This is a genomic window from Mesotoga sp. H07.pep.5.3 (assembly GCF_002752615.1).
Taxonomy (GTDB): Bacteria; Thermotogota; Thermotogae; order Petrotogales; family Kosmotogaceae; genus Mesotoga; species Mesotoga prima.
In genome coordinates, this window is the sequence record NZ_AYTV01000004.1 from 1 (window position 1) to 57,671 (window position 57,671).

Here is a 57,671-nt window from a genome sequence, read left to right on the forward strand (position 1 = left end):
GAGTAGTAGTTTTTTCCTTATGAATATGATAAGGTCCCTTTTTCGCGAGAGACAGGGATCCTGACCAGGAGCATTGCCAGGATGGCATAAAAGGCTGAAAGAAGATCGCTTTGAGAAGGGGATGGCACTTATCATTGGCCTTGCTAAAAACGCTGGGTTCCTCTTCTTGCAACTTGCATCGGGGAAGTTGCAACGATGCCCTCTTCGGGCGAACAGCCGTTCGCCCCTACAAGAAGAATATGATTCTGAATATGATCACACATCAGGAAGATCGGTAAGCGGCTCTTCGCTTTGTTCCTGGCGCGTAAGCGCCAGCATCACTTCCCGATGCAGTCGGCCTCACTTCCCCGGATGATCCTACGGGCATCACTTCCTCGCGCCAGCGAGCCTCACTTCTGCTCTTGCGATACCCTAGACCCAAAACCCGAGACCCGCTGCAGATTTTCCTCTTCTCTCCCTTTCTCTCTCCCCATTTCTCTCCCTCTCTCTTTTTTTCTCTCTCTTTCGAAGGACGGTTCTTTCCGCTCCGCAACGAAGATCCACATTACTGGAATGTAAATAATGGAGTCCGTCCCCAAAGGGCCGAAAGGGCAACTCGCGGGCGATTCGAACTCTCAAAACTGCTATTTCTCGTGGTCTTCAGAGCATACTTTTTGGCAGAATAGAATGAACAATATAGAGTGGCTTAAAACGCTTTCAATGACTCTCTATGAGTATAGTCGGAATAGAGGTTTGTTTGTCTTGAATGTACAATACTAAACACGGACTGCAATCTTGGAGGTGCATAATGCAGGAATTGCTGATGAAGTACAGTGGGAAAATCGATTTCATCGATTTGAAGGTTGTGGACATTAACGGAAGACTTCGGCATGTAATGCTTCCGGGAGACCGCCTTGACGATAGCCTCTTTTCAGAGGGAGTCGGCTTCGACGCTTCGAACTTCGGTTATGCCGCAGTGGAAGACAGCGATATGATAATGGTCCCCGATCCCGATACCGCTTTCATCGATCCCTTTTACGAAGCCAGCACATTATCGTTTCTCTGTGATTTGATCAAGACAAGCGATGGGAAGCCCTTTATGCAGTATCCCAGGAATGTTCTCAAGAGCGCCGTTGGCAAACTGGAATCGATAGGCGCGGCCGAAGCTATCTTCGGACCAGAACTGGAATTTCACATCTTTGAAGGGGTTTCATACGACGTTGCCACCAATGGCGCCGGATATAGAGTCGAAGTTTCTGAAGGTTACTGGAATAGCGGGATTCTTTCAAATGAGACGAGAGTCGATCAAAAGGCCGGTTACCACCGATGCCCCCCGGCCGACTCAATGGCGGAGTTCCGCAACGAGGTTGTCTTGACTCTTCATAAGCTGGGTGTTCCGGTAAAGTACCACCACCACGAAGTCAGCTCAGCACAGCACGAGATAGAGTTGCTGTTCCAGAAAGCAGTAAGCAGCGCAGATTCTATCGTGATTTCAAAGTATGTTTTGCAGAATCTAGCATATCGTCACGGACTTACCGTTACGTTTATGCCCAAACCTCTCTTTGCAGAGGCCGGTAACGGCATGCACGTACATCAGTTTCTCAGAGATAGTTCGGAAAGGAATCTGTTCAGCGGAGATGAATACTTTGGACTAAGTTCTATGGCTCTTTCCTACACGGCCGGGATACTGTTTCATTCTCTGTCTGGTTCACTTCTGGCTTTCGGAAACCCTTCCACGAATTCTTACAGGCGACTCGTTCCCGGTTTTGAAGCACCAATCTGTGCGGTCTTCGCTAGGGGCAACAGGAGTGCAGCTGTGAGGATACCCGGATACGTCAAGGATCCCGCCAAGGCAAGAATCGAATACAGAACTATTGATGCCAGCTGCAACCCCTATTATGGAATGGCCGCTATGCTCTGCGCCGGCATAGACGGCGTGAAACAGAAGATGAATCCCTCCGAAATGGGCTTTGGTCCGATCGAATCGAATATCTACAATCTGTCCGAGGAGGAAAGGAAGAGCATAAGATTCTTCCCGTCTGATTTGAAGGCGGCGATTAACGGGCTAGTTGAAGACAACATTTATCTTGAAGATACTTTCCCGGGGGATCTGATCAGCAGATGGACGGTTCTGAAGGAGAAGGAGATCAAATACGTTAACAGTGTTCCCTCGCCAGCCGAGTTCAAGCTTTACTACGACCTTTAGGAGTGTAAAGCGAGCCACTGTAAGAGCGCCTCTTTTTCTTTCTTAATCAAATCGAGGGCCTTCAGGAAGTTTCGGGAAACTTCATCGGGTTCAAGAGCTTCGCCATCGACAAGGGAGTTAAGCCTTATCATTATGGGTTCACTTAGATAGATTGAAAGTGGTCTAAGTATATCTGCGATTTCCAGGTTCTTATCGAGCACGTCTTTTCTGACGTTACAGCCAGATTATAGAAGGAAAAGAAATTCTTTGCAAAACATAGAGTCTGGCCCTATTATCAAAGGCAAGCCACGAACAATTGCACTCCAAACAGAACAAGTTCCGCATCTAAGTAGATTCCCCAGAAGAAGAAACGAAAGAAAACCAACAACGGAATCCTACCACTTGAAGTCTCTTTAATAGCAATCGCCGCGAAAAGTACTGTAATGTCAAGAACGGAGACACTATAGGGAAAAAAGCTTCCGGCACTGGTACAAAGAGCAAAGTTACTGGAATGTAAATAATAGAGTCTGTCCCGAAGATGTTGTCTGTCCCGAAGATGCGAAGATGCGTAATAGACTCTGTCCCGAAGATGTGAATCTTCCAGATGCGAAACGCCCCAAGTTGAATTTCCAGAACCATCACCTGATGTTATGGGGAAAAACCTTCCATTTTCCTGTTCTTAATTTGCTCGCTATAAGATTCCCTGTTTTTATTCTCTTCTTCACAGCGGTTTCAGAGATTCCTAATACTTCTGCTACCTGGCTGACGTCGAGTAGTTTAGAACTGTCGCTTGCGATAATAATACATCTATCCATGGCATCCAAGAGTGCTGAATAGATAAGATCTTCCAGCGCTGAGAAGTCACCGGTCTCAATTAATGCTACCTTTTCTTCAAAGGACTCGTCCGCATTCGTACTGAACATCTTCTCTATCCCAGAATCTGCCATCTCAATAGCCTCATAGTATTTCATTCTATCTTGTTCGTTCAACCCCTTAATCGAGATATTGCAGTACCCGTTCACGATCAGTATGAAATTCACCAGAAGTCTGCCAACTCTCCCATTTCCATCACAGAAAGGATGAATTGACTCGAATAGAGTGTGAATTCTGGCTACGGCACCATAGATCGGGAATTTCTCCAGAGCATAATCGATATACTGGACAAACATGTCTATCCACAATCTCGGGTCAAAAGGAGGAGTTGTTCTTGCATTCAGGATTTCAACACCGCTCGTACGGAACTCACCCGTAGGATAAGGCGACTTCACGTTTCTAAACATCTGGCTATGGAGTGTTCTGATTACGTGAATGTAATGAGGCTTCACGTAATCATTTCTGTATTGTAGAGCTAGATCGTAGACAAACTGAGCTGCCCTGAAGTAGTTTATAATTTCACTCTGCACGCTGCTTGAGGAAGCATTTCTTTCTATAACCGCATCAAGGTCTTCTTCAGAACTGAATATGCCTTCTATCGCGACTGAGTGCCTCGTCTCCTCTCCGAGCATATAAAGCCACTCTTTGTTTGAAATATCGATCTGTTTCAGATCCAGAAGTTTCTTTCTTTCATCAAGGTATTTGATCCTCATATGGCCTCCACAGGTTGCGGACAAATTAGCAATAAACCTTATAACACCTTATTATACAATAACAAAAGTAGGTTGCGTTTTCTGGAAAAAGGCACACTCGCAACCATATTAAACCATATGTCGTATGTACGTAACAATGTGTGAATCTAACCCAGAAGCCGAATCTTCTAAGACACTAAACAAAAATTTCGACAGCGGTTGCTTAAAAATGAAGTCTGATCCTATTCTGACCAACACAACTAAATAGCAGAATAGGACAGATTCAATCCATTAGACCCGCTGTACGCTTAAAAACGAAGACCCGCTGAGCGCTGTAAGCGAAAAATAGGGACTGACCGTTCCTATGGTCCCCATTTTTCGCGTAAAAGGCAGAGATTCCAACCAGGACCTCTTTCGGGCGAACGGCCGTTCGCCCCTACAAGAGAACTGCACTATCATCTGAAATTGTCATCGCGTAAAGCCTGCCCTGAAGCCTCAGTTTGTCATCCCGTGATGCTTTTGCACGGGATCTCGTCCTTCAAAACTCGGTTCTAATAACCCGCTCCTAGTTACCCGTATTTCCTTACCCGCTCTTCTAACCCGATCCTTCGTTTTCCACAGCGTGCAGCCTTCAACGTTCTTACCAAGCGGCTCTTTCCCCGCGAAGCGGAACTGGCCTCACTGAAGACGAGACTGACCTCCGAAGGTGACTGGCATGCGTCAGCAGAGAGGCACTGAAGATCTTCCAAATATAATATGCTCTTATCGGAGGACAGTGGACCGTTGACGGTTGACCTGAGAGGCTTCCTCGCACCAGCGAGCCTCACTTCCCCGGATGTTTCTCCGGGCATCACTTCCTGCGCAGCAGCCTCACTTCTTGAATTAACCCTCGCCGTTTCGGTGTTTCACGGACCTGCAAGCAAGAGTATGCAAATTCTTGAGCAAATGCTCAGTGACACTCACGTGTGTTAATTCGTCATAGTGATTGATATAATTTATGTTGAGTAAGAGGAGGTATTTTGTTGAAAGAACATCGTGCCATTTTTGAAATCGTTGACCTGAATTCGTGGAGGGAATTAGGGGTGGCCGCGCCCGGAAGGAATGAGAAGTACTGGTTTGTCAATCATTTTGGCGAGGAGTGGCTCTTTAAGATACCGAAAGTGGGAACAACAGAACATGTATCTGAGAAACTGGCTTATGAAATTGCTAAGCTTGTTGGAATTGAAGCTGCGGAGACTGAGTTTGCAGCATATAAGGGGAGACTCGGTACAGTTAGTAAGAACTTCGTAGAAGTCGATAAGGGAGAGAACCTGATAGAGATGTTGGATCTGATTCAAAAGATGCAACCAGGATATGATCCCGAATTAATGAAAGATACGTTGACAGGTAGAGAGTATTCTCTGGAGCTTGTAATAGACGTAATCCGGGCAACAAGGGAAGCACTTACAACCAACGTTATGCAGTATTTAATTTTTGATGCTTTGATAGGCAACAGCGATAGACACCATGGGAACTGGGGAATAATATATAGTGGTCTCGGAGAAACGAGAATGGCACCTTCATATGATCACAGTGCATCGCTTGGTTCGAAGATAAGGGAAGAGGACATTGAGAATATTCTGAAGGACAGGAGACGCTTCATGGCAAATGTTGAAACGAAGGCAAAGTCACTATTGGTATTCTCTGGAAAAAGAAAAGTCACACACAAAGAATTGCTCACTCACATAAGAGACAATTTTGCTGACAGTGAGTTAGTTAGTACAATACTTGGCATGGCAAGCAAGATTAACAGAACCAACGTGAATGATATAATAGATCAAGTGCCCTGCGAGATGCTCAGCAGAAAATCGAAATACTTCTTGCTGGAACTGATTATCGCAAAAAGGCAATTGTTAGAGGAAGTGTTTGGATGAGAAAAGCAGTACTTTATTATAGAGCAAAACCAGACAGGAAGATTCCCATTGGATTCTTGGTTTTTGATGGGAAACATTATTCATTCGAATATGATGAGACTGCTCTGAAGAACTCAGAGACTTCAAGCTTGATCGACATCCTACCGTTTAGTAGGCAGACTGTCACATATAGCAACAAGCTTTTTCCTTTCTTTTCGAGACGTTTACCAGATAAGAAGAGAAGGGACTACCATACCATTCTTGATAGATTTGGGATCAGGAACAATGCTGAGCTTGAGCTTCTATTTGTTAACAACGGCAGATTACCGACCGATAACTTCGAGATTACCGAGATCAGATAGTCTTCAAAAGAACCTTCTGTTCTGACAATGTGCTGTTCGCTTAACCAAAATTCTCGACGCGCATCATCGGAACGAAAGATCCGCGCTAAGCTTAAGAATCACGAACCGCTGATCTTTTGGAAACAACCTTGTCCGTCAACGGTCCTCCGTCCTCCGAATAAGCCCATAAAATCGTCTTAACTTGTCTCAGCATCCTTCTCTTCAACAAACGGTTCTGATAACCCGCTCAAAAAGATCCGCTCTACGCTTAAGAACAAAGACCCGCTGTTCGCTGCAAAGAGCCGAAAAAAGGCATTACGAGAGTTCGCTGCGCTCACGAGAAGACGAGAGCGACCGTCTCGCCCTGTTTCCTTATCTCGTGGGACTTCTCTCTTTTCTTTTGGCCTCCTGGTGCGAAAGCGCCAGCATCACTTCCCTGGATGCTCCTCCGGGCATCACTTCCCCGGATGCTCCTCCGGGCATCACTTCCTACCGAAGCCAGCCGTGCGTCCGCCGATGTTCCTCAGTGCATTGCGTCCCGGCACGCCTTTGCCGGCAATGCGTCCAATGTTCTATAAGACATCACTTCAGCTCTTGCGATACCCTAGACCCAAAACCTGAGACCCGCTGTTGATTTTCCTTTTTTCTCCCTTTCTCTCTCTTTCTCTCCCTCTCTCTTTTTTCTTTCTCTTTCGAAGGATGGTTCTTTCCCCTCCGCACCGAAGAACGACATTACTCCAATGGAATAATAGAGTTTGTCTCTATTTTTGTCCTTTCTAAATTTTTTATGAGAGTCTGACTTCAAATGCTTGCGGTGCTATAATTCAGGCAAAGGGGAGGTGAATTATGATAAGAATAGCTCAGGCAGTAGCTACTGAGGGACTGAAGTTAAGACTCACCTTTGAAAATGGAGTATCTGGAACTGTGGATTTTTCTGAACTGGCCAAATCTACTCTTTTTGCTCCTCTCACGAATGATGAGTTTTTTAAAAGCGTTAGTATTATCAGGGACGGCAGAGCTTTAGCATGGGGAGAAGAGCTTGAGATCTGCGCCGATTCTCTTTTTCTGAGAATAACGGGAAAGAAGCCAGAAGATATCTTCCCTAAAGCAAAGGCCGCGTTGTGAATGCCTGAAATAAGTCGATTCTATGGAATAATAATCTACATGTACTACGAAGATCATCTTCCTTCACACTTTCATGCTCACTATGGTGAACATGAAGCTATCATAGAAATAGAGTCATTGGCAGTAATCGCAGGTTCCCTACCTCACAGAGCCCTGGGACTGGTAATTGAATGGGCTTCAATGCACCAGAAAGATCTTTCTGCAGCATGGGAAGATGCAAAGGCGCTGCAACCTTTGAGAAAGATAGCACCGCTGAAATAGAGACTCCGTCGCTCTTTCCAGACTACATATTTTATGAATCACTCATACCTTTCTGGGCTTCACTATGCGTGACTACTGACGCTCTTCAGAACTACGGATGGCTTCGGCGAAAATAGGAACTGACCGGTTTCTATGGTCCCATTTTTCGTGCCTCTTCGGTCATCCCGTAGAGCCTGCCCTGAAAAGATTCTGTTCAGGGGACCTGCACGGGATCTCATACCCATGAACCGCTATGCGCTGACAAGATCAAAACCGGATCCCGAAACAAGTTCGGGATGACATGGAGAGGGACTTTCAAAAAGCCATGAAGGGTATGACAGCGTTTGCTGATTCTGAAAACACCATAATTTGTCATTCTGAACTTGATTCAGAATCTCGTTCTAAGACCCGCAGTGCGCTGACAAGATCAACACCGGATCCCGAAACGAGTTCGGGATGACTTGGAGAGGGACTTCCAAGAAGTCACGACGGGTTTGACAGCGTTTGCTAATTCTGAAAACACGATAATTTGTCATGCTGAACTTGTTTCAGCATCCCGTTCTAAGAACCGCTATGCGCTAAAAAACGAAAACCCGCTCATCGCTGTAAGCGAAAATAGGGACTGACCGGGTCCTAGGGTCTGTCCCTTTTTCGCGAAAGGCAGGGATCCTGACCAGGAACATTGTCAGGATGACGAGAGGCGGTATCATCCCGTGATTCCCCCATGCTGTTATCCCGTAATGCTCCTGTACGGGATCTCCCATCAAAGACCCGCTTTTCGCTGATCGCTGCTCGCTGAACGCTTACAAGAGCCGAGAAAGCGTATGTTCGAGAGTTCGCCTCGCTCACGAGAAAGCGAGAGCGAAAATGGGGACTGACGATTCTCCTCGTGTCTGTCCCGTTTTTCGCGAGGGACACGGATCCTGACCAGGAGCATTGTCAGGACGACGTTTAGGGGTGTCATCCCCTAATGCCCCCCTGCTGTCATCCCGTAATGCTCCTGTACGGGATCTCATGTCTTCAGTTTCTCTCTTTCTGTCTTTTCTCTCCCTTTCTCTCTCTTCCTCTCTTCTTTTCTCTCCTTTTCTCTCTTTCGTGAAAAATGAAGCCCGTAAAGGCGCGCATACCTCTGGCGTCTTACTTCTTTTTTATTTAGCAAGGTTATTGAATCATATATTTGTGGCAAAAAAGCGGACCCGGTTATCGCGGGTCCACCACAGAAGATCGACTAGAAATCAGAAAATAAGGGCAGTCTTGATCACGAGTTCTTCACGATGCCGTACAGCGCTGCGTAAAGTCCGCTCATAAGCTGAATCTGCACCAGTTTCTTTATCGGTATAACGACATAGTCGAGTTCCCCTTCGAGGCTATCGCTCATTTCTTTCATCTGTTTGTACACTTTTTCCGCGGCCTCTTTGAATTCTGACTCGCCAGTCTTGTCGAAGTTGAGGAGCAGGATCCTTCTCAGCATACCCCACATAAGCATCTTGTAAGTCTTGGAGACAGGTCCGTTGTCGAAGGCTTCGGCGACCGTTGCCCTAGCGTCTAGCTCCTTGGCCGTCTTTGCCCAGTTTTCCTGTACGGGCAGATGTTTGTCAGCCGACTCGATAAAGTGATCGAGGGCCGTTTTCAGCGGAGATTCTATAACTATCCTCTCCCTCAGTGGGAAGTATATGTCTTTGATCTTCTGATAGTTGGATTTCATATTCTCCAGGTTTGCCAGAACGAGGTCGCGCCGTACGAACTCTGTCGGAGACAGGTCTTCTATCTTCGGATTGTAGTAGTAGGGGACTTCGCAGACCAGTTCGAAGACCTTCTCGTTGAAGAGCCTCCCGTAATCGTAACTGCAAGTCCCGGACTTACCAATGATCTCGGCCGGGTCTTTATCGGAGTTGGCGGCGTAGAATTCATAGGTGTCAACGGTCGTCGGCATCTTGTAGACGGCGTCGGCGAATTTGACCGCGTAGGGCATCTCCGGTTCCCCGAGGGCCGCGGGGATGTTCAGATCCGTGTAGGCCTTTTCGAATATCGGGTAGAGAATTGGGGCGTCTTCCGAGATGTAGTTATAAACCCCTCCGAAACCGGCATTATGCAAACTGTAAATGAAGATCGGTTTTTCTTCCTCAATGATCTTCATAAGCGCCTTCGTTTCAGGGATCGGGTCGTTGTTGTCGAGCGTCTTGTATTTTATGGGGAAGGTCCACTCTACCTGCTGGTAACCAGCCGGCCTGTAAAAGTTCAGCGCGTAATTGAGGGGCGTGTACGGTCCCTTGAACCAGCCCTCGTTCAGCTTTGCACCGTCGTTGTCGGCGGCCTTGACTATGTACCAGCTGACATCCCCGAACTTATTCCTGAAAGCCTCGTTCTCGGCCAGCTGCCAGGAGAGATAATCCAGCATCATACTGCCTATCGGTTCGTTAGGGTGTGGAAAGCCATACATAAGTATCGCCTTCGAGCCCTTCCCGATCTTCAAACAGTAGATTGGATCGCCGGCCATCGAGTTACCGATCTGATAGAAACTTGCGATATCTGGGTACTTCTCGGCCAGTTCCCTGCTCGATTCGTTCAGTTCATCAACCGTCTTGAAAAAACTGTACTCCGGTACATTCTTGATTACTTCCTTAATAGTGTCCATAATGACCTCCATTCACACGAAATGACATGCGACCAGTCTATCCTTACCAACATACCTCAGTTCAGGCTCTCTTTCGGTACACTCCCTCCTGGCCATGGGGCATCTGGAGGCGAACCGGCAGCCCGGGGGCGGGTTGATCGGAGTCACAACCTCTCCGGTAATGGTGTATCTCATCTTCTCTTCCTTGCTTATAGTGGGCGAGTAGGAAACGAGCGCCTTCGAGTAGGGGTGGAGCGGGTTTTTGAGGATATCTTCGCTCGAACCTATCTCCATGATCTTTCCGGCGTACAGGACCATGATCCTCTGAGAGATGTAAGTCGCAACGGAGATATCATGCGTAATGAAAAGCATCGAAGATTTCAATTCTTCTTGAATCGTTAGAAGCAAATTCAAAACGCCAGCCCTGACGGAAACATCGAGCATCGAGACGCACTCGTCGGCGACTATGAACTTCGGATTGAGGAGCATCGACCGTATTATGGATATCCTCTGCAGCTGGCCCCCGCTTAACTCGTGCGGGTACCTGGTGAGGAGACTCTCGGCAGGTGTCAATTTGGCGTGGTTCATAGTCTCAATTATCCTCTCCAGCCTCTTTTTACCATCGCGTTCGATGCCGTTTATCTTCATGGGCAGGTCCATGCTCTTGTATATTATCACCCGCGGATCGAAGGAGTCGTAGGGGTTCTGAAATATCATCTGCATCTTTCTTCTGAAGTTCCGGTCTCTCTTGTAATCTTTGCCGGAAATCGTCTCGCCCATGAACTCGATCGTTCCGCTCTGCTCGTGTTCCAGTCTGTTAATCACGCGCCCAAGCGTCGTCTTTCCACAGCCACTCTCACCCAGGACGCCGAATATCTCGCCGTCCTTTATCGAAAAATTGAGACCGTCGACGGCCTTCACATACTGTTTCTTCCCGAACTTTCTAACGGGGAAGTACTTGACCAGGTCCTTAACTTGCAGAATGTCTTTATCCATTCAACTCACCGGCCCTAAAACACTTCACTTTCCTGTCGTTTAAATCCCTCAACTCTGGCTTCTCTTCTCTGCAGCGATCCAACCTGTAGGTGCACCTGTCGTAGAAGATACACCCCTCCGGCGGGTTCGAAAGATCGGGGAGCGTACCGGGAATACCTCTGAGTCCGCCGTGCGGGTTTAGATCCGGATGGGACTCTACAAGCGCCCTGGTGTAGGGGTTGAGGGGCCGGAAGATGACATCCTTCACGTCGCCATATTCAAGGAGCTCGCCGGCATAGACGATCGCTATCTTCGTGCAGAGCTCGTTTACAACTCCTATATCGTGAGTGATCATCATGACCGTCAGGCCAAACTCTTTTACCAATCTCTTGATTTCATCCAGAAGCTGACCCTGGGTTATGACGTCCAGCGCAGTGGTCACCTCGTCCAGTATCACTAATTTCGGGTTGAATATAAGGCCCAGAGATATCATAACCCTCTGCATCATTCCCCCGCTAAGTTCGTGCGGGTACATATTGAGCGTCTTGCGGGGCAGATTGACGACCGACAGCAGCCCTTCTAGCTTCTTGATCGCATCTTCTTTTCTCGTCTCGGGTTCATGGGCGAGAATGGCGTCGTACATCTGGTCGAAAATCTTGTGCACCGGGCTGAGGGCGCTCATGGCTTTCTGGAAGACGATGGACATCTCCACCCAGCGCAACTGCCTGAACTCGTTATCGGACATGTTCAGGATATCCCTGCCGTTAAAAGTGATCGTTGACGCCTCCATGTAACCATTCCCGGGGAGAATGCGCATCAGACCGTGCGCGAGCGTGCTCTTCCCAGATCCCGATTCGCCTATCACCCCAAGTATGTCACCCTCGTTTATATCCAGTGTGAAGTCGCGCACGGCCCTCACCAGTCTGTTCTTCAATCTGTAATTTATATTCACGTTCTCCATCCGAAGCAAAGGCATATCATTCACCCTTCCTATTTTTGGGATTGAACGTGAACTGGAGGCCGTCGCCTATAAAAGAGAAGGCAAGCACGGCCAGAACGACGAAGATCCCCGGGATGATAACCATCCAGGGCGCAAAAGTCATGTAAGGTCTTCCCTGAAAGATCAGTTTTCCCCAGCTTGTGAGGTTTGGATCTCCCAGACCGAGAAAGCTCAACGAGGCCTCGGTAAGTATGGCTCCCCCCATCTGGAGCGCCGAGTTGGCTATCACCGGAAAAATGCCGTTCGGTATAACGTGACCGAACAGTATTCTGATCCTTGATTCGCCGGTCGATCTGGCCACCATGATGAAGGTCCTCTCCCTTATCGACAGCGCCTGAGCTCTCATGAGCCTGGCGTTTCCCGGCCAGGTGGTCAGTCCTATCACGAACATTATGTAGAGTATGTTGCTTCCGAAGATCGAGACGATTATCAGGATCAAAAAGAAGGACGGAATCATCAGGAAGGTATCTACTATCTTGCTCACTACATCGTCGGTAATTCCTCCGTAAAAGCCCGAGAAAGAGCCGATCAAAACGCCGATTATGGCCGAAAGGCCAGCCGCCACGAAGCCCACCGAAAGCGAGATCCTCGTCCCAAACACGACGCGGCTGTAAATATCCCTTCCCAGGTGATCGGTTCCGAAGAGATGTTCGGCCGACGGCGGTTTAAGAACGTCGTCGGTCATCTCGTCGGGGGTGTAAGGTGTGATCACAGGGGCAAAGAATGCCATGAAGATAAAGAGAAGCAGCAGCGAGAACCCTATTATCCCCTTACCGCTGGAAAAGTAACTCCTTGCGTATTTAAGTAATTTATTTTCTCTTCTGCTCAACGAGATCTGATTTTCGACCACCATAACAAAGCCCCTCTACTGATACCTTATTCTGGGATCTACAAACGCGTAAACCACATCGGTGAGAAGGATGGCAACGCAGATACAAATGGCCATCACTAAGTAGATACCGAGCAACAGATTGTAGTCCCTTCTGAAGACTGCATCCAGCATCAATCTGCCCATCCCAGGCCACGCAAAGACGATCTCCACGAGGGCCGCACCGGCTATTGAATAGCCGAGGGTCAAGCCGAAGATCGTGATTCCCGGAAGAATGGCGTTCTTGAGAACGTACTTTCTGAATATCTTCTTCCGCGAAAGGCCAATAGCGGTAAACGTCGTAATGTACTCGTCCTGATTGACCTGGTCTATCGAGGATCTTGTCACCCTGAAGAAAACGGGAATCTGGATCAAGACAAGGGTCAGGCAGGGAAGAAAAAGGTGGTGCAGGACGTCCCATAGCTTGGCCCAGCCTTCGTAACTGGCCCTGACGTCGAACATCCCCGAAGTCGGAAACACCTTGAAGGTCGATGAAAAGAGGAGTATCAAAACGAGCGCCAGCCAGAAGGAAGGCATGGCGTAGAACACGTAGGAAAAAACGGAGAAGATCGAGTCCAGTATCCTGGTCTTTCTTCGACCTGCAAGAACCGCGAGCAGCGTTCCGAGAGCGAAGGCTATCACCGCCGCCGAAACCGTGAGCAGTATGGTGGCTCCTATCCTTTCCGCTATCAGCCCGTTGACGCTGGTACCGTATATGAAAGAATAACCGAGGTCGCCCTGGAAAATATTCTTGTAGTACAGACCCAGCTGGACCACGAGCGGCTTGTCTAGACCGTACTGCTTCTCGAGAGCCTTCACCACTTCTACTGAGGGCTGTTCGAGACCGGAGATGAGCTGCGCGGGGTTACCGGGCGCCAGGTGGATTATGAAGAAATTTAAAGCCACGATCAGGAGAACCATGGGAACAATGCTAAGAGTTCTCCTTATGATATATCTTGCAAAGGAAGACAAAGTACCACCTCCAGAAAAAACAGGCGGGGCGATCCCTCCGGACCGCGGAAGACCGCCCCTGAAAGTTCAGCCTGCTAGAAATTGAGCTTGGTCAATGCGTAACTTCCGGTACCTATCTTTCCCGGATTGTGTATATCCAGTCCTTCGACGTAAGTCTTGAAAATGTAGACGTAAGAGACCTCGGCCAACGGAACGAAAGGAACATCGGCCGCCAGCTGCGCCTGAACTGCGTAATAGTATGGCTTCCTCAACTCGATATCCGAGATCTTTGCGGCCTCCTTGAGGTTCGAGTCGACGAGTTCGTTAGAATAGCCCATAATATTCAAACCACCGTCTGTGGCGACTCTTAGCGTCAGGTTCTCAGGGTCTGGACCCTGGAATCCATTGAGAAGGGCTATATCGTAGTTGTGTGCGTTCAATACCTTCTCGATCCACGTGGCGATCTCGTACTCACCCAGGTTGACCTTTATGCCGACTTTTTCCAGGTTTTCCTTGATCACGGCAGCCATGTCCGTCCAGTCGGCGCCCTGGAAGTAGAGAAGATCCATCTCAAATCTCCAGCCGTCGCTGCCTCTGGGGTAACCGGCTTCGTCCAGAAGCTGATCGGCTCTGGCCGGGTCGTAAACGGCCGCCTTAACATTCGTATCGATTGCCCAGGGAATGGCCGGCGTGTAGAAGTATTCGCCGATTCCTCCGAAACCGCCGAGAACCTTATCGACGATCGCCTGCTTGTTTATCGCACAGGAGATAGCCTCCCTGACTTTGAGATTGGTCGACGGTCTTGCTGGATCGGTGAGGTTGAAACCAAGATAGTATCTGCTCGGAGAAGGATTGATCACAACGTTGACTTCGGGATTCAACTTGAGGGTCGAAAGCGTGTTGAAACCCGGCCTGTTCTGGTTGATATCGGCTTCTCCGTTAAGGAACGCCTGCAGAGCGGTGTTTGGATCGGGGATGATCTTGAAGATCAGCCTATCTACGTAAGGTCCCTCGCCCCAATACTCCTCGTTCTTGGTGAGAGTCACATGGTCTCCCTTGACCCACTCGACGAACTTGAATGGGCCAGTACCAACGGGTGCCTGGTTGGCCGGATTGTCGTTCCAGTCAGTTCCCTCGTACAGATGGGCCGGCATTATCTGCGTTCCGTACCACGCAAGAAAGGGAATGAACGGAGCGTACGGATCCTGCAACTTGACCACGACGGTGTAATCGTCTAGACATACCACTTCCGTGATCATCGACACGTTGTTGTAAGCGGCACCCTTGTTGTTGACGATAGACTCCAGCGTATACTTGACGTCTCTCGAAGTGAAGAGTTCTCCATCGTGCCACTTGACACCCTTTCTCAGGTGAAACGTGTACTCTTTGCCGTCTTCGGAAACTTCCCAGCTGGTCGCCAGCTGGGGAACCAGATCGTAGTTTACATCCTGCGCAACTAGCTGATCGAAGATGTTTCTGTGAATACCCGCGCCGTAGTCGTCGGTTTTAGCGCATGGATTGAACGAAATAGGATCACCCATGTAGGCGACCACCAGCGTTTGAGACGCGAGCGCAAAAGCCGCGAAGAAAGAGATGGAAAATAGCAGAAGCATAGACAACTTTCTCATAAAGCACCTCCCCTTTGGTAGAAATGATGTGGCAAAAGTCCTAAAGAAAAATCCCAGTTGTGCTAATTGTATTGATGGTATCACAATAATGACCGACCGGATCATGTGTAATTATAAGGTTATGAAATCGTAATTGTAGGTGAGTAATGAAAAGTAAATCCATGAAAGAAGATCATAAACAGCTTTGACAGGAGAATATCGTCCCACAGGCTCGAATCTTACAAATCGGTGTATCATATTGTCATGAGAAGAAGATTAGAAAGACCGCTGAACTGGACACTCGTCCTGCTTTTAGAGATCTCACTCATAAGTCCGTTAATGGCGCTGTATCCGCAGTCTCTGGCCAGCGCGGTTCATACTTTCGACATCATCGGCAGGGGCGCCTATCTCTATCGGAAAGACGGGACCGTGACCGTCATCTGTCATCCGGTCGACGAAGAGTTCTTTTCCTGGATGATGAACACCAACGGTTCGGCTGCCCAGCAGGATCACTCCAGATCTCTCTATAAAGACCGGTTCGTCGTTGCGAACGGAAGTTATCCCGTTTTCGTAATGAACGTCACAAACAACACGGACCGCACGATCATCTTCGGCCCCTCCGACATAACAATAAACGAAATGAAAGTCTCGATTCTCGAACTCAGGAACGAAAGGTTTGAAATCGCCGAAACTATTATTGTTCCCGGCAACTCCGAAACCAAGGTCTTCATATACACCGACGAGACAACGGTAAAAACCCGCTCCGAGCTCGAGAAGCTGATAGTTAATTTCAGGCAATTCTCCTTCGACTTTCGGAACAACCCCGCCTGGGACTTTCTCAAAAACGACGTAGTGATATACCTGAAATACTAAACGGATTCTCTAACTGATGCGCTTGTGAAAACTCCATAGGTCCTCTTTTGACTCGTACTCAGTTGTTCACCAAAGAAATAGACTGTCTTTCCCTGGAAAGACCCGTCCTTCGTCGCCCGTCCAAGCTCATGGACCCGTCCTTGGATAAAATCAAAACCGGATCCCGAAACGAGTTCGGGATGACATGGAGAGGGAGTTTCAAAAAGTCATGACGGGTTTGACAGCGTTTGTTAATTCTGAAAACACGATAATTTGTCATGCTGAACTTGTTTCAGCATCCCGTTCTAAGAACCGCTATGCGCTAAAAAACGAAAACCCGCTCATCGCTGTAAGCGAAAATAGGGACTGACCGGGTCCTAGGGTCTGTCCCTTTTTCGCGCCTCTTCGGTCATCCCGTGATGCTTTTGCACGGGATCTGGTCTCGAAAACACGGCAAAGACCGAGATCCTGACCAGGAACATTGTCAGGATGACATATAGGGGTGTCATCCCGTAATGCCCCCTTGCTGTCATCCCGTAATGCTCCTATACGGGATCTCTTCTCCCACGAAGCGTAACCGGCCTCGCCGAAGGCGAGACTGGCCACCGAAGGTGACTGGCCAGGCGGAGCCTGACTGGCCTGCGTTAGCAGACTGGCTCCCAAATGCCCCTATCGTCTGTCCCATTTTTCGCGGGGATCCTGACCAAAAGCATTGTCAGGATGACATAAAAGGCTGAAAGAAGATGACTTTGAGAAGGGGATGGCACTTATCATTGCCCTTGCTAAAAAGGCTGGGTTCCTCTTCTTGCAACTTGCATCGCGGAACCTGCAACGATGCCCTCTTCGGGCGAACAGCCGTTCGCCCCTACAAGAAGAATATGATTCTGAATATGATTCTAGATCAGGAAGATCGGTAACCGGCTCTTCGCTTTGTTCCTGGCGCGAAAGCGCCAGCATCACTTCCCCGGATGCTCCTCCGGGCCTCACTTCGCGACGAAGTCGGCATCACTTCCTACGCAGCAGCATCACTTCTTCAAAGGTTCTTTACGGGCCTTGCGTCCACTGATGTTCCTCAGTGCATTGCGTCCCGGCACGGCCTTTGCCGGCAATGCGTCCAATGTTCTATAAGGCATCACTGCTGCTCTTGCGATACCCTAGACCCAAAACCCGAGACCCGCTGCTGTTTTTCCTCTTCTCTCTCTTTCTCTCTCCCCTTCTCGCTCTATCCAAGGCCTGGTTCATGTTCCCGGACGAACGATCGAGGACGGTTCTTGTTGCTATTCCGGACTCATGTTTCCGTTTCGTATGGAAACGAATCTATGCTACTATAGTTTCAGTGTGAAACGATGGGAGATGGTCTTATGGATGCGGACGAGCTAGTTCAGTCACTCGAAGAGGTGCAAAAGAGGAAGCAAATGGAGCTCCCGTCGAGACTGAGGCCTTACTTCGACAAAATAGAGATGAAGAACAGGGCAGTCCTTGTCTTCGGGCCAAGAGGGGTTGGAAAAACCACTTTCCTTCTGAGCAGATTTACGGAGAGAAAAGTACTCTACGTCTCGGCCGACAACCCGCTTGTTTCTACTAGCGACCTCTGGACTATAGCAAAGACGGCCTTTGTAAGGGGTTATGAGGGAATAGTTGTAGATGAAGCTCACTACGCAAAAGACTGGAGCATCCATCTTGAGGCCCTCTACGATTCCTATCCAGGAAAGCTTGTAATAGCCAGCGATAGCAGCAGCCTGGTATTAAGACAGGGGATCGCAGATCTTTCAAGAAGATTCTCTAGGGTTCAGATCCCTCTAATGTCTTTGAGAGAATACATATATCTTAGAGACGGAATATTGCTGCCGGAACTAGAACCATTCTCTCCCGAACCTTCGGCAGTTAAAGAGATAATGAACGGTACAAACGTACTCTCTGCTTTTGAAGAGTATCTTGAGCGAGGATTCAGGCCGTCTTACATGGAATGGGACTTTCGAGAGCAACTAGAACACATTATCGAAAAAACACTACATGGAGATGTTCCCTTCTTCGTTCCCCAAATCTCAGATATCCACTTCAGGCTAATGAATGCCGTTGTTGGGTTCTTGGCGATTTCAAAAGTACCAACACTGAACATTGAGAGAATGTGTAGAGACTGGGGTATAGGGAAGAGAAAGCTTTATGAACTTCTTACTGTGATGAACGCAACAGGAGTAATCAGAATAGTGTATAGAGAAAACGATAATCGAACCTTCTCCAAGGGTGAAAAAATATTCTTTGGCGACCCTGCTTTCTACTCAATTGGTACAGGAAATATTGGAACAAGAAGAGAAGCCTTTGTTGCACAATCCTTCGAAGATGCAGGTAGAAGAGTCTTTGCATGTGCGGATGAGCGAAACGGAGATTTCTTTGTGGATGGGAAGATAATTGAAGTGAGAGGAACGAGCAAAAAACCAAAGAAAGCGGAGTTCGTAATAAGAGACGACACTGATCTGCCCCATTCAAACTCGATTCCGATGTGGACACTTGGCTTTCAATACTGACATTAACTCGTAGTTACCCTGCCGACTCTCTCTAAGATCCGCTTTACGCTGGAAAGAGCCGTCCTTCGTCGCCCGTCCAAGATCATGGACCCGTCCTTGGATAAGATTAACACCAAGATCCCGAAACAAGTTCGGGATGACAAGGAGAGGGAGTTTCAAAAAGTCATGACGGGAATGACAGCGTTTGCTGATTCTCAAAGCGTAATAATTTGTCATGAACTTGTTTCAGCATCCCGTTCTACGATCCGCTAATCGCCGAAAGCGAAAATAGGGACTGACCGGGTCCTATGGTCTGTCCCTTTTTCGCGAAAGACCGGGATCCTGACCAAGAGCATTGTCAGGATGACGTTTAGGAGTGTCATCCCGTAATGATCCCATGCTGTCATCCCGTGATGCAACTGCACGGGGTCTCGTTCCTTCTCATCCGTTTCTTCGTTTCTCTTCTCTCACTAAACAAAGGTTACTGGTGCTAACAAGGAGGATTGAAGACAAGATTTTAACGCTCTTCAAACCTCTTACCTCTGCCCTCTTACATCTTCCATCTTGGATAACGTTGGACTGATGACGGATATAACCCCTCTTAATGCTCCTCTATCCCCCCTCTTAGCCAAACTTTCTGATTACGCTTGCAATAACCGGATCAACAAGCCTATATGTCTTGTCCTCTCGAGCAATCTCGACGTCAACATAACTGAGTTCGATCAACCTGCTTAAAATCCTATTGAAGGCCGTGTCCGTGAGGGTCTTGTTTTCTATGATTTCTGTCGCCGTTTTGATCTCTTTCCAACCCTTCGATCCAAAGGCAATGGCCTTCAAAACCGAGATATACCTTGTACTGTTACGCTTCAGATTTGAGAGTTCGTCGTTCACTATGATCTCGGCCTTTTCCAGCGTCAGTTCAATTGATTCTCTATCGACTCTTTTAGCATCGATACACACCCTTCCGAAAAACACCAGCCATCCGACTATTCCGTCAAGTATATCAACTGCATCGCGGAGTGTCTTTGTCGAAGCCTCCATTTCAACCTCATCAAAACCCTTCTCGAGGAACTCTTCACTCTCTTTTCTTGTAAACCGCGAAAGATATAGTCTTTTTATGTATCTTCCATATAGGGGCGAGGAAGAATCATCAAGCCCTATGAAATCTTCGAGAACACCCACTTCAGAACCCGTCAGTATGATTCGCAAGCCTGTGAGATTGTCATAGACATACGAAAACAACTCGTTGAAATCGAGGCCGCCATTTCTTTTGAAGTGCCTTAGAAGTTGGGCCTCATCGAAGACAAGGTACAGGATCTTGTCTTCCTTCAAAGCCCATTTGTCTAGTGCGTTGAATGATTCAACCAGAAACGAGTCGCTTCTCTTGTTATCGAGCTCCAGCTCGACTCCAAACAAGTTAAGCCCTTTAATCCGTTTCATTGCTTCTAGAACGCCACTTTTGATCTTTGCAAGATCGTTGAGCTGTTCCATTAACAATCGATGATAGTTGCTCACAGATGTTCCCCTTACTAAAAGGGACCTGCAGTCTGTGAATATGAAAGCCATATCGCCCTCATTCATAAATACTCTCAGGAGCGAAGTCTTTCCAAGACGCCTCGGCCCCAGTACAAGAGTAAGAGGCACATCGAGATTGCTCAACTCTTCTAACTCTCTGTCTCGCAAAAACAGATCTTTTCTTGAGGTTTTTGGTCTGGGATCGAAATACATGCTATCACCCCTGATAGTTACTATCACTGGTGATAGTATAACCCAACAAAGCGCATCCTGCAATATCAGTATCTATAATGGAAATGGGTTATGTAAGAACGGTTCCTCGTGGTGGGTTTTGCGTTGTAGGAAAGAGACGAGAAAGCCCTTCCGGAGTTCGCTTCGCTCGCGAGAAAGCGAGAGCGAAAATAGGGATTGACGATTCTCCTAGCGTCCCAGATTTTCGAGATCAGCCAATACAACGAATGGAATGTGTTGTGAAGGTTTCCAAAACCTCTTGACATTACTCTTAATGCATCCAAACCCATCGTTCCTGTATACTGTCTTTAGTGTCAGATCAGGCGTTACCTCAGAAAGAGTGCATAAAGGTTAGAGGTCAGAAGATCAAGATCTTTTCGCTCTTCAAACCTCTTACCTCTGCCCACTTACATCCTCTTTTACCAAGAACCTGGACACGGAGTGTCGAAGAACGCTCCTATAGCTTCCCCTTCCTTGGCCTGCCTCTTTGTCTTGCTGTTATTGAAAGACCAAGCTCCTCCTTCAGTTCAGAAGTGTTATTATCTCCAAACAAAGGTCTTCCAGAGAAAGTGTTGCTCCTGATCCTTTTTAGAAAATCATCTTCATCGGGGAAACCGAGAAACTCTCTCCAGCCTTCCGGACTCCAGTTAAGATCGAGATCCTTCAGCGAAGAAAGCTTGATAGTTCTAGAAGATGATTTTGAGGTCTGAGAAGTTAAAGTATCTTTCTCAGACACATTTCCCACTCCATGAATTGAAGAACTCTGGGTAATAGATCGGTCACTAACTGATTCCTGACTTCTGTGCTCAGATTCATTGCCCTCATCTTCACTGGGAATTCCTGGCTCCTCAATAAATCCCACATGTTCTCTCGCGCTCGACCATTCATACTCCCAGGGAAACCGAACCATCTTCGCACGAACGGGATTTCTCTCAACATACCTCAACGCTTCAAGAGCGTGATCATGATGCAGCGGACAGGAGTAGAACCTTCCCTGCCAGAGATGACCCGATCTCCGGTTCTTCTTATTGAAGTAGCTGGAGTACCTCATATTGGCGTACTTGAAAGTCATCGCCAGGAAATCTCTTCTTAAGGGAGCCGCTAAGAAATGAACATGATTGGTCATAAGACAGTAAGCGTAGATCTTTATCTGATACTTTCTAGAATACTCGCTGACAAACTCGATGTACTTCTTCCTGTCGGCAGAATCCTCAAATATGTTCTGCCTGTAATTACCTCTCTGAGTAATGTGATGAACAACACCTTCGAATACAACCCGAGCAGCCCTCGGCATCATCATCACCTCTAACTGCAGAAATGTTAGCAAAAATGGAGACTAACAAGTCTTCTAATATCTATACCCATTTTTGCATCGCGTCAAGCCTCACTTCAGATTATAGCAAAACACATATCGCGAATTCTCTAGCATCTTTCGCTTATTCTTCGTTTCCACGAAATGAAGCCTTATGGACCTGGGGAACATCATACCTCCTCGCACCCCAATATCGCGGCAGAAAGATATCTCTTCTTGTATCGTCTTTATCTTCTTCACTTTCATTGCCATCCTGAAAGAAGAACGAGGTCACGGTAATGTAAATAATGGAGTCCCTAAAAGTACCCTGCTACTCGTGAAAACACAACTTTAGTATCATCACCAAATACTCTATCAAATAAGGATGAATAAAAGTGTTTTTTTGCTTGTTTAGCGAATGTTTGACTATGGTTTACGAATCTTCTTATGACACTCTAGGCACAAGATTTCGCAATTTGAAAGAGTGTCAGTCCCGCCACTGGCAACAGCAGTTCTGTGATGAGCTTCCCAGGCTCCTCTTTCTCCATCTTTACCCCTGTTCTCCCATACAAGGTTTTTGTTACATCTGCCTTTGTGAACATGGCTAGTTCTTTCACATTCACACTTACCATGTGCTCTTTCCCATGCCTGCTTAACAATTTCTTTTGGGAACATAAGATACCTCCTTCACATATTGTGGGTAAAAATGATTTTCAGGAAGGTTTTCTTGATACTAAAAGATATTTGTCATTTCCTGTCCAACTCAGTTCCAATCTTATTTCCTATAAGTCCGAAAATTACTCCACCTATTATGCCAAGAGGAACTGTTGCAACGATTGCTGTTCCACCGGTAGCAATTCCTATACCTGCTCCGACTTTGGCGCCAGCAATGGCACCTCCAACTACACCAACTGAGCTTCCTATTACTTCTGCTTTTCTTTTCATATACCACCTCCACAATGGATTTCCCTTTAAAAATACTCTTCCCTTCGACAGAAGGTAGGAGTCTTTTATCAGAGTCAAATATTAGAGTCAATCAAGCTATTATTCATAGCTTATCCCCACGAAGAATTGCACAACAAAGTCGAAGCGAACTAATAATATCCTGATTTTACCACCCGATTAATTTATATCAAAACTGGAGACCCATTAACAAAGTAAATTTAAATTAGTTCACATTTATCTGGGTATTAGTGATCTTATTCTGCAGTTATTTCATTGCGCAATGCAAGCAAGTATTTCATCCGAACCTCTGACGACACATTTTCGCGTCTATCATGTCTTGAACAAGCAACCGCTCCTCCTACTCCTTCCTCGGTCTTCCTCTAGGCTTCCTGCCAAGTGGAACCCCGAGCTCCTTCTCAAGATCGGCCACAAGTTCCCCGGCAAACAACGGCCTTCCAGAAAACGTGCTTCCCCTGATTCTGCTGAGAAAATCCTCTTCATCGGGGAAACCGAGAAACTCTATCCAGCCTTCCACATTCCAGTTAAGATCCAGATCCTTCAATGAACAAAGCGGAATATTCCTACAAGAAGTAACCGAAGCCTGAGAAGATAAATCATTGCCCTCGCTTTCACCGGAAATGCCTACCTCCTCAATAAATCCCACATGTTCTCTCGCGCTCGACCATTCATACTCCCAGGGAAACCGAACCATCTTCGCACGAACGGGATTTCTCTCAACATACCTCAACGCTTCAAGAGCGTGATCATGATGCAGCGGACAGGAGTAGAATCTTCCCTGCCAGAGATGACCCGATCTCCGGTTCTTCTTGTTGAAGTAGCTGGAGTACCTCATATTGGCGTACTTGAAAGTCATTGCCAGGGAGTCTCTCCTTAGCGGAGCCGCTAAAAAATGAACATGGTTGGTCATTAGACAGTAAGCGTAGATCTTCATCTGATACTTTCTAGAATACTCGCCGACGAACTCAATGTACTTCTTCCTGTCGGCAGAATCCTCAAATATGTTCTGCCTGTAATTACCTCTCTGAGTAATGTGATGAACAACACCTTCGAATACAACCCGAGCAGACCTCGGCATCATCATCACCTCTAACTGCGGAAATGTTAGCAAAAATGGGGACAAGTCTTCTAATGTCTCTAACCATTTTTACATCAAGCTTCACTTCAGATTATAGCAAAACACATTGCCGATTCTCTGTATTCCTCACCTATCCATCGTTTCTCTGACAGTTTAGACCCGGCTTCGTCGTTTTTGTCGGAGGACGGAGAACCGGTGACTGCGGACCTGTTCTAAATGAATGAAGAACGCTGTTACGGCAATGTAAATAATAGAGTCTGTCCCTAAAGGTCCCACAAAGGTCCCAATGTAAATAATGGAGTCTGTCCCCAAAGGTCCCTCAAGCCGGAGACGATTTGACCCTGCAACGAATAGAAGATCGCCACTATAACCAGCGAGCCGAGGACTCCGGCCGCGGCGAAGGGTCCCCACCTGTCGTCGTAATGCTGACCGACGAACAGACGTAATCCCACTGCCAGGGTGTACATGTTGTCACCCTTGAGCAGGGTACTCGCGATCATGTATTCGGAATAAGTGGCGATGAATTGAATAATGAAGACGACAACGAGAATGGGCTTGGCCAGTGGCAGCACAATACTGAGAAACGTTCTGAAGGGTGTGGCTCCGTCGACAAAGGCCGCCTCTTCCAGAGAGCGTGGAATACTGTCGAAATATCCCTTCATGAGCCACGTGTTGAAGCCTATCGCTCCTCCCAGATAGACGAAAATTAGCCCTGCGTGAGTGTTGAGACCGATTAGCGGAAAGTTCTTGCTGAACCACGCCATAATCAGGAAGATCGCCGTCATCCCAAGTGTTTGTGGAAACATTTGAACCAGGAGAATCATCAACAATCCAGCTCTCCTTCCGCGAAAGCTGAACCGGGAAAAGGCGTACGCCCCCAGCGCGCACAGAAATACGCTTATAGACGAGGTCACGAAACAGATTTTCAAGGTGTTCCACATCCACATCGTGAATACCCTGTTGGCGCCGAAGAGAAGACTTGTGTAATTGTCGAGGGTCGGTTTGGCCGGGAATATACCCGTCGAGTTGATCGAATTGGCCGGATTGAAAGAGGTGCCTATTATGAAAAGCGCCGGAAAGACTGCAAACACGATAGCAACCCAGATCGCCCCGTGTCGCATTATCCTGCCGATAACATATCTAGCGTTCCTTTTATATCTCATTGGCAACATCCTCGAGCACTCTGGTTCTTCTAAAGCTAATGATCGATATAGTAACCACGATCGCGAAGATCACCACAGATACCGCGGCCGAGAGCGCCATTTCGCTTCCCTCTCTTCCTGAGAAGGCCAGTTTGTAGGCATAAGAGATAAGGATATCGGTCGCGCCAGCGACATCTCCGATTCCCATAACCGGATGGCCTTCGGTGAGCAGCCAGATCACCGTGAAATTGTTGAAAGTCGTCGCGAATGAACCTATAAGAAGCGGAGCCAGCGTCACGATCACCAGTGGAAAGGTCACCTTCCTGAACTTCTGCCAGCTCCCAGCACCATCGATCTTCGCCGCTTCAAGAAGATGTGGTGAAATCGCCTGTAAAGCTCCTAACGAAACCAGCATCATGTAAGGAAATGTGAGCCAGATGTTGGTAAGCAACACCGAGAATCTCGCCCAGAAGACCGAGTCCAGCCAGGGTATGGATATTCCAGCAAGATTTTTGAGCATCCTGTTGAAAAAGCCGAACTCGCTGCTATAAAAACCGTACCGCCAGACCAGCAGAGAGATGAAAGATGGCATCGCGTACGGAACGATCAGAAGGGATCTGTAGAGTTTTCTAAACCTTAGTTTGCTGTCGTTCAGCATCATGGCCAGAAACAGGCCGATGACAAAGCTGATAAGAACCGTCAAAAGCGACCATTCGATGGTCCAGATGAAGACCCCGAAGAAGGGCTTCCTGTATTTTTCGGTGTTTATTATTCTCAGATAGTTTTGAAGACCCACAAATTCCGTCCAGCCTGGATCCAGAGCTTCTCCGTCGCTCGAGATGAATCGTGCCTTTTCGGATCTGTAAGTCTTCCCGGTTTTTAGATCGGTCAGTGTGTCGGTAGCCTCGTCGTAAGCGTACTGATGTTCGTACTGTCTGAACTCGCGCAGGGTACTTAGCCTCAGCCAACCGTTGCCGTATGGGATTCTTAATTTCTGCAACAGAGATACGTTTGTGGCGATCTTTGGCCCCTCCATAATATTCCACTGACCAATCCTGTCGGGCGTTCCGTCCAGATCGTTATCAACTATATCGAATTCGCCGGGATCACGAATCTCTCCATTCATATCCACAAGAAGTTCTTCATCAGATTTCAGCAAGAGAAGCATAATGTCCGAATCGTTCCCGTATGCCTTGAAACTGTATTTTTCGGCATCGGGCCGCAGGTATTCACGGTTGAGAAAGAGATTTATCGCGTCATCTTTCCCTATGACGTGGCCAGTAGAGTAGTTGGTGAAGGAGAGATACACGTTGTAAAGGATCGGAAGAACGACCATAGCCGTCAAGAAAAAGAGTCCAGGCAGGAGGTATCTCAAAGGGTAGCTCTTCTTTGTAAAGACAACTGCATTTACTACCACCAGCAACACGACTCCAGTTAGCGAAAGGTACAGATCGCCCGAGATCACGAAAGATGTGCACGCAAAAATGGCGAGCGCGTTGAACAGTGACATCATCGTTATTTTGATAAGAAATCCCAGAAAACGTCTCTCCACTACTTCCTCCATAAACTGTATCCCCCGGAATATTCATCTCAGATCTCTCTTCTATTGATCACACTTTCTGCATCCACTGCCGGGGGATACAGATCTACTTGCATTCGTCAGTTGGAAAAGGTATCTTCGAGCACTTTTGTAGCCTGCCTCAGAGCTTCATGGGGAGAAAGCGTCTGGTTGCAAATCAAAGTCATTGCATCCGTCCAGACAGACCAGACCGTGTTCATCTCCGGGACGTTTGGAATCGGCATGCCGAAAGAGATCGATTCTGCGAAGGCATTCATGACGGGATCGTCCCTGGTCGCTTCAAAAGCCGGTATGAACGCCGACGGTCTCGGGTCCATTTCAAATATCTTCAACATCGACTCTTTGGTTGCATACTGGTTCTCGATGAAGTCCTGTATAATTGCCTTGTTGGGGGAGTACGCGTTGACCATGATGCCTGACACGCCTACGAAAGGCCGCGGCCGTTGCCCGCAAATTGTCGGTATGGGCGCAACTCCAACGTTTACTCCTCCGCTTTCTGCGATGGGGATACTCCAGGGTCCCGTGATTACCATTCCCGCCTTTCCTTCGGAGAGAAGTCCCGTCATAGTCTCCCAGGGTATCTCTCCAGGCATGAGACCCTCCTCGATCAACCAGTCTATAAGAGTCGCTCCCAGAATCATGCCAACGGAGTCAAGACCGATATCGTCCATCAATAGTGTTCCCTCCGGACTCTGCCCAAATATATATCCTCCAAGGGCCGAAAGCACCGCGAAGCTGTTATAAGGGAAGGGGAGTTCGACGATAAATCCGTACTGCCCGATAGCGGGGTTGGTAATCTCTCTAGTGATAGCAATCAATTCATCCCAGGTCTGAGGAGGCTCAGGAACGAGATCTTTGTTGTACAGCAGGGCGACCCCCTCTCTGCTGTAAGGGACACCGTAAAGCTTTCCTTCGAAGGACATGGCATCGATAGTCACGGGGTCGAACTGCAAGAGAAGATCTTCAGGAAGGTCGATAGCGGCGATGGTACCGTTGCGGACGAGTCTTCCTATCCAATCGTGAGCCCCGACGATCAGATCGGGGCCCTCGCCCGCGGGAGAGGCCGTGACAACCTGTTCGGTAATCGCATCCATGGTCATTTCGTAGACCGTCACGACTATTCCGGTCATTTCAGTGTAGTCCTCGGCGAGTTCCTTGAAGATCGGAGTTCTTGTGTCATCTGCCCAGATTATCAGCTGTCCATCGACAGTGGCAGTTATCACCGAACCCAGAAATAACATCGAAACCGTTAGAACGATCAGAACCTTTCTTTTCATATTCTCCTCCTTTCTATAGCCTGGAACTTCTCCAGGCTCATGCGGATTCACGTTCCACCATTTCAGGCTTCAAGCAGACACTCTCGACTTCCTTTGCAGGTCTCTTGAGCCGCTCGAGCATCATATCTACGGCTTTCTCTCCCATCTGCTCTATCGGTTGCCTTACTGTGGTGATGCCCCAATCTCTGGCGACCGATTGATCGTCGTAACCGACCAGCTTCACATCCCGACCCACACGAAGACCTCTGAGTTGGGCCTCCCGCATAACTCCAAATGCGTAAAGATCGCTCATGGCGAAGATGTTGAAGGGGGGTCTGTCGTTGTCGAAGATGTCGCGCGCTGCAAGAGCTCCAGCGCTCCAGCTGAAATCGTAGGCGTGAAGGTTTTTTTGCGCAAGCTCTTTCCCGCTTTCGAGGAGCGCTTTTTGAAAGCCTTTCAATCTTGAGTTGAAGACGGGCCAGAAGGCCGAATCTATAGATTCTTGCATCATTATAACGTGTATGCTCCCTTCTAGCTGCGAGAACTTCCTTCCTGCAAGGTATCCTCCGAGCTCGTTGTCGATATATATAGAGTCGTACAGCGGTGAGTAGCTGTCAACAAGGACCGTTGGACCTTCGAATGGTTTACGGAAAGATGCAAAGAGATGCTCGATATCGAACGAGCAAAGAAATATTCCGGCCGCGTCTGAACTCGGGACGTCATGCAACATGACTTTCGAGACCCAGTCCCTTTTGAGAACCGGGAACAGCATCATGGAGTACAACTGCGCTCTGAGCTTCCCTTCCATGCTCTTAATGAGTCTTTCATAGAACTCCGTACCGATCATTGGGATCACTATGCCAACTGTGGAGGATCTTCCACCGGCCGTTCTCCGCGCGTTCTGGTTTGGGCGGTAACCGAGCTTCTCTATCACTTCAAGGACTCTCTTTCTAGTTTCCCTATTAACATTCTGGCTTCCGTTGATTACCCTTGATACTGTTCCTCGCGATACTCCGCTGAGTCTGGCAACATCTTCTATCGTTATTGGCTTCATAATCCTACTCCTCTGCCAAAAAAGACACGTTTTGAATAATGTGAGGGCTCACAATACTATATCATAATTAGCAAACAGGAGTCAAATCTTGCTATTGAGTAAGAGCAATCTCGGTTAATGGCATGTACACACATTCATAGGAATCTATCTTGTCACTAATTACTAACAGCAATTAACAACAGTCTGGATTGCAGCGCTGAAATGTGAGCGCTCCCAGTACAAAAAACAATATTCCTCAGAGCAATCTTAAGCTTGAGCGCGGAGTCGTCTTAGAAGAAGCAAAACTAGAAGATAAATTGAAATCCTTTATGAGCTCATTGCGGAGTCACGGGCTCACAATCTTCTCGTCATGAGAGTGTATGATTCAGTATCCTGCCAGCTCCGGAAAATGGAGAACCGTTGACGTCGGACCTGTTCTGATTGAATGAAGAAGCATATTACGAGAATGTAAATAATGGAGTCTGTCCCTGAAGGTCCTCAATTGTGCTCGAAGAATAAGAAATGGGATGTCGTCTGTCAAAGAGGTTAAAGAACCAGAAGAATGGAGTAACAGCGGAAGGTACAATCCGTTCTATGTGATAAAACATTTGAAGCAAATTGCGCACTCGATTTCTCGAAAACTCGTTCGAGGTACGTATGAACCAGAAGCTCCTTTTCTCAAACATATCCCCAAAAGCAATGGAACTTTTAGGGTAGTAATGAGCTATCAGCTTCCTGATGCAGCTGTTTCAACTTTGATTTACCGAAAACTAATTAGAAAGAATAGGCAGAGATTTAGTTCATACTCTTATGCATACAGAAATGACAGAAATGCGCACTTTGCAATTCAAGATTTATATTCCTACTTATCGAATGAAAGACGCGTCTTCGTTGCTGAATATGACTTTAGCTCCTTTTTTGATTCGATTCTTCACGACTATCTTTTTGTGCAGCTGGATGATGGCGCCTTTAATGTAAGCGAGGTCGAGAAACACGTTATCGATGCCTTCATTAGTAATCGTTCTGGAAAGGGCATTCCACAAGGAACATCGATTTCCCTTTTCCTAGCGAATGTTTCATGTTGGAGTCTTGATAGACAACTGGAAGAAATAGGTGTCAGATTTGCACGATATGCTGATGACCTTATAGTATGGTCAAAAGATTTCACAAAAGTCTGCAATGCTGTGAACGTTCTTTATGATTTCTCAAAGGATTCCGGTGTACAAATAAACGCTAATAAGTCACCAGGAATAAGTATTATATGCAACAGTGTAGCAAATGAAGTTGTAGGGAAAAAGAAAACGGTGAGCTTTCTAGGACACAATATTTCAAGTAATAGCATATCGTTTAGTTATAATGTCGTAGACAAGATAAAAAGGCAAATTAGCTATTTGATCTATTCCAATCTGATTCAGCCCTTGAAAGCTGTGAAGGTCTCAACAGTTTTAGGTGAATATGACAAGGCTTTTATCAGCTCAGTACTTCAAGTTCGTAGGTACCTGTATGGTGATGCAACAGAATTGGCTTTACGTAGATATCAGCTCGGACATTCCGGTCGACTCAGGTTCAGAGGTTTAATGAGTTATTTTCCGCTAGTAGATAACATAGAGCAATTGAAAGAACTTGATAGATGGATGGCGAATGCTTTCGTAAATGCATTGCACAAGAGAGAGAAGAATTTCGAGGACGAAGGTATACTTGTCTCAAAAGTATTCCCATATCCAGTCGATTTTCAGACATTCATCCGCAAGTGTGAAATCAAGTCTGTGGCTGGAAGGAAGGGATTCGCAAAGATTCCAAGTTTTCTTCGAATTAGAAATGCATATAAGAAAGGAATAGAAAACCAGGGCATAGAAAGCGTTGCAAACCCTAAGACTGTCTACTATAACTATGAGCTATGAAGTATAGATTTAGGTGTGCTTGCCAGAACTGAAAAGGAATGCCTAAAGGTTTCCTTCAAGCAGATCAGAGAAATCCGTATTCCTTGAGTCTCTAGTTCTTCATTGTTCGTTCTCCATATTAGGCGGAATAAAATGATATGGTTCGCAACTGCATTAACTACCAAATTCTCGATTGAAACTTTGTGTTCCTTTCACTGCCTTCGTCTACGCTTGCAGGAAAGTGGAGCTTCAAGCTCCTTTTCAATAACGATAGCAATCTCCCGCGCAAACAACTACTTTCCAGAAAAGTGTTTGCAGTATTCTTCTCAAAACCATCCTCATCTCATCTGACATACCAAGAAACTCTCTCCAGCCTGCCGGATTCCAGTTAATAAACAGAAATGTAAGCAAAAATGGGGACTGACAAGTCTTCTAATGTCTGTACCCATTTTTGCATCACGTCAAGCTTCACTTCAAATTATAGCAAAGCTCCCATTGGTGATTCTCTCTGTATCCTCACCTATTCATCCTTTCTCTGACAGTTTAGCCCCAGCTTCGTCGTTTTTGTCGGAGAACCGCGAACAGCAAACGAGTTCTAGTTGAATAAAGAACAACATTACACGAATGTAAATAATGGAGTCTGTCCCTGAAGGACTTCGAATGTAAATAATGGAGTCCCTGAAAGTCTGCTTGAAAGTCTGCTTCATTACCTCCCCTGGGATACCAACAAAGACAATCGATACTCCATTCATACGAAAAAAATCGACTCGCTTAGTCGAGCAGATTCCCCAGAAGAAAAAAGAAAGAAAACCAACAACAGAATTCTACCATTTGAAATTGCTGAACTTACAACTGCCCTAAGCATCACAGTAATGTCAAAAATGGAGGCAATCCCGAAGGTCCATACGGGATCTTCTCGCAGAACCGAGGACGGAAAACTGATCCAATTTAAAGAGAACTACGTTACCGGACTGTAAATAATGGAGTCTGTCCCGAAAAGACGTCTTCCGGCTTCGTCTTTCCTCCGGTCTTCTTACCCGTCACTATTACTGCGTCGGCAAGCCCGCGCTCATATGCGTCTTCGGCAGATTCTTCAATCGGCCTTCTCGAAAGCGAATACCCATGCTTGATATGAACGTCGGCAAAGATCTTCACGTCTCGCGCTTCGATCATCTTTCTGAACCTAAGGGCATCTGCTGCGATACTCTCCATCATTCCCGCGTCCACGATGTACGTTTCTGTGTAGTACGGCACCCTGATAAACTTCCCCCCGACGGCCTTTGCGATCGCAAGAGCTGAAATCGCATCGGATTGAAGAACACAAAGTCCTATCGGTACTGAGACACTCTTGACGATCTCGGAAGCAACGTAAGTCATGGATGCGACGGTCTCAGGACCTACCCTCTTCTTGAACATCATGTCCCGGAAATTCTCCACAATTAACCCGTCCACGCCATTCTCACTCATAGCTTTTGCTTCCTCAATGGCAGCTCTGGTGATCTCTTTCATCGACATACCTTCATATCTTGGCGCTCCCGGCAGCGGCTGCAGATGAACTACACCGATTATCGGGAGCTTCTTTCCAAACATCTCTTCAAACATCTTCATCATCTCACTTCCTGTCTATAGAGTTCTTGGGATATAACGTACCTGTCCGGCCTGAAATGGCCCTCCATGTATTCAATTGGAACGTTGTTTGAGATAAAGGTGAGTCTCACAATTTTGAGGAGTGGGGCGTTCTCCTTAACCCTCAGGAAACCGGCAATTCTCTTGTCGGCGGCTTCGGCACTGACAGTTTCTGAAGCCTTCTCTATTCTTAAACCCAGGGATTCGATCTGCCCGTAAATCGAAGTTGCGTTGAAGTCGATCTCTTCGATTGGAAGAGCTCTCGAAACTGGGAAAAAAGACGTGGTCAGCGCCATTTCAAGGTCGTCTACGAGCCTAAGTCTCTCTACCTTGATAACGTCGTGACCACAGTCAATTGAAAGGAGATTGCTAATCGTGTCGCTAATCTGAATCCTTTCGACACTCAAGAGTTTTGCAGAGGGTTTATGTCCCGTAGCAATAATATCTTCTGAAAAGCTGTTGAGAACATTCAGCTGAGTGGCCAGTCTTTCGCTGCTCACGTAAGTGCCCTTGCCAACCATTCTCACGAGAACTCCGTCGTTTACAAGTTGATCTATCGCATGTCTTACGGTCATGCGGCTTACCTTGAACAGATCAACCAACTCTCGTTCGGATGGTATCCTGTCGCCGGGAACGAGAAATCCGTTTTCGATCTGCTTAATCATGTAGCTTCTGATCTCAAGATAGATAGGTATCATACCGACACCTCGCATTCGCGTATAGATATCTATATGTCTATACCACCTGAATTCTACACTTCTCGTATGAACCAAAGCTTTTACTGGAATTAAGTTTTCATGGGACATATAGACAATCATTCTCAATACATTCTTGTGAGTGGACTTCGGAAGCATACCACCGTATTTTGAAGATTCATTGTTTGTTGACAGGTGAAAAGTGCAGGAAGGATCTCTCTTCCTTCCTGCCGTTGGAGTGTGTGAGTGGAACAGTTGCATATTCTGAGTTGCAGGTTGAAAGAAATGAAAGTTGTCCGTCAACGGTTCTCAGTTCTCCGAGTTCGAACAACAGGAGAGCTATTGATACCAAAACGAGAAGGTCCTTGATTGGCTCTTTGCTAGGTAATCTCGTATCTGACCATGATACGAGACACGAGAGGGATCTCTATCCCTCAGCGTGCAGCGAATAGCGTGTTCTTGCTAGCGGATCTTAGTAGCCTGCAGCGAACACCGAATTGCTGGTACTCAGAGGCACTGTCATTCTCATTACTTGGAACTTGGAACAGACAACATGGAACTGTTTTTCACAGCGATCAGCGAGTTTTTGCTCCTAAGCGTACAGCGGTTCTTTGGAATGAAGAACTATCTCCTAGCAAAAAAAGAGGCAAAGGTTAACTGAATGTAAAAAATGGAGTTACGAAGGAAGGGATTAAGAACGACCTACTCCTGGAACATTGAAATGGTGGCATTGCATTCGTACTTGACGCCCTTGACAATTATGTCGTATGGCAGATAGAACTCTTTGAAGGTTTCGTCTGGAGTGATGAGAACCTGTCTTGTCTGGCCTGGAAGAACTTCTATCTCAGGCTCACCTTCGATTACTACATGTGAGCTTTCTCCTGTTGACGATCTTATCTCTTCATAGAATATGGCAGTTATTGACTCTTCGAGGTTGTTAGTTATCGAAACGGTGATAACCCTTCCAGCTTCAATAGAAATATCTACTCCAGGTACGTGTCGGTCCATTTTCATTACATACACATCGGGAAGTTGAGGTCTCTCTGTAACAACATGGCTGGTGAATAGAAGTACCGCGCCAACAGCTACCGCCAGAGCCACTCCACCTATAACATACCAGATGTTCATACAATCACCTCCGATCAGACAATACTATCGCACGAGCATGAACTTTCTGCTATCAGAATCGCGGAAACCGCATACAAAGTTGTTGCGGATTCTATACTAACTGATCGAAACCGGTCCATTGCTGTTGACACATCCAAGACACTCATTCTGACAGAAGCGCCGTTCTATACTAAAAACGTTTCCCGGCGATCTCTATCATACCCAATTCTAGAGGAAGTATTCATAATGCTTCTAACTTAAGTCCATAGTCTGTAATCAACAATTAGAATGGGAAAGAAGTTTCCATCATGTCTTTAGAACAAAACAAGGTTTCTCCACATATAATACAAATAAACAAATACATGAATACCCTGATGTGGAATAACATACCTTCTAGCAGCTGAAAACCTAGTTCTCATTTGGTAGAATTTCAATGTTATTGGTGACGGTTACTTCTGCACTGGACATTATCTATAAACGCAGACTATTAAATGATGATCAGAATAATCTATCGACAGAAATGAGTACTGATTTGAAATTTGCAGCTTCTAATCAAAAGGAGTAGTTTAAGAAGCTCTAGTTGCTAGTCTTTTGATGTTTGTATGTACAACGTTCTTCTGATGAGTGGGCTATATGGATTAAAAAGTACACATTCATTATTGGAATAAGGAAATAGAACACCTGATTACATGAATGAGGGAGTGGCATTTTGTGAAAGATAATCTTGAAGATCTCCCGACTGAAAGTGTGAATAGACTTACAGAGACAATAGACATCGTAACCACTGAAGAGAAGCTGAGAATTATTAACTATGAAGATAAGAAGATTGCTCATCTGATTGAAGAAGAAATCCCCACTATTTCTCGGGTGATTGAATTCACAGTGAGCAGTCTCAGAAGAGGAGGCCGGGTAATCTACGTGGGAGCCGGAACAAGTGGAAGAATCGGCGTAATCGATGCATCAGAAGTCCATCCAACTTTCGGCGAGAAAGACGCCTTCGTTGCGCAAATTGCAGGTGGAAGGGAAGCTTTCACTTCTTCTGTCGAAGGTGCGGAAGACAGCAGGGAGAAAGGGTGTAGTGATATTCTTTCTTTGGAAATTAGCGACAAAGACACAGTAATCGGAATTACAGCTAGTGGGCGAACACCTTATGTAATTGCTGCACTTGAATGTGCTTCAAAGATCGGAGCTAAAACTGTTTGTATATCTAACGTTAAGATGGCAGCCGCCAGAAAAGTGGTAAACGTAAGCATAGAAGTTGAAACTGGACCTGAGGTTATTGTTGGCTCCACGAGAATGAAAGCTGGGACCGCTCAGAAGATGGTTGTTAACATGATCAGCACAGTGACCATGATTGAAATGGGTAAGGTCTTCAAGAATCTTATGGTTGATCTTGTAGCTTCAAACGAAAAGCTTGTGAACCGTTCAATCAGAATAGTTGAGTTGGCAACCGGCGTATTTCATGAAGAAGCAAGAAAGGTATACGAGCTTTCAGGGCGGGACACTAAGGTAGCAATATTGATGATTCTTGATGGCATTGGCAAAGAGGAAGCCAAGAACAAGCTTCAAAGGAACAATGGAATTCTATCTCGAATACTTGAGAGTAATGGGTTTAGTCAGTAGTAATGACTATGATCAGATCTTCTCATTCAGATGTCTGACTAGAGCGAAAATCTGATCTGACTTACGTGCAGCAAAGTATTAGCAACCGTCCGCTGTTGCTTCTCATCAAAATAGGGAATTGACTGAACATCTTCAAATCTTAATTTGGCATAACAATATAATCTATCTTTAGAACAGGATATGCAGTACCTAACTTGTCTCACAACTCTTCTTCAACTAAATGTGCAATGGTCTTTGTTTTGGAAAGCGAAAGTGGAGAAAGCGAAGTATTTTGCTCTCGAGAATTTTCATAGGAATCAATGAATTCATAAAGACTGTATACCTAGAAGATATACCAATTATTGAAAAAGCAGGACGTAAAGACATCCGTTCAGTAAAAGGCTTGTTCGACTCCATCAAAATGCTTCAATAAAACAAATAAAAAATAACAACACAGCCAATTATGAAGATTCTCTCCAGAATTGACCCAATATCACTCTTTTAAACATCTTCTTCTCAAGTTATCCCGAAGAGTTAAACAGCTATAATCAACCTGAATCAGTCTTGGACGATCGAGATCGCCACAAGCTGGATTTGGAGATAATCTCCAAATAGACCTATAATAGTCTCTGCAACAGATCAAGGTAAGCTTTATTTCGGAGGTGTTATCTGTGAATGACTTGCGTATTGGCGTCATTGGTACTGGATTTATGGGAAAAATGCATGCGAATATATTCAGACGACTTCCAAATTGTAAACTCGTAGGAGTAACGGACAAAAACCTTAGTGCAGCTTCAGATGTTGCTAAGAAACTTGGAATCAAGGTGTTTAACAACTACAATGAAATGCTAAGTTCTGAAGAGATCGACGCCGTAAGCATCTGCGTGTCAGATGCAGAACATCTGGTTCCTGCAGTAGCAGCTGCAAAGGCAAAGAAACACATACTTTTGGAAAAACCAATTGCTACTGTCGAGGATGAGGCCGAACTCATTGTCGAAGAAGCTTCCAAAAACAATGTGAAACTTGCTGTAGGGCACCTTCTACGTTTTGATTCAAGATATCGTATGCTTAAAAATACTATTGATTCGGGAGAACTCGGACAATTAACCTCCATTTACACTAGAAGGAATAGTCCAATTTCTGACGGACCGGCTAGATATGGAAGACAAGGAAATCTTACACTTCACGTCGCTGTACACGATATCGACTTGGTACTGTGGATGATGAACAAGAAGCCAATCAGAGTTTACGCTGAAAGTGTTTCTATAGCGAACAAATCACTTGGGATAGAAGATGCAATATTTGCTTCGGTAAAATTCGAGGATGGTTCCATAGGATGCTTGCAGTACAACTGGGCTTTGCCGAAGAATTTCCCTACACACATAGATGCAAAGATGCATGTAATTGGAACAAAAGGGTACGGATCTGTTGACTGTGCTGATCAAGGAGTGTGGATTTGCTCTGATTCTGAGGGCCTTGTCTTCCCAGATCTAACTCATTGGCCAGAGTTTGACGGGCAAATTGCAGGAAATCTGCGCGAAGAGCTTTCCGGGTTTGTAAACTCAATTGTCTATGGTGAAGACTTTGGCATCACCCCATCAGAAGCAGTTGATTCTGTTAAGTTAGCTTTGGCGATAATAAAATCCATACAAAATGAAACCGTTATTACTCTGTAGATTCGGAGTAAATATCGGCCAAAAAACTGACGAAAGGAGAGGAAAAATGAAAAAGACTGTTGTAAGATTAGTAGTTGCATTGGTTCTTCTGTTAGTTCTTACTAGCACCGCTCAAGCAGCTAAGAAATACGAAGGCATCACAATTAAATGCATGATGGAACCTCATCCAACAACTACAGCTCTTATTCGTTTGGCTCATGAATTTGAAGAGGAGACAGGGGCAAAAGTAATTTTGGAAGAGGTACCGTACGAATACCTTCCAAACAAAGCTTTGCTGAATTTTGTTGCACAAAGCAGCGAGTACGATATCATTCACAATGATTGGTTATTCGCTGGGTATGGTTATGCAACTGCAGGATACATTGAGCCGCTAGACAAATATGTTGCTGATGCGTCTCTGAACAAGTATGTAGATCTCTCGGACTTTTCTCCGGTGCTTGTAGATAGCATGATTGTTAACGGTGAGCTGTTCGGTCTACCCCTTTATTCTGATAGTACATTCTTGATGTACAGAAAGGACCTTTTCGAAGAATATGGAGTGGCAGTACCAACAACGATGGAAGAAATCACCAAGGCGGCAGAAGCACTGACCCTTGATACAGACAATGATGGAAAGATTGACTTGTATGGAATAACTCTCAGAGCAAAACGAGGAATTCACATGACGTGGACATGGAGTGGGTTTTTAGTAGCTTTTGGTGGAGAGTATTTCGACGAAAATATGCAGCCAGTCATAAACAGCCCTGAAGCAGTTGCGGGAACTGAATTTTACGTTAATCTTGTGAGAAAGTTCTGTCCTCCAGGTGCTCCGAACTATGGTTGGGAAGAGAACAGGATTTCTTTCGAACAGGGTAATGCAGCTTTCACAATCGATGCCAGTGTAAACGCGGGGTATGCTGAGGATCCCGAAAAATCGAAAATCGCTGGAAAAGTCGGTTATGCGGTCATTCCCGCTGAAGAAAAGTACGGAATAAACCTTTCATTACATTCGCTTTTTGTCTCAAAATTCTCAAAGAATAAAGAAGCTGCTTTTGAGTTCATCGCATGGGCAACGAGCAAGCAGACACAACTTAAATCTCTCGAAATCGAACCGATACCCACGGTTACTTCGAAAGCAGCTTGGTCCAGCGAAATTTACAAAGAAAAATACAACATATTTATGGACGCACATTTTGAATCTGTTGCTAATGGAAACCTTCAATATGTACCCAAACTTCCCGAGACTTCAGAGATTACTGATACTATTACTGCGTTTATAGCTGAAGCAATTGCAGGAAAAATTACCGTCAAACAGGCTCTAGATGAAGCCAATGAAGCTGTTTATAAAATAATGAAAGAAGCAGGTTATTACAATAACTAGTGGCTGTTACTGCGGGCTCACTCTCATGAGCCCGCACTTTCTCATCTTAGATTAGGAGAATGCATTGTGGAGAATAGGAAGAAAAGATCAAAAAGCATTTTGTGGTATGTGCTTCCTGCAGTCTTAGTCCTTTTGGCAATAAGCATCTATCCTCTTATTCGCTCAATTACCTTGAGTCTCTATAATTACAATCTGCTTAAACCAGATAGAATAAATTTTACTGGCCTTGGAAATTACGTAAATGCTTTCACCGACTCGAATTTCTGGAATGCTCTTAAACGAACCGCGTATTTCACTGTATTTGGAGTGAGCATCGAACTAATATTGGGAATGCTAATTGCTTTGTTAATGAATCGAGATTTCAGAGGGAAAGGAATAGTTCGTTCATTAATGATAGTACCGATGATTCTGTCCCCAGTGGCAGTCGGACTTGTGTGGAGGATACTTTATGATTATGACGCAGGAATGGTTAACTATTTCCTTTCCTTCTTGGGAGTCTCAAAACATGCGTGGCTGGGTGATCAAACAACTGCCTTGCTTTCGCTGATCGCTACTGATATATGGCAGTGGACATCTTTTTGCTTCCTGGTATGTCTAGCTGGCTTGGAAAACATCCCACAAGAACCTTTCGAAGCGGCAAGAATTGATGGGGCAAGCCGTCTGCAGTCTTTCAGATACCTTACACTACCTTTCATGAAACCTGTTCTAACTGTCGTATTCACATTGAGAATCATTGACTCGGTGAAAATGTTCGATTTGGTTTTCATCATGACAAATGGCGGACCAGGAAGGAGCACAGAAACCATGAATTTCTTTATTTACCAGACGGCATTCAAGTTCTTTCACATAGGCAGAGCATCGAGCTATGCAGTAATACTTACTGTTCTAATGTCATTCACTGTGTCTCTTCTTATTAAGTCTCTTAAGAAAGGTGGGTCAGACATTGTATAGCAGCCGGGCAAAGTCACTTAAACAAACTGTATGGTGGGTGTTCTTCTATGCGTTGATTGTGATAATCCTCAGCTACTTTCTCTTTCCAGTGGTTTGGACAGTGCTTACCTCTCTAAAAACCGAGGCAGAGGCTTTTTCAATGCCCCCTAAATGGCTATTCAAACCCACTTTCGAGAATTACGTAAGTATATTTACAAAACAGCCGTTTATGAGATATATAATGAATAGCGTAATTGTCGGAGCTTCTAGCACTCTTCTTGCTCTCGTTCTAGGAACACCTGCGGCATATGCTTTTAGCAGAATGAAATCCAAAAGAGGGGAGGGTTTGTCTTTCTTCATTCTTAGCACAAGAATTGCGCCTCCTACCCTCATAATACTGCCATTTTTCTTGCTTTACAGGCAGCTGGGACTTTACGATAGCAAAGTGGGTCTGATGATAGTCTATCTGATTTTCAACCTACCCTTTGTGGTATGGATCATGAAACTCTTCTTCGATGAAATCCCTAAGGAACTAGATGAAGCCGCTATGGTAGATGGGTGTTCAAGATTTAGGGCATTTTTCTCCATCATACTACCGCTTACAAAATCTGGACTTGCTGCAACTTCCATTCTTTGCATGATTACTTCTTGGAATGAGTTCTTCTTTGCTGTAACTCTAACTGGGGATAGAGCAAAGACACTTCCAGTAGCAGTCACATCTTTCATTCAGTTTACTGGTACAAGGTGGGGAGAACTCTGCGCTGCAGCTACAGTGATCATGTTACCGCTTATACTATTCGGCTTTATTGTTCAGAAGAATCTGGTGGCTGGAATGACCTTTGGAGCAGTCAAATGAACGCTGCTCACTTTCAAGAAGATAGGGTTGTCGTTGCACTTGACATGGGTGGAACAAAGATAGTTGGTGCGTTGATAAACTCCAAGGGAAAAATACTGTTTTCAACCAGAAAACCTACAGAAGCAAGTTTTGGAAGAGACAGTGTGCTTCATACTATGACAAAAATGGTTGGTGAATTAATAGAAAGGGCTCGTTCGATTGACGTAGCAATAGACAAGCTGGGCGTATCCGTTGCAGGTCAAGTCGATCCAATAGAAGGAAAGGTTATCTACGCCACTGATACGTTACCAGGATGGATAGGTACATCCCTCAAGGAACATTTCTACGATTACTTCGGTATAGAAGTACAAGTCGAGAACGACGCATTCTGCGCTGCGTGGGGAGAGAAAAACTACGGAATTGCAAAAGAAGCAACTGATTTTGTAGTAATAACCTTGGGCACAGGAATTGGAGGAGCGTTTTTTTCCAATTCAAAGCTTTTTGTCGGATCAAATGGTCTGGCAGGCCTGATAGGGCATATGAGTCTATATCCAGACGGAAGGAAATGCAACTGCGGAGGAATAGGCTGCATTGAGAGGTACGCATCAGGAAGTGGAATAGTTCAAACTGCAAAAGAGCTAATTGAAGCTGGGAATCAGACGATCTTGACGAGGATGCATAGAGATTCGTCAGAGATCAACGCCAAGTCAATATTTGAAGCTTGCTTGAAAAATGACCGCGTCGCTAAAGAAACAATCAAAGTGATGACAAAGAGTCTAGGAACAGAAATTGGATCATTAATTACACTTCTGAACCCTCAGTTGGTCGTTATTGGAGGAGGACTAATGGCTTCGGCAAGATGTTTTCTTGAAGAGACTATTGATGTTGCTAGAAAACACAGTTCCCCGGCCGCTCTAAGAGGAGTAAAAATATCATCAAGCAAATTTCCTGATGACATGTGTTTAGTTGGAGCAGCTGCTTTGGTTCAGGTAGGTCCCATACCCAGAATAGGAGGATAGAAATGACGGATTTAACAGAAAAGTACTTGTGCAATGTGAAGAGGATAATTGATGAGGTTGTGCAGAGTGAAGTCGAGACCATTGACAAAGTGGGAAAGCTTGTTGGAGAAAGCATAATCAAGGGAAACATTGTTCATGTGTTCGGCTCTGGTCACTCTGATCTTATTGCTAGAGACGTTCATCAGAGAGCGGGTGGACTTGCGTGTATTAATAGAATATATGATCCTACAATAGGATTCGCTGAGAGAGTTCCCGGTTTTGGAGACGCTCTCGTTGGTCTCTATGATCTTCAGAAAGATGAAGTAATAATTGTAATTTCAAACTCAGGAAGGAATCCTTCTCCGATAGAAGTTGCCTTGTTCGCCAAAGATAAGGGGCTGAAGGTTGTAGCAATCACTTCTCTAAATCATTCTAGAAAAGTGTCTTCAAGACACCCTTCGGGAAAGAACCTTTATCAGGTAGCGGATTATGTAATAGACAACCACGGGGTAAAAGGAGATGCCACTGTCGAAATACCAGGAACAGGTGAGAAAATGGGTGCTACATCAACGATTGTTGGATCAATAATACTAAACATGATACTGATTTGCGCAGCTGAATACTGCGAATCAAAGGGGTTTCAGGTTCCGATAATTGTTAGTCAAAACCTTGATAACACAGATGAAAGAAATTTGGAGTTGTGGAAGACATACAAAAGTAGATTGGGAACAATAATGTGATTCAGAAAGGAGTAGCACTATGTCTGAAAAGAAAAGCATGATTTTGTCACTATATAGAAAGCTTATTGTGTCTTGCCAGGCTCTTGAGGGCGAACCTCTCTTTGGAACCGAAGCTATAATTCAGATAGCGAAAGCTGTTGCCGAAGGAGGAGCATCTGCGATTAGGGCAAATGGTTTTTCGGACATTATGGCAATAAAAGCGCTAGTCAATCTACCAATTATTGGTTTAAACAAAAGACATATTGAGGGTTATCCTGTCTTCATAACACCGACCTATGAAGACGCTTCAAGAGTCATTGAAGCCGGTGCAGAGATAGTTGCACTTGATTGCACTGACCGAAGAAGACCAGAATCCCTCAAAAGCATTTTTGATCGAATCAGATCAAACTATCCGCAAATTGCGATAATGGCTGATATTGCTTCTCTCGACGACGCAAGGCAAATCATTGATCTTGAACCAGACATATTGGCTACGACCCTTTCAGGATACACGGCAGACACGAATCATAGAGACAAACCCGACTTAGAATTGGTAGAATATTTAGTAAAAGAGTTCAATGTACCAGTTAATGCGGAAGGCAATTTTTGGACTCCAGATCAAGTTGTTAATGCTTTAAAAGCAGGTGCTCATACTGTGACCGTTGGAAGCGCAATTACAAGACCCCAAATAATCACTGAGAGATTTGTTAATAATATAATAAGAGAATTCAAATCATTTGGTTAAAAAATGTCTCCACATGAAAGGCGTATCCAGAATAATATCCATTTCCAGATATGGGAGTGATCAAACTGAACGATGGAATTAGTGTTCTATTCAAAATTGAAGAAATGAAAGAACACTTCACGAAAGCCGAGCGCAAGGTAGCTGATTATGTTCTTAGCAATTATAACAAAATCATCTTCATGTCTATTACTGAGCTATCAGACGCCTCCAATACAAGTGAGGGCACTCTGGTGAGATTCTGTCAGAAGATTGGCTTTTCCGGATTTCATCCATTCAAGATAGCTCTTGCCTTTTATGCAAGGCCCGAGGAGGCGAACGGAACAAATGATAATCTTTCAACCGACAAACTTGAGGCCATCAAGGAAGGTATCTCGTCAAACATCGTTCAAGTAATCAAAGAGTGCTCCAGAGCTTTCTCCACGGAAGCAATAAGAGAATCTGTTATGAGAATTTCAGGAGCTAGAGAGATTCTTGTGATCGGAGTAGGTGCCTCTGGAAACAGCTGTAGAGAGCTGCAGTATAGACTTATGAGACTTGGTCTTCGATCAATGTTTGCCGAAGATCCCCATATACAAGTAATGATTGCTTCTCAACTTAATAATAGAGATGTCGCAATAGCAATGTCTCAGAGTGGAAGCACTCTTGAAGTTGTTGATATTTCTAAGTTAGCAAAGAAAAGTGGCGCGAAACTTATAACTATTACTGGCTACGAACGTTCCCCACTTGGAGTAATTTCGGATATTCTTCTTCTTACCCCGACTAGAACTACTCCTTTCGAGAGCGGCACATTGCGTTCAAGAATTGCTCAGCATTTCGTAATAGAAGCATTGGTTGAATCGCTCTTGATAAGTCTCGGTGAAATAGGTAAGAGAAACATCGATAAAACCGCCGAGGCTGTTGCAAAGTGGATTTACTAGATAGGACGCGATTTGACAAAAGGAGTGATTTTGATGGTGTTCAAACAAGTACTAATTGTAGATCCCGTTGATGGAGAATATGTCGCAGATTTGCAGACTGAAGATGAAAGAATAACCAAAATTGAACGTGTGAGCGGAGATTTCACTTGTATTCTGATGCCCGGATTTGTGGATGTTCATACCCATGGTGCTTTTGGAGTGAACTCTATGACCATGGACTATGAGGATCTTCACAGGTGGGAAAAAGAGCTTCATAAAGAGGGAATAACGTATTTCCTCCCAACAACTGTCTCTGCTTATGCTGGCGAAATGAACAAAGTGCATGAAGTTGTCTCAAATTACATTGAGAAAAATCCTTTGACTTCTGTGTCAGGAATTCACCTAGAGGGGCCATATATAAATCCTGCAAAGAAGGGCTCACAAAACCCTTCTAGAATCAGACCAGCAACGACTAAGGAACTAAATAGTCTTTCACTGGAATACGCGTTGTTGATAACTATGGCACCGGAAATTGAAGGATTTGAAGAAGCTCTACCAACCCTAAAGAAGAATGGTGTTGTTGTTTCTTTGGGCCACACAGATGCAGAATTCGAGGATATGAATAGAGCTTTCGGTCTGGGGATTAATAGAATGACGCATTTCCCAAACGGCATGAACACTCTACACCATAGAGAGATTGGTTGCGTTGGTGCCGGTTTGCTTCTGGATATGATGTTGGAGATGATCTCAGACGGTATCCATTCTTCCCCTGACTTCGTGAAGCTAGTCTACAAACTGAAAGGCCCTTCGAAGATTATACTTATTACTGATTCGATTGACGCAACCGGCCTTGAAGATGGAAAGTATGATCTTGGCGGGCTTGAAGTCAGTGTTATAAATGGAAAAGCTACTTTGAAAGACGGTACTATTGCTGGGAGCACTCTAAAATTCAGTCAAGGTGTAAGGAATTTCCAAGAATGGACCAAGTGCTCTTTGAAAGAACTAGCTACTGTATCGTCATTTAACGCATTAAAGAATCTTGGAATAGACGATAGAGGAAGAATTTCTTCTGGATACCTTGCTGACTTTGTACTTCTCGACAAGAAACTTGACGTGAAAGAAACAGTTCTAAACGGGCATACTGTCTTCAAGAGAAGATGAAGACCTATTTACTACGATTCTAGAGTAACATCTTCTTGAAAGTGTGATATCTGTGATTCTAGATAGGTGATGATTTAGATCCTATGTTCTAATGACAGCAGGAAGGTTGCTTCCTCCTTCCTGCCGTTAGGGTGTGTGAGTGGAACAGTTGCATGTTCTGTGTTGCAAGTTGTTAGTTGAAAACATCGTTGTCCGTTTCTTTTCTCCCGGAAAAACCGATAATCGCTGAAGAGCCAGCTACCTAGGTATTGATTCTTGCTCTTCTTCCATCAGCATCGCCCTTTCCCAGTCGAAGTGAAGGACTGTTTCTCGGTTCACGAGCTTTCCTCTGTCTCTGGAAACGATTACCCGCAGCTCTTCTTTCGGAGCATTGTCGTCGTAGGAACGCTCGTGATGAAGCATGATTATCGTGTCAGCACAGGCGGTTATCTCTTCACCGTCATGGAAGTCCTTCTCTTGAGGAAGATTGCCTGGATTGTTCATTACCGTTCTCTTTAGCTGGCTTGCAATAACTATCGGCATTTGGAGAAACGTTGCCAACTCCTTGAACCACTTGAGTTCGCCTTCTCTCTCACGAATGAGCTGAAGGTAGTCGACAAAGCAGATATCGTATCTGAAAAAGCATTTCAGATCGTCGATCGCATATGCGACCTTGTCAATAGTCTCACCCCACTCCCTAAGGTCTAAGAAGAAGAGGGGTATGCTTCTTAACTTCTCTCTGTATCGGGAGCGCATTGCAAAATATTCGTCTTCTCCGTCCTTCAGTAAATCCTCCGAATAACGATGCCTTTGGAGAAGCCTTTCTTCTAGATTGTCCCTGCTTCTGTCTACGGTTGCATAGGCAGTTCTCATTCCTTTTCTCGTGAATTCATATGCCATGTTCAGCATCAGTGTAGTCTTTCCCTGAGAGGGCCTCGAACCTATGACGATAAGGTCCGTTTCTCTCATAGGTTGAAGAATATCGTTTAGTTTCTCTATCGGCCATCTGTATTCAGACATTTCATTCACCTCCATTAGATATAGTTGTCGGTCAACGGTTCGCCGTTCAAAGATCCGCTGGTCGCTTGCCAGGAGACGCTGATCGCTTGGAAGAGCAAGGCAACAAGAAGAACATGATCCCGTGCAGAGCCATCACGGGATGACAGAATGAGGCAAGTCAGGGATCCTTATATTTCTTACTTTTCGTCATTCTGACAAAGGTTCTGGTCAGAATCTGATTCTGATCTTGTTGCCGAACTGATACTTACTATTAAGCGATGAAGTACGAATGCTCTTCGCAGTGAATAGCCATCAGCGAAAAGCGGGTTTTCTTAACGAGACAGTTTCCCAGCTGGAACTTTCGTTCGAATTCGGCTATATCAACAAAGAAACTCTCGAGACTATCGAAGAGAGTGCCAAACTGATTAACCGTATGCTCTGGAAACTCTCTAAGTCTCTTCAAAAATCGGAGGATCGCTCTTCCAGCGTTCAGCGGCTCTTTGCTCTATCCAGCGTTTCCTAGCTAAGCGTGCTTTCTTTCCCTAACGCCCTTCATCATTCACCCGATCTCCTGGCATTTTGCTGTTCTTTCGCTCCTTTCCTGCTGTGGAAATACTTCATAGATTTCTTCGTCCATTCCATGATCTCTTCATTCACTTCGTAGATATCGTTCAGCTCCTCAGCATCTCCGATCTCTTCAGCGTAAGCCTCTGTTATCTTTCCTCTCAGGGTCGCTTCATAGCGCCGGACATCCAGAATGGCCGCAGCGCGAAACATCTTAATGCTCTCTTCGACCTTGTCTATCTTCTTCAGCGCTTTGGCGACGAGAAGGTAATTCTCCGCCTCGAAAGGATCGAGAAGCAGCGCTCTCTGAAGCCATGCAAGGGCGTCAAGCGGTCTGTTCAGTTCGAGGTAGAGCTCGCTCATCTCCCTTAAAGTGTTGCGGTCGTCGTTATCATATGAGAGAGCGAGCCTGTACATCATCTCGCTCTTGTTCGGAAGGTTAAGCTTCCTGTATACTCTTGCGAGATCCTTCACGCTTCTCATATCATCGGGCCATCTCCTGTAGCACTCCTCGAAGAGCCTTTTCGCTATATGGAGATCATCGAAATCTTCGGCTATCCTGCCGAGCACCAGGTATTCGCAGTCATACTTGAACTCGTCCAGCGGCTCTTCTTCGAGTTCCCAGTTCGGATCTTCTTTCAATCCTATTTCCGTAATCGTCTTTAGATAAAGCTCCTTCGCCTTTTCCGTTTCTTCTAGAAACTGGTGCCTTCTTATTTCATTCAGTCTCATAATCATCATCATGTTCTTCACCTCTCTTATCCTTTCTAGTCTCGAATATCACTTAGATCAGAGCCGAGCCTCAGTGCTCTCTTCTTCGAATTCATCATTTAATGAGTCTTCGTCCGTCAGATTATTTGAAGACGAGAGAGATTCTCTATGCCTATGGAGAATCTCTCCAAAGGAGATTCCTTCGTGGTGTCCATTCTTCCTTTCGGCTTCTAGCCTGTCGGCGTTCTTTCGTATTAACTCGACGGCTTCGATCAGATCCTCTGTCTTGGAGGAATCCCCAAGGTTGCCATATATCACCTTCGTCGTTACGTCGGCTACTTTAGGCATCTCCATGGAGAAGTTCAGCATAACTCCGGCGAGGAAGTTCTGCCTGCTTGCAGAAGGCCTCTCCATCTTTGAGAGGACCTTGCTCAACTGGAAGTATCCAGTCGGGTCTAGAGGATGATCCCTAGTGAGTTTGTCGTACCAGAAGTAGGCCTCGGTTAGCTTTTCTTCGTTGAATGCCATCTCTCCCAACCAGAGAGTCGCCCAGAAATGCTTCGGGTCAATTTTCAGAACCCATTTGTAATCTCCCGAGGCTTCTTGGAGTCTTCCCATAGATCTCTCTATGTCGGCCATGGAGCAAAAGCCACAGGTTTCATCCGGGTTTTTCTCGCAGAATTTTTTCAGCATCTCCAATGCCTTCTCCCTTTCTCCAAAAAAGGCCGTCAGTCTTGCCGCGTCATACAACGCATATCCCGAGAGCTTTTTCTCGCCTTTCATGAGTTCCAAATAGAAGGCTCTAGCCTCTTTTAACCTCATGTTTCCTATGTACTTGTTTGTGATCCTTATGAGGTCTTCTTCTCTTGACTTCTTTTTCGCGGAAGAGCCTTTATCGACAACGGGATGGAGCTCGGGCTCGTCCCTCAAACCGAGAAGAAAGTCGATTGAGACGTTTAACGCCTCCGCTATCCTTAGCAAGGTGTAGTATCCCGGGAATCTTTCTCCCCTCAGGTACGAAGTGAGAATCGAAGACCAGAGCTCGGCCTTCTGAGCTAGCTCGGCTTCAGTCATATTCTTGTCTATCATTCTTTCCTTCAATCTTCTTGCGAATTCTTCCATGTTTTCCTCCTTTGAAATCAGTTGCAAGTTCTGAGATCCAAGTTGCAAGTAGAAAAGCCCAACAAGACGGGTCTCGGGCTGGGGTTTCGCAAATACAAGGGGTTGAACCATCACGACCCCAGCGCTATTGAGGCTGTCATCCCGAACTTGTTTCGGGATCTGGTCTTGATCTTCTCGGCAGGGTACGGAGGACCGTTGACGGACATTGTGGTTTTGATCAGCGCTCAACAGCTCCTTCGGCAGCTCTTTCGCCAGGCAAGACACCACCGAAGAGTTTCGAGAGAAGCTCCTTGTTCACTTCCTCTTTCTTTCCGTTGAGTGCTTTGTCATCCTCCTTGAAATCGTATGATTCATATGCCCTTATGAACTGAGCCCTCACTACCCTTCTTGATTCCCCCGTCATGTCGCATAACTCCTGCCATCCTATTGTCCTTTTTGCGTTTTCGAGCCTTGGATCGTCGTAGAATTGCTCTTTGTAAATTCCGTATTTGTGCACGTCCTCAATGACTATCTGCCAGGCGTCTTCAGCGGTCAACGAATTCTTTGTCTCATCGAGAGCGGCCTTTCTTATCGCGGCAATCGTCGGGGCTCTATGGGTCGTCATTACCAATCTGTGTACAGCTGCCGAGAAGGCCGTATCGGAGATGTCGGAGAGCATCTTGTACCAGAGCTCTGCCGCCGGTCTGTCGAGAGTGAATCCGGGGAAGGCCATCATCAGCACTGCCAGTCCCTCAGCGAATGTGTTTCTGTCCATCTAATCCAACTCCCACGAAGTCCCTCAGGACATCGGCCATCCTGTCGCCCCTGTTGGAGTACTTCCCCTCGAGGACCTTCTCGAAATTAGAGGGCTTCATGAGCCAGTCGAAGTCTGCCCTCCATCTCGTGACTCTGCCCGAGAGGAACTCAGACTCCTCCACACTGTTGAAGTAGTCTTCCCAGAACTCTATAGAGGGATACTCCTTCCAGCGAGCGCGGACGTTTCTCTTTCTCGAACCCGACCATTTTGCCGATTCCTTCGGAGCAGGAAGGGAGGGACAGAGATCGATGAAAGCCTGGCGGATCTTCTCGTAAGGTACGCAGAAGTCGGCCGATCTCCTCTCCGGCGGAGATTCATCCGAAGTGGAAGATGGAGAATCGACTTCAATTTGGACTTCGAGAGAAGAGAAAACTCTGCTTTCATCACCCGACTCATCTTTCGCATAAAATGTCGTCTGTTCTTCTCGACCCATTTCTTCTTCTGATTCCTCTTCAACACCAGAAAAAGTCGACAATTCACCGGAAACTGGACTCTCTCCCGTCAGTCTCACTGACGAATTACCGTTAGGTAATTGTGTACTTTTTTCTTTTGTTTTCTTTGGTTTTGTTTTGTTTATATTATTGGGATCAGTCGAGAACGTATCGGGAACGCATCGGGGACGCGTGGGGCTCTCACCGAGATCATCCGTGCTTACGTCGACAGTATTCATTTCCTCTTCATCTGAGGCTTTAGGAATATGATCCTCGGCACGCGTCGGGGTTTCCGTCGGGGACGCATCCGGTACGTGTCGGGTATCCATCGGGAACGCGAAAATCCTGTATTTTCCTGGGTTGAATCTGTCGCCCGATTCATAGGATATGAGTCCTGCCTTGCACAGTCTTCTTCTCGCTCTTGCGAGCTGACCCTTTGTGCATCCATATACGCTCTGAACTATCCCGTTCGGAAGGACAAAGCTCTCGGGCCATCTCGCGTTGTTCGCGTAGTCGAGAATAAAGAAGTACAGAGACGTCTCGAGAGAGTTGAACTTGTGTATCTTATTTGCTATCCAGAAGTTATTTATTAGTTCTATGTAATTCACGGTAAAACCTCCAGTCAAAGATCGGACAGATGTGAGAGGTATGAGGCTAGAGGTTTGAAAGGCAGGATCTAATTGCTCTTCTTACCTCTTCCCTCTGGCCTCTTACATCTTTTTTAGGCCTTTCTAAACCTTCTCACCGGCTTCAGCTTTTCTTTCTTCTCATATGCATCTTCGGGAAGATAATCGACCAGTTCGGAGAGGTTTCTGAATGTGATGAATTTGAATGGGTCTGGGAGACCTACGATGGTATCCAGAGCCGCCTCTCTATCCAGAAGCCTTATCTGAGTCGGAGCCTCATCACTGGCGTATTCGTAGCCCTGGAGCTCTACCTTTCCTATCCCTTCTCTGTCTATGAATTCATCTGCGAGCTTTTTCATCTTCTTCGCCCCTTCCTGAAAGGCGACTGTCTTCTGAAGGGTGTTCTTCAATGAATCACTGTCGGTTATCGTGAGATCCTCTCCTAGCTTCTCCATTAAGGGACACAAGGAATGATAAAGGCAGTAAGAGCAGTGATCTCCAGCTTCCGGTTTGAAGTCGCTCTGAAGGATCTGGCTTATCCAGGCGTATAGATTGATCCCTGCCTCTTCTAGGTTTTCCTTTGTCACCTCTTTAGAAATCGAGGCTCCCGCAGAGAGAGATACCCATTCTATCCTTCCTATCTCATAACCCTGTCTCGAGAGAGCCCAGGCGTAAAGAAACAGCCTCTCCCAGTCGGGATCACCGAATCCTGCCTTGAAGTGGCAGAGAACGAGAGACGGGTTGACCGTCCCCGGTCCTCCGTCCTCCGAAAGACCACGAAAAGCCGATTCAAAGCTTTTTACGGCTTTTTCGGCGAACGGTGAACGAACATCGGAAGACGCTGCCTTATCATCACATTCTCCATTTGAATTGGATTTTGATCTTACGAATCCGCTACCACCTGCCCCCGACCCCGGCGCAGTGTAAAGACACTGCGCTCTTCCCCTAAACACCACTTCCGGTTCGTCGAAGGGAATTGGGTTCGAGAACCTGTCAAGAGCGAAGGGAATATTTAGAGCTACGACATCTTTGCTCTTGAGGAATTGAACTCCGAACTCTATCTGGTCGAGATCCCTCTTCAGGTTCTCTCCAAAGAGAAGTGGAGTAGGAGAATTACCTAGATAGGAATTGAACAAGGCCCTCAAGATAAGGCCGTTGTGTTTTCTTCCCTCTCCCTGCGCTTCGGGCAGTCCCTCGAAATAACGTAGATAGAACCTGTGAGGACATTCGATGAAGGACTTGAGTCTTGAATACGATAGTGGGAACGGGTGACGGTTCTCGGTAAGCCGTTCTCCGCTTTGTGATTTCTCAAGAGCTAGTTTCTCCGAGAATGCAGAGCCGGTTGTTCCGGGCCTGCACTCTTTTGAAACTGCTTTCCCTTCCAAAGTAATATCACTTTTACAGAAAGAGTAAGCGGGATTACCAACCAACTTTCTGGAAGTGATAATATTTAGATGTTCCACGTTTGCTTTTTGTGTTGAGAGCGGATCTCTGGCAGGAGATCCGTTCTCGTTTTTTACTGCCGGATTCATGGCGAATCACCTTCCTTTCTTGAATTCAGTTCCAAGCTCCAAGTTGTTAGGTGCAAGGGAAACCAGTCGCTTGCAGCTTGGATCTTTCAACTTGCAACCGGTCTTCTCGGAGAACGGTGGACCGTTGACCGATGACCTTTTTCATCCGTCATTTTGCGCCTCCTTTGTTGTTAGTTCTCTTATAGCTCCCTCATATACGCCTATGTCATATCCGAGACTGTAGAGATACATGAGATCCTTGTAGCCGGGAAATCTGGAAGTCCTTGTGAAGCAGGGAAAGATCCTCTCCACCGGAACGCCCAGAAAACGGGCCAGAGTATCGGCGTTTCTGAAACCTGGAATAATCCTTCCTAGCTCGACCTCGGAGATATACTTCTGGTCCTTGCCTATCACCTCTCCAAGCTCCCTCTGGCTAAGTTCTCTCATGATTCTCTCATCGCGCAGGTTGCCCATAAATCACCTCCTCTCTCCATGGTCTGAGTTCATCCAGAACCGAGTTTTCTGAATGCAGCGGCTTTGAAGCCCTGGACATACTCCAAATCATCACATCATATTCTTGTGAACAAAACCGGGCTGTTTGAACGCTGTGTAGCTTTAACTAAACTTGCGCAGATTGCTTCCCGTTCAATCGAGAATTATCATGCCTTTATTAAGGCGACAGACCTGAAGATGAGTTCTTGAAGAAAGAAACCCTTAAACAAAGAGAACAAAAGATATAAGCAGTTTTTCCGAAAACTTCCATATTTTGAAAAACCTCCATCGGCTCCGTTAGTCAATCAAAACAGGGTGTATATATTCTATATCATTCCCATAAACGCTGTCAAGAACTGTTCGTGAGCTATTCGGCATTGAGAGACCCGGAGCGATATTTTCAAATGCTGTCATTTATTCGCGATTATTGCCGACAAAAGCCAATTATTTCATTCATTCGATGTGTTTGAATTTCTATCTTTTCAAATCGCCTTTTTTCTTTCGTTTTTTCATAATGCTCACACATTAATGCGATAGCTTTCAATCGGAATAAAAGAGCCGTTGCTTCTTTATTTTGATTATACATACCCGGTATTCCAGAGCCAAACTCAGGTGTTTTTCACCTGAGCTTGGTGTTTTTTGATCCGGTGGTATATATTCATTTCACGTGGCCACGAAGAAAAACGGAGCGTTCGCCGACAAAGGTCATCCGTTCACCGATTAAGATCAAGAATGCAATGCCACTGCACTTTTTAGCTCTTTCGGAGGACGGAGGACGGCCATCGGGGGACGTTCACAAGAAAAGGAGGAATTTTCATGGGATTAGGATCAACTGTGATGGTAGTTGGTACCGAGAAGTCACTCTCGATCACCTGGGATACCGGTGTCATTGAGGACGACAAACCAGTCCTCTCCAGACAGACTCTCAGCGTCGATTCGGCAATGACTGCACAGGAGGCATACGATGCAGCCTATAACATCGCAAGCCTCACCAATTACATCATCGCCGACATTAGACTGATCGAAACCCAGACCCTCGGACCGATTGACTGACAACCGTGGTAGCGGATGGCAGGTAGCAGGTCCGTAAGAGCAGATAGTCCGGGGTAGCGGTTAAAGAGTGAGGTTCGGGTTGAAATGGTTTACCTGCCCGCAACCCCCGACCCGCCGCCCCGCACAATTTGAAAGGAGGAACTCAAATGAGAAACCTGAGCGTTAGATGGTACGATTCAACCGCGAAGAAGTCCAAGGGTTTCTACATAAAGGAGCCCAAGGAGACTCTGACTCAGGCTGAGGTCGAGGCTGTCATGGGAAACCTCATAACTCTGAAGGTAATCCCTTCAAGCTATGCGGTAGACTACGCAGCGGTAATCGACACTCAGAAGAATGAGTTGTTTAATCTGATCTGAGCCACGTGGTAGCGGATGGCAGGTAGCAGGTTGGAAAGAACAGGATCGGGGAGAAATCCCCGTCCTGTTTACTTAACGGTCTTCTTCAAAGAGAAGATAAGTCCATTCAAGAGCTTGTGGACTCTGTTCGACAGGGATTCGAAATGTTTGAGATCACCTTCAGACAGGTAACCAAGTTTCACGCTTATCTCCATCTGAGTGGAAAGTTCCATGAGGGAACCGCGGGAAACGTAAAGAAACTTGATCAACTCTTTAGTGTGTTCTCTGCCATATCCCTCTGCAATGTTTGATGGTACTGAAACAGCAGCCCTCTGCATCTGTGAAACAAGACCGAATCTCTCGTGTTCTGGGAGCTTTCTAGTCAACGTATAGACTTCAACCACAAGTTCCATAGAACACTTCCACAAATCGAGTTCTCTGAATCTGCCGAACAAGTTCATACCTCCTTGAATAAAAGATCAGAAAACATTGTATCAGATTTCCTGTGTTTAGCCAACCAGGATCTTCTAATCAAAATGAGATCTGACCAACCCGCAACCCCTTACCCCCTACCACGATCGTACAAAGGAGTGATAATATGTCGTGGATAAAAGAGTTACTATCCCTAATCACAGTATTCGCAAGTTACGTAGAGAGCCCCGGCAATGGACCGGAGAAGAAAGAGAAAGTGAAGCAGATGATAAAGGATGCACTTCCAGATGAACAATGGAAGATCGATCCCGAATTCTTCGACTTCATCCTGGATGTCCTGATAGACCTCGTCGTCATGTTCCTGAACAGGGGACTGTGGAAGACAGCGGTGAAGGTGTTGGTGAAGTGAGAAGTTACATTACGAGAAAAGGTTGACAACTGAAGAGTCGTTTTTGAGATTAAATTCACGGATCTGCTCTTCACTTCGAACAGATATTTGATATGATCTGCTTGAGTCATTGTTAGCATCCACTCCTTATCTCCCTCTAATTGTTTGGTCACAACTAAAGGGTATTCTTTCCCCGGATCGCTGGCAATGACTCTTATGTATTTTTATTTGTCCATTCTATGTATTTCTGCCAGAAACAGCTCATGGCAGACTTGTTCTAATTGAACGAAAAACTACGTTACTGGAACGTGAACAATGGAGTTCCGAAAGGTAAGATTCGCCCAACTAAACTAATTACTAACTCCCCGAAACAGTTTATAGCTTGGAATCTATCCTCGATGCATTAATTTCTACTAGCTCTGGATGCTTTTTTAGTAGATCAATGATTTCACGCCAGTTCATTTCATGAGCATTATAGCCCTCAATTAGTACTTTACACATTTCGAAATCTTCAGGGTAGTCAATACTCAGCCTGAAATTTGACAAATTTTCGTCTAAAGGAACCTCAAGTAGTCTGAAATATTCTGAATGTTCCAATATATACGGAGTCACGTGTTCTCGTTGATGTTCTTTATTTGCTTGCTCCCAAGCATGCTTTAAGGCTTTAAACGTGAAAACTTCCGCATCCAAGCCATATGGCCAGGTTCTCTTAGTGACTCTATTAGAAACATAATCAGATTTGGATTTTTTCAATTCCAAGACAAGTTGGTCTACTATTTCAGGATCACAAAAAGGATTATCGGAAGTTAGCCTTACAATAATATTTGCACCAAACTCTTTTGCACAGTTGTAGTATCTGTCAAGCACATCTTTCTCGCTACCTCGAAAAACGGGAAATCCATTAGTTTTGCACCAATCGAAAACAGTATTATCCCGACTGTCAACAGTGGTAGCAATAATAGTATCATTCACCAACTTTGCTTTAGAAGCTCGATTAGCCGAATACCATAATAGCTCTTTTTTGCCTATTCTTTTCATAATCTTGCCTGGTAGTCTACTTGATCCCATTCTTGCCTGAATTATAGTTGCCACTTTGTTTACCATGCAGTCCATCCCCCATCTACCACAATATTTGCTCCATTAATGAATGATGAAGCATCAGAAGCAAGAAGAGCTATAACGCCTTTCAATTCATAAGGAACTCCTATTCTGCCCAACGGTGTTTTTAGTTTTAAGCGGTTGATGAATTCCTTATCTTCCTGGACTGATTCTGAAGGAAATGGACCGGGACTTACTGAGTTACATCTAACACCATATTTTCCATAAACACAGGCTACATATTTTGTAAGCTGAATTATTGCTGCTTTCCCTGCACCGTAATTTGGTGGATTGTAGAAAGAATTATCTTCATAGATTGAAACGTCGGGAGATACAACGCCGTACATCGATGCAATATTAATTATTGAACCTTTATTTTTTTCAATCATTACCCGAAGAAATGCCTTTATCATTCTAAAGACACTACTTACACTTCCTTCAATTCCTATTTGCCATTCGTCTTGGGTCATAGAGAGAACATCTCTTCCTGCGCCGAAATAGGCATTATTTACAAGAATATCAATTGATCCGAAAAGCTTAATTACTTCGGTCCTAAATTGGTTAACGGACTCTGTATTTCCTATATCGAGTTCTAAGGCGAAAGACTTTCCTTTGAACTCCTCATTTAGCCTATCTACAAGCTTTTCACATTTTTTTTTGCTTCTCCCACAGACTATCACGTTTGCTCCTAATTCAGCCAATACTTCTGCCATCGACTTACCCAAATGACCAGCACCACCCGTCACGATTGCTGTTTTTCCTTTCAAATCCAACATCTTCTGTAGTGTCAAACTGCTCACCCTCTTATTTATTCGCAGACCAAAATCTTGGATCGAATACTCTCTGGGGAATTCCAACAAATTTCTCAGAAATTATCTCAACAATTGTCTTTTCCAGCCTGTATTCAACACATTCTTTGCTGTCTATGAGTTGCTCCTCAGATTCTACTCCAAGAACAAGACTATCAATTTCGTCTATAGAAGCAACAAATCCTGTAGCCAGTCTAACAACAGAAATCTCTGTCTCACGAGATATGTTATTCAATTTTTCTACCCACTCCAAAGCTGCGGGTATCTTCTCTAAAATCTGCTTCCGATTCAAGAATATCAGTCCTTGATTAAAAATACTTCTGGCAAATATTTTAACATCTCTTCTCTTTAATCTTTCTAGCAATCCATTTTTGAGAAAGGACTGGTTAAAGATTCCCAGAGGTATCTGAACAGCGTCTATCTGTTTATCTTTCATTATCTCTTCAGCTTCTTCAGGCTCGTAAAGAGAAACTCCAAACATCTCGATTATTCTTCTTTCTTTTAACACGATCGAAGCTCTTTGAATTTGTTTTTTGTATTTTCTGTAGTCACTAAAATCGTGGACAAGATAATTTGCAATTGGAATCCCCAACCTTCTTGAGGATTCTTCCGCCCTGCTAATGACAAACTCTGATACTTGTTCATCAATGATGTCTTGTTTCGAGATAGATGGGAGCTTGCTTGTAATAAAAGCATTTTGGTATAGCTTCTTACTTTTTATGAATTCACCTATGAGTTCTTCACTGTCTCCATACGCATACGCTGTATCGAAAGAATTTATGCCTAAGTCAAAAGCTTTTGACAAGATCTTCAGTGCTTGTGTCTTACTTGGCTTCCCCTTATCATTAGCAATTCCGTAATTCAAACCTAATTGTGCAGTTCCCAAGGTTATTCTTGAGATTTCCATTTCGTCACCTCATCAACTATCACTTTAGCAGTTCTCAGTGCACCTTTTCCATCAAATTTTGAGAAGTGCTCCGCTAGGTCCTTCTTTTTCGCTTCTTTGATATCTGTTTCCCGTTGGATTACTTCAGGAAGCATTTCAAAATCAATATTCTCATGCCATCCAAGATTCGTTATGCCAAAGCCCTCAAGCTTTTTGGATATCATTCTCTGGTTATCTGCGATAGTAAAGATTACGGGCAAACGCTTCATTGTAAGTATCTCATAAATGGTCGATCCGGAGGCAGAAAGAACAATCGAGGAGTGAGCAATGTAGTCCTTCAAGCTAGAAGGTGTATATATTAGTTCGCAGTCTGCAATTTTTGCAGATAAAATCTCCAATTTCCGGATCTGGATTTCCGAAAAA

General features: G+C 45.5%; 54 protein-coding genes (1 of these 54 running past the window's edge). 22 read left to right on the top strand and 32 right to left on the bottom strand.

All coding sequences use genetic code 11. From position 1 onward, the window contains the following. Window positions 1-787 precede the first annotated feature (787 nt). Window positions 788-2,185: a type I glutamate--ammonia ligase gene (gene glnA / locus V513_RS02185; RefSeq protein WP_099771507.1), complete on the top strand. Its 1,398-nt coding sequence runs from the start codon at window positions 788-790 to the stop codon at window positions 2,183-2,185. Here the strand turns inward: glnA and V513_RS02190 are convergent. Both V513_RS02190 and V513_RS02195 read right to left on the bottom strand, forming a co-directional pair. After that, window positions 2,182-2,385: a hypothetical protein gene (locus tag V513_RS02190; RefSeq protein ID WP_099771508.1), complete on the bottom strand. Its 204-nt coding sequence runs from the start codon at window positions 2,383-2,385 to the stop codon at window positions 2,182-2,184. The two genes, glnA and V513_RS02190, sit on opposite strands and share 4 nt — an antisense overlap. Window positions 2,386-2,802: 417 nt before the next feature. After that, window positions 2,803-3,750: a Fic family protein gene (locus tag V513_RS02195; protein WP_099771509.1), complete on the bottom strand. Its 948-nt coding sequence runs from the start codon at window positions 3,748-3,750 to the stop codon at window positions 2,803-2,805. A gap of 1,001 nt (window positions 3,751-4,751) precedes the next feature. On the opposite strand from V513_RS02195, the gene V513_RS02205 reads away from it, so the two are divergent. The 4 genes from V513_RS02205 (at window position 4,752) to V513_RS02220 (ending at window position 7,348) form a co-directional block, all read left to right on the top strand. Continuing rightward, the gene (locus tag V513_RS02205; RefSeq protein ID WP_099771511.1) at window positions 4,752-5,642 is read left to right on the top strand and encodes a HipA domain-containing protein; all 891 of its coding nucleotides are present in this window, start codon (window positions 4,752-4,754) and stop codon (window positions 5,640-5,642) included. Beyond that, a complete protein-coding gene (locus tag V513_RS02210) occupies window positions 5,639-5,983 on the top strand; it encodes a HipA N-terminal domain-containing protein (RefSeq protein WP_099771512.1) in 345 nt (114 codons plus the stop codon). Before V513_RS02205 ends, V513_RS02210 begins: the two co-directional genes overlap by 4 nt. Before the next feature lie 825 nt (window positions 5,984-6,808). After that, the gene (locus V513_RS02215) at window positions 6,809-7,087 is read left to right on the top strand and encodes a DUF2442 domain-containing protein (protein ID WP_099771513.1); all 279 of its coding nucleotides are present in this window, start codon (window positions 6,809-6,811) and stop codon (window positions 7,085-7,087) included. Next, window positions 7,088-7,348, top strand: a complete 261-nt coding sequence (locus V513_RS02220) for a DUF4160 domain-containing protein (RefSeq protein ID WP_099771514.1) — start codon at window positions 7,088-7,090, stop codon at window positions 7,346-7,348. It abuts the gene before it with no gap. A 1,237-nt stretch (window positions 7,349-8,585) separates the two neighbouring features. Here the strand turns inward: V513_RS02220 and V513_RS02225 are convergent. The 6 genes from V513_RS02225 to V513_RS02250 form a co-directional block, all read right to left on the bottom strand. Next, complete coding sequence (locus V513_RS02225; protein ID WP_180274798.1) at window positions 8,586-9,962, bottom strand: M14 family zinc carboxypeptidase; 1,377 nt, start codon at window positions 9,960-9,962, stop codon at window positions 8,586-8,588. A gap of 12 nt (window positions 9,963-9,974) precedes the next feature. Further along, window positions 9,975-10,937: an oligopeptide/dipeptide ABC transporter ATP-binding protein gene (locus V513_RS02230; protein ID WP_099771516.1), complete on the bottom strand. Its 963-nt coding sequence runs from the start codon at window positions 10,935-10,937 to the stop codon at window positions 9,975-9,977. Next, window positions 10,930-11,892: an ABC transporter ATP-binding protein gene (locus V513_RS02235; protein WP_099771517.1), complete on the bottom strand. Its 963-nt coding sequence runs from the start codon at window positions 11,890-11,892 to the stop codon at window positions 10,930-10,932. The genes V513_RS02230 and V513_RS02235 overlap by 8 nt, the downstream gene beginning before the upstream one ends. Before the next feature lies 1 nt (window position 11,893). Then, the gene (locus V513_RS02240) at window positions 11,894-12,769 is read right to left on the bottom strand and encodes an ABC transporter permease (protein ID WP_099771518.1); all 876 of its coding nucleotides are present in this window, start codon (window positions 12,767-12,769) and stop codon (window positions 11,894-11,896) included. Window positions 12,770-12,781: 12 nt separating this feature from the next. Continuing rightward, entirely contained in the window at window positions 12,782-13,756 is a 975-nt protein-coding gene (locus tag V513_RS02245) for an ABC transporter permease (protein ID WP_218962681.1), read from the bottom strand. A gap of 74 nt (window positions 13,757-13,830) precedes the next feature. Next, window positions 13,831-15,363, bottom strand: coding sequence for an ABC transporter substrate-binding protein (locus V513_RS02250; protein ID WP_180274799.1), 1,533 nt, complete (start codon window positions 15,361-15,363; stop codon window positions 13,831-13,833). Between the two features lie 243 nt (window positions 15,364-15,606). Between V513_RS02250 and V513_RS02255 the strand changes: the two genes are divergently transcribed. Both V513_RS02255 and V513_RS02265 read left to right on the top strand, forming a co-directional pair. Then, complete coding sequence (locus tag V513_RS02255) at window positions 15,607-16,215, top strand: hypothetical protein (RefSeq protein WP_143752411.1); 609 nt, start codon at window positions 15,607-15,609, stop codon at window positions 16,213-16,215. A gap of 1,340 nt (window positions 16,216-17,555) precedes the next feature. Then, the gene (locus V513_RS02265) at window positions 17,556-18,719 is read left to right on the top strand and encodes an ATP-binding protein (RefSeq protein WP_099771522.1); all 1,164 of its coding nucleotides are present in this window, start codon (window positions 17,556-17,558) and stop codon (window positions 18,717-18,719) included. A gap of 603 nt (window positions 18,720-19,322) precedes the next feature. Here V513_RS02265 and V513_RS02270 read toward each other — a convergent pair. The 9 genes from V513_RS02270 to V513_RS02310 all read right to left on the bottom strand — a co-directional run bounded on the left by V513_RS02270 (window position 19,323) and on the right by V513_RS02310 (window position 28,807). Then, window positions 19,323-20,426: an AAA family ATPase gene (locus V513_RS02270; protein ID WP_099771523.1), complete on the bottom strand. Its 1,104-nt coding sequence runs from the start codon at window positions 20,424-20,426 to the stop codon at window positions 19,323-19,325. Window positions 20,427-20,901: 475 nt separating this feature from the next. After that, the gene (locus tag V513_RS14085; RefSeq protein ID WP_257211892.1) at window positions 20,902-21,738 is read right to left on the bottom strand and encodes a transposase; all 837 of its coding nucleotides are present in this window, start codon (window positions 21,736-21,738) and stop codon (window positions 20,902-20,904) included. Window positions 21,739-22,161: 423 nt separating this feature from the next. Next, window positions 22,162-22,410: an HNH endonuclease gene (locus V513_RS02280; protein WP_099771524.1), complete on the bottom strand. Its 249-nt coding sequence runs from the start codon at window positions 22,408-22,410 to the stop codon at window positions 22,162-22,164. A 72-nt stretch (window positions 22,411-22,482) separates the two neighbouring features. Beyond that, window positions 22,483-22,680, bottom strand: a complete 198-nt coding sequence (locus tag V513_RS02285; protein ID WP_099771525.1) for a hypothetical protein — start codon at window positions 22,678-22,680, stop codon at window positions 22,483-22,485. Window positions 22,681-23,038: 358 nt separating this feature from the next. Continuing rightward, window positions 23,039-23,776, bottom strand: a complete 738-nt coding sequence (locus tag V513_RS02290) for a transposase (protein WP_099771526.1) — start codon at window positions 23,774-23,776, stop codon at window positions 23,039-23,041. A gap of 263 nt (window positions 23,777-24,039) precedes the next feature. After that, window positions 24,040-24,939, bottom strand: coding sequence for a sugar ABC transporter permease (locus V513_RS02295; RefSeq protein WP_180274800.1), 900 nt, complete (start codon window positions 24,937-24,939; stop codon window positions 24,040-24,042). Continuing rightward, window positions 24,929-26,482, bottom strand: a complete 1,554-nt coding sequence (locus V513_RS02300; protein ID WP_099771528.1) for an ABC transporter permease subunit — start codon at window positions 26,480-26,482, stop codon at window positions 24,929-24,931. Before V513_RS02300 ends, V513_RS02295 begins: the two co-directional genes overlap by 11 nt. A gap of 95 nt (window positions 26,483-26,577) precedes the next feature. Beyond that, complete coding sequence (locus V513_RS02305; RefSeq protein ID WP_099771529.1) at window positions 26,578-27,774, bottom strand: sugar ABC transporter substrate-binding protein; 1,197 nt, start codon at window positions 27,772-27,774, stop codon at window positions 26,578-26,580. A gap of 37 nt (window positions 27,775-27,811) precedes the next feature. Next, the gene (locus V513_RS02310; protein ID WP_099771530.1) at window positions 27,812-28,807 is read right to left on the bottom strand and encodes a LacI family DNA-binding transcriptional regulator; all 996 of its coding nucleotides are present in this window, start codon (window positions 28,805-28,807) and stop codon (window positions 27,812-27,814) included. A 506-nt stretch (window positions 28,808-29,313) separates the two neighbouring features. Between V513_RS02310 and V513_RS02315 the strand changes: the two genes are divergently transcribed. After that, window positions 29,314-30,687 (top strand): reverse transcriptase domain-containing protein, encoded by a 1,374-nt coding sequence (locus V513_RS02315; RefSeq protein WP_099771531.1) that lies wholly within the window; start codon window positions 29,314-29,316, stop codon window positions 30,685-30,687. Between the two features lie 942 nt (window positions 30,688-31,629). On the opposite strand, the gene V513_RS02325 is transcribed toward V513_RS02315, so the two are convergent. The 3 genes from V513_RS02325 to V513_RS02335 all read right to left on the bottom strand — a co-directional run bounded on the left by V513_RS02325 (window position 31,630) and on the right by V513_RS02335 (window position 34,115). Beyond that, the gene (locus V513_RS02325; protein WP_257211893.1) at window positions 31,630-32,277 is read right to left on the bottom strand and encodes a BtpA/SgcQ family protein; all 648 of its coding nucleotides are present in this window, start codon (window positions 32,275-32,277) and stop codon (window positions 31,630-31,632) included. Further along, window positions 32,274-32,990, bottom strand: a complete 717-nt coding sequence (locus V513_RS02330; protein ID WP_099771633.1) for a GntR family transcriptional regulator — start codon at window positions 32,988-32,990, stop codon at window positions 32,274-32,276. The genes V513_RS02325 and V513_RS02330 overlap by 4 nt, the downstream gene beginning before the upstream one ends. 699 nt (window positions 32,991-33,689) lie before the next feature. Then, window positions 33,690-34,115: a hypothetical protein gene (locus tag V513_RS02335; protein ID WP_099771533.1), complete on the bottom strand. Its 426-nt coding sequence runs from the start codon at window positions 34,113-34,115 to the stop codon at window positions 33,690-33,692. Window positions 34,116-34,805: 690 nt separating this feature from the next. Here V513_RS02335 and murQ point away from each other — a divergent pair. The 10 genes from murQ (at window position 34,806) to nagA (ending at window position 45,016) form a co-directional block, all read left to right on the top strand. Next, window positions 34,806-35,717 carry an N-acetylmuramic acid 6-phosphate etherase gene (gene murQ / locus V513_RS02340; RefSeq protein WP_257211894.1) on the top strand — a complete coding sequence of 304 codons (912 nt, stop codon included), beginning with the start codon at window positions 34,806-34,808 and terminating at the stop codon, window positions 35,715-35,717. A 650-nt stretch (window positions 35,718-36,367) separates the two neighbouring features. Continuing rightward, window positions 36,368-37,372, top strand: a complete 1,005-nt coding sequence (locus V513_RS02345) for a Gfo/Idh/MocA family protein (protein ID WP_099771535.1) — start codon at window positions 36,368-36,370, stop codon at window positions 37,370-37,372. Between the two features lie 46 nt (window positions 37,373-37,418). Continuing rightward, window positions 37,419-38,732 (top strand): ABC transporter substrate-binding protein, encoded by a 1,314-nt coding sequence (locus V513_RS02350; protein WP_180274802.1) that lies wholly within the window; start codon window positions 37,419-37,421, stop codon window positions 38,730-38,732. 66 nt (window positions 38,733-38,798) lie between these two features. Next, window positions 38,799-39,683, top strand: a complete 885-nt coding sequence (locus V513_RS02355; RefSeq protein WP_099771537.1) for a carbohydrate ABC transporter permease — start codon at window positions 38,799-38,801, stop codon at window positions 39,681-39,683. Continuing rightward, window positions 39,676-40,518, top strand: coding sequence for a carbohydrate ABC transporter permease (locus V513_RS02360; RefSeq protein ID WP_099771538.1), 843 nt, complete (start codon window positions 39,676-39,678; stop codon window positions 40,516-40,518). The genes V513_RS02355 and V513_RS02360 overlap by 8 nt, the downstream gene beginning before the upstream one ends. After that, window positions 40,515-41,516 (top strand): ROK family protein, encoded by a 1,002-nt coding sequence (locus V513_RS02365; RefSeq protein ID WP_099771539.1) that lies wholly within the window; start codon window positions 40,515-40,517, stop codon window positions 41,514-41,516. Before V513_RS02360 ends, V513_RS02365 begins: the two co-directional genes overlap by 4 nt. A gap of 2 nt (window positions 41,517-41,518) precedes the next feature. Next, window positions 41,519-42,235, top strand: a complete 717-nt coding sequence (locus tag V513_RS02370; protein WP_099771540.1) for a sugar isomerase domain-containing protein — start codon at window positions 41,519-41,521, stop codon at window positions 42,233-42,235. Between the two features lie 19 nt (window positions 42,236-42,254). After that, window positions 42,255-42,959: an N-acetylmannosamine-6-phosphate 2-epimerase gene (locus V513_RS02375; RefSeq protein ID WP_257211895.1), complete on the top strand. Its 705-nt coding sequence runs from the start codon at window positions 42,255-42,257 to the stop codon at window positions 42,957-42,959. A gap of 56 nt (window positions 42,960-43,015) precedes the next feature. Then, window positions 43,016-43,876 carry a MurR/RpiR family transcriptional regulator gene (locus tag V513_RS02380; protein WP_180274803.1) on the top strand — a complete coding sequence of 287 codons (861 nt, stop codon included), beginning with the start codon at window positions 43,016-43,018 and terminating at the stop codon, window positions 43,874-43,876. A gap of 33 nt (window positions 43,877-43,909) precedes the next feature. Further along, on the top strand, window positions 43,910-45,016 hold the full coding sequence (nagA, locus tag V513_RS02385; protein WP_099771542.1) for an N-acetylglucosamine-6-phosphate deacetylase: 1,107 nt from the start codon (window positions 43,910-43,912) through the stop codon (window positions 45,014-45,016). Window positions 45,017-45,253: 237 nt separating this feature from the next. On the opposite strand, the gene V513_RS02390 is transcribed toward nagA, so the two are convergent. Further along, window positions 45,254-46,015 carry a DnaB-like helicase C-terminal domain-containing protein gene (locus V513_RS02390; RefSeq protein WP_180274804.1) on the bottom strand — a complete coding sequence of 254 codons (762 nt, stop codon included), beginning with the start codon at window positions 46,013-46,015 and terminating at the stop codon, window positions 45,254-45,256. A 268-nt stretch (window positions 46,016-46,283) separates the two neighbouring features. On the opposite strand from V513_RS02390, the gene V513_RS02395 reads away from it, so the two are divergent. Continuing rightward, window positions 46,284-46,517 (top strand): four helix bundle protein, encoded by a 234-nt coding sequence (locus V513_RS02395; RefSeq protein WP_257211896.1) that lies wholly within the window; start codon window positions 46,284-46,286, stop codon window positions 46,515-46,517. A gap of 32 nt (window positions 46,518-46,549) precedes the next feature. Here the strand turns inward: V513_RS02395 and V513_RS02400 are convergent, their stop codons facing one another. From V513_RS02400 to V513_RS02425, 6 genes are all read right to left on the bottom strand, one after another. Further along, window positions 46,550-47,302 (bottom strand): hypothetical protein, encoded by a 753-nt coding sequence (locus V513_RS02400; protein WP_099771544.1) that lies wholly within the window; start codon window positions 47,300-47,302, stop codon window positions 46,550-46,552. Between the two features lie 45 nt (window positions 47,303-47,347). Beyond that, window positions 47,348-48,391: a helix-turn-helix domain-containing protein gene (locus tag V513_RS02405; RefSeq protein ID WP_180274805.1), complete on the bottom strand. Its 1,044-nt coding sequence runs from the start codon at window positions 48,389-48,391 to the stop codon at window positions 47,348-47,350. A gap of 217 nt (window positions 48,392-48,608) precedes the next feature. Then, on the bottom strand, window positions 48,609-49,145 hold the full coding sequence (locus tag V513_RS02410; RefSeq protein WP_099771546.1) for a hypothetical protein: 537 nt from the start codon (window positions 49,143-49,145) through the stop codon (window positions 48,609-48,611). Then, on the bottom strand, window positions 49,123-50,226 hold the full coding sequence (locus V513_RS02415) for a hypothetical protein (RefSeq protein ID WP_099771547.1): 1,104 nt from the start codon (window positions 50,224-50,226) through the stop codon (window positions 49,123-49,125). The genes V513_RS02410 and V513_RS02415 overlap by 23 nt, the downstream gene beginning before the upstream one ends. Window positions 50,227-50,339: 113 nt before the next feature. Then, a complete protein-coding gene (locus tag V513_RS02420; protein ID WP_099771548.1) occupies window positions 50,340-51,776 on the bottom strand; it encodes a PD-(D/E)XK nuclease family protein in 1,437 nt (478 codons plus the stop codon). A 141-nt stretch (window positions 51,777-51,917) separates the two neighbouring features. Next, window positions 51,918-52,229: a helix-turn-helix transcriptional regulator gene (locus tag V513_RS02425; RefSeq protein ID WP_099771549.1), complete on the bottom strand. Its 312-nt coding sequence runs from the start codon at window positions 52,227-52,229 to the stop codon at window positions 51,918-51,920. A gap of 834 nt (window positions 52,230-53,063) precedes the next feature. Between V513_RS02425 and V513_RS02430 the strand changes: the two genes are divergently transcribed. Together V513_RS02430 and V513_RS02435 are read left to right on the top strand one after the other, a co-directional pair. Then, window positions 53,064-53,300: a DUF1659 domain-containing protein gene (locus V513_RS02430; protein WP_099771550.1), complete on the top strand. Its 237-nt coding sequence runs from the start codon at window positions 53,064-53,066 to the stop codon at window positions 53,298-53,300. A 146-nt stretch (window positions 53,301-53,446) separates the two neighbouring features. Beyond that, window positions 53,447-53,656: a DUF2922 family protein gene (locus V513_RS02435; RefSeq protein WP_099771551.1), complete on the top strand. Its 210-nt coding sequence runs from the start codon at window positions 53,447-53,449 to the stop codon at window positions 53,654-53,656. 68 nt (window positions 53,657-53,724) lie between these two features. On the opposite strand, the gene V513_RS02440 is transcribed toward V513_RS02435, so the two are convergent. Next, entirely contained in the window at window positions 53,725-54,090 is a 366-nt protein-coding gene (locus V513_RS02440; protein WP_099771552.1) for a four helix bundle protein, read from the bottom strand. Between the two features lie 143 nt (window positions 54,091-54,233). On the opposite strand from V513_RS02440, the gene V513_RS02445 reads away from it, so the two are divergent. Next, window positions 54,234-54,476 carry a hypothetical protein gene (locus tag V513_RS02445; RefSeq protein WP_099771553.1) on the top strand — a complete coding sequence of 81 codons (243 nt, stop codon included), beginning with the start codon at window positions 54,234-54,236 and terminating at the stop codon, window positions 54,474-54,476. A 354-nt stretch (window positions 54,477-54,830) separates the two neighbouring features. Here the strand turns inward: V513_RS02445 and V513_RS02450 are convergent, their stop codons facing one another. The 4 genes in view from V513_RS02450 to V513_RS02465 are tightly spaced (at most 13 nt apart) and all read right to left on the bottom strand, a layout consistent with a single transcriptional unit that may run on beyond the window. Next, complete coding sequence (locus V513_RS02450; protein ID WP_180274807.1) at window positions 54,831-55,559, bottom strand: cytidylyltransferase domain-containing protein; 729 nt, start codon at window positions 55,557-55,559, stop codon at window positions 54,831-54,833. Beyond that, window positions 55,553-56,344: an SDR family NAD(P)-dependent oxidoreductase gene (locus tag V513_RS02455; protein WP_218962682.1), complete on the bottom strand. Its 792-nt coding sequence runs from the start codon at window positions 56,342-56,344 to the stop codon at window positions 55,553-55,555. The genes V513_RS02450 and V513_RS02455 overlap by 7 nt, the downstream gene beginning before the upstream one ends. A 13-nt stretch (window positions 56,345-56,357) precedes the next feature. Further along, window positions 56,358-57,269, bottom strand: coding sequence for an aldo/keto reductase (locus V513_RS02460; RefSeq protein WP_099771555.1), 912 nt, complete (start codon window positions 57,267-57,269; stop codon window positions 56,358-56,360). Next, a protein-coding gene (locus V513_RS02465) for a PseG/SpsG family protein (protein WP_099771556.1) crosses the window boundary here: on the bottom strand, window positions 57,251-57,671 show its 3' portion. It continues 587 nt past the right edge of the window; only the last 421 of its 1,008 coding nucleotides appear in the window; its start codon lies beyond the right edge, outside the window; the stop codon is at window positions 57,251-57,253. Before V513_RS02465 ends, V513_RS02460 begins: the two co-directional genes overlap by 19 nt.

What these genes read in the sequence shown, in the direction of transcription:
- glnA (WP_099771507.1), top strand. Translation starts at nt 788, where the DNA reads ATGCAGGAATTGCTGATGAAGTACAGTGGGAAAATCGATTTCATCGAT.
- V513_RS02195 (WP_099771509.1), bottom strand. Translation starts at nt 3,750, where the DNA reads ATGAGGATCAAATACCTTGATGAAAGAAAGAAACTTCTGGATCTGAAA.
- V513_RS02210 (WP_099771512.1), top strand. Translation starts at nt 5,639, where the DNA reads ATGAGAAAAGCAGTACTTTATTATAGAGCAAAACCAGACAGGAAGATT.
- V513_RS02215 (WP_099771513.1), top strand. Translation starts at nt 6,809, where the DNA reads ATGATAAGAATAGCTCAGGCAGTAGCTACTGAGGGACTGAAGTTAAGA.
- V513_RS02220 (WP_099771514.1), top strand. Translation starts at nt 7,088, where the DNA reads ATGCCTGAAATAAGTCGATTCTATGGAATAATAATCTACATGTACTAC.
- V513_RS02225 (WP_180274798.1), bottom strand. Translation starts at nt 9,962, where the DNA reads ATGGACACTATTAAGGAAGTAATCAAGAATGTACCGGAGTACAGTTTT.
- V513_RS02230 (WP_099771516.1), bottom strand. Translation starts at nt 10,937, where the DNA reads ATGGATAAAGACATTCTGCAAGTTAAGGACCTGGTCAAGTACTTCCCC.
- V513_RS02235 (WP_099771517.1), bottom strand. Translation starts at nt 11,892, where the DNA reads ATGCCTTTGCTTCGGATGGAGAACGTGAATATAAATTACAGATTGAAG.
- V513_RS02240 (WP_099771518.1), bottom strand. Translation starts at nt 12,769, where the DNA reads ATGGTGGTCGAAAATCAGATCTCGTTGAGCAGAAGAGAAAATAAATTA.
- V513_RS02250 (WP_180274799.1), bottom strand. Translation starts at nt 15,363, where the DNA reads ATGAGAAAGTTGTCTATGCTTCTGCTATTTTCCATCTCTTTCTTCGCG.
- V513_RS02255 (WP_143752411.1), top strand. Translation starts at nt 15,607, where the DNA reads ATGAGAAGAAGATTAGAAAGACCGCTGAACTGGACACTCGTCCTGCTT.
- V513_RS02265 (WP_099771522.1), top strand. Translation starts at nt 17,556, where the DNA reads ATGGATGCGGACGAGCTAGTTCAGTCACTCGAAGAGGTGCAAAAGAGG.
- V513_RS02270 (WP_099771523.1), bottom strand. Translation starts at nt 20,426, where the DNA reads ATGTATTTCGATCCCAGACCAAAAACCTCAAGAAAAGATCTGTTTTTG.
- V513_RS14085 (WP_257211892.1), bottom strand. Translation starts at nt 21,738, where the DNA reads ATGCCGAGGGCTGCTCGGGTTGTATTCGAAGGTGTTGTTCATCACATT.
- V513_RS02280 (WP_099771524.1), bottom strand. Translation starts at nt 22,410, where the DNA reads ATGTTCCCAAAAGAAATTGTTAAGCAGGCATGGGAAAGAGCACATGGT.
- V513_RS02285 (WP_099771525.1), bottom strand. Translation starts at nt 22,680, where the DNA reads ATGAAAAGAAAAGCAGAAGTAATAGGAAGCTCAGTTGGTGTAGTTGGA.
- V513_RS02290 (WP_099771526.1), bottom strand. Translation starts at nt 23,776, where the DNA reads ATGCCGAGGTCTGCTCGGGTTGTATTCGAAGGTGTTGTTCATCACATT.
- V513_RS02295 (WP_180274800.1), bottom strand. Translation starts at nt 24,939, where the DNA reads ATGAGATATAAAAGGAACGCTAGATATGTTATCGGCAGGATAATGCGA.
- V513_RS02300 (WP_099771528.1), bottom strand. Translation starts at nt 26,482, where the DNA reads ATGGAGGAAGTAGTGGAGAGACGTTTTCTGGGATTTCTTATCAAAATA.
- V513_RS02305 (WP_099771529.1), bottom strand. Translation starts at nt 27,774, where the DNA reads ATGAAAAGAAAGGTTCTGATCGTTCTAACGGTTTCGATGTTATTTCTG.
- V513_RS02310 (WP_099771530.1), bottom strand. Translation starts at nt 28,807, where the DNA reads ATGAAGCCAATAACGATAGAAGATGTTGCCAGACTCAGCGGAGTATCG.
- V513_RS02315 (WP_099771531.1), top strand. Translation starts at nt 29,314, where the DNA reads ATGTCGTCTGTCAAAGAGGTTAAAGAACCAGAAGAATGGAGTAACAGC.
- V513_RS02325 (WP_257211893.1), bottom strand. Translation starts at nt 32,277, where the DNA reads ATGATGAAGATGTTTGAAGAGATGTTTGGAAAGAAGCTCCCGATAATC.
- V513_RS02330 (WP_099771633.1), bottom strand. Translation starts at nt 32,990, where the DNA reads ATGATACCTATCTATCTTGAGATCAGAAGCTACATGATTAAGCAGATC.
- V513_RS02335 (WP_099771533.1), bottom strand. Translation starts at nt 34,115, where the DNA reads ATGAACATCTGGTATGTTATAGGTGGAGTGGCTCTGGCGGTAGCTGTT.
- V513_RS02350 (WP_180274802.1), top strand. Translation starts at nt 37,419, where the DNA reads ATGAAAAAGACTGTTGTAAGATTAGTAGTTGCATTGGTTCTTCTGTTA.
- V513_RS02365 (WP_099771539.1), top strand. Translation starts at nt 40,515, where the DNA reads ATGAACGCTGCTCACTTTCAAGAAGATAGGGTTGTCGTTGCACTTGAC.
- V513_RS02370 (WP_099771540.1), top strand. Translation starts at nt 41,519, where the DNA reads ATGACGGATTTAACAGAAAAGTACTTGTGCAATGTGAAGAGGATAATT.
- V513_RS02375 (WP_257211895.1), top strand. Translation starts at nt 42,255, where the DNA reads ATGTCTGAAAAGAAAAGCATGATTTTGTCACTATATAGAAAGCTTATT.
- nagA (WP_099771542.1), top strand. Translation starts at nt 43,910, where the DNA reads ATGGTGTTCAAACAAGTACTAATTGTAGATCCCGTTGATGGAGAATAT.
- V513_RS02390 (WP_180274804.1), bottom strand. Translation starts at nt 46,015, where the DNA reads ATGTCTGAATACAGATGGCCGATAGAGAAACTAAACGATATTCTTCAA.
- V513_RS02395 (WP_257211896.1), top strand. Translation starts at nt 46,284, where the DNA reads ATGCTCTTCGCAGTGAATAGCCATCAGCGAAAAGCGGGTTTTCTTAAC.
- V513_RS02400 (WP_099771544.1), bottom strand. Translation starts at nt 47,302, where the DNA reads ATGATGATGATTATGAGACTGAATGAAATAAGAAGGCACCAGTTTCTA.
- V513_RS02405 (WP_180274805.1), bottom strand. Translation starts at nt 48,391, where the DNA reads ATGGAAGAATTCGCAAGAAGATTGAAGGAAAGAATGATAGACAAGAAT.
- V513_RS02410 (WP_099771546.1), bottom strand. Translation starts at nt 49,145, where the DNA reads ATGGACAGAAACACATTCGCTGAGGGACTGGCAGTGCTGATGATGGCC.
- V513_RS02420 (WP_099771548.1), bottom strand. Translation starts at nt 51,776, where the DNA reads ATGAATCCGGCAGTAAAAAACGAGAACGGATCTCCTGCCAGAGATCCG.
- V513_RS02425 (WP_099771549.1), bottom strand. Translation starts at nt 52,229, where the DNA reads ATGGGCAACCTGCGCGATGAGAGAATCATGAGAGAACTTAGCCAGAGG.
- V513_RS02430 (WP_099771550.1), top strand. Translation starts at nt 53,064, where the DNA reads ATGGGATTAGGATCAACTGTGATGGTAGTTGGTACCGAGAAGTCACTC.
- V513_RS02435 (WP_099771551.1), top strand. Translation starts at nt 53,447, where the DNA reads ATGAGAAACCTGAGCGTTAGATGGTACGATTCAACCGCGAAGAAGTCC.
- V513_RS02445 (WP_099771553.1), top strand. Translation starts at nt 54,234, where the DNA reads ATGTCGTGGATAAAAGAGTTACTATCCCTAATCACAGTATTCGCAAGT.
- V513_RS02450 (WP_180274807.1), bottom strand. Translation starts at nt 55,559, where the DNA reads ATGGTAAACAAAGTGGCAACTATAATTCAGGCAAGAATGGGATCAAGT.
- V513_RS02460 (WP_099771555.1), bottom strand. Translation starts at nt 57,269, where the DNA reads ATGGAAATCTCAAGAATAACCTTGGGAACTGCACAATTAGGTTTGAAT.